General features: G+C 60.5%; 49 protein-coding genes (2 of these 49 cut by a window edge). 22 read left to right on the top strand and 27 right to left on the bottom strand.

Annotation, left to right across the window (positions count from 1 at the left end; genetic code table 11):
• Positions 1-1,145, bottom strand: partial view of a non-hydrolyzing UDP-N-acetylglucosamine 2-epimerase gene (gene wecB, locus NKH70_RS09900; protein ID WP_353025174.1) — the 5' portion only. The gene continues 10 nt to the left of window position 1, outside the view; the window shows 1,145 of its 1,155 coding nt (coding positions 1-1,145); it begins with the start codon at positions 1,143-1,145; its stop codon lies beyond the left edge, outside the window.
• 345 nt (positions 1,146-1,490) lie between these two features.
• Here wecB and NKH70_RS09895 point away from each other — a divergent pair, with 345 nt between their 5' ends.
• Complete coding sequence (locus tag NKH70_RS09895) at positions 1,491-2,789, top strand: glucosamine inositolphosphorylceramide transferase family protein (RefSeq protein ID WP_502908338.1); 1,299 nt, start codon at positions 1,491-1,493, stop codon at positions 2,787-2,789.
• A gap of 29 nt (positions 2,790-2,818) precedes the next feature.
• On the opposite strand, the gene NKH70_RS09890 is transcribed toward NKH70_RS09895, so the two are convergent.
• Positions 2,819-4,120, bottom strand: a complete 1,302-nt coding sequence (locus NKH70_RS09890; RefSeq protein WP_352977294.1) for a VpsF family polysaccharide biosynthesis protein — start codon at positions 4,118-4,120, stop codon at positions 2,819-2,821.
• 171 nt (positions 4,121-4,291) lie between these two features.
• Between NKH70_RS09890 and NKH70_RS09885 the strand changes: the two genes are divergently transcribed.
• Together NKH70_RS09885 and NKH70_RS09880 are read left to right on the top strand one after the other, a co-directional pair.
• Positions 4,292-5,842: a GumC family protein gene (locus tag NKH70_RS09885; protein WP_352913775.1), complete on the top strand. Its 1,551-nt coding sequence runs from the start codon at positions 4,292-4,294 to the stop codon at positions 5,840-5,842.
• A gap of 8 nt (positions 5,843-5,850) precedes the next feature.
• On the top strand, positions 5,851-6,957 hold the full coding sequence (locus NKH70_RS09880) for a glycosyltransferase (protein WP_352913773.1): 1,107 nt from the start codon (positions 5,851-5,853) through the stop codon (positions 6,955-6,957).
• Positions 6,958-7,050: 93 nt separating this feature from the next.
• On the opposite strand, the gene NKH70_RS09875 is transcribed toward NKH70_RS09880, so the two are convergent.
• On the bottom strand, positions 7,051-7,911 hold the full coding sequence (locus NKH70_RS09875) for an alpha/beta hydrolase (protein WP_352913771.1): 861 nt from the start codon (positions 7,909-7,911) through the stop codon (positions 7,051-7,053).
• Positions 7,912-8,150: 239 nt separating this feature from the next.
• Between NKH70_RS09875 and minC the strand changes: the two genes are divergently transcribed.
• From minC to minE, 3 genes are read left to right on the top strand one after another with little or no spacing between them, the layout of a single operon-like run.
• A complete protein-coding gene (minC, locus tag NKH70_RS09870; protein WP_352718054.1) occupies positions 8,151-8,870 on the top strand; it encodes a septum site-determining protein MinC in 720 nt (239 codons plus the stop codon).
• Between the two features lie 19 nt (positions 8,871-8,889).
• The gene (minD, locus tag NKH70_RS09865) at positions 8,890-9,705 is read left to right on the top strand and encodes a septum site-determining protein MinD (protein ID WP_254819515.1); all 816 of its coding nucleotides are present in this window, start codon (positions 8,890-8,892) and stop codon (positions 9,703-9,705) included.
• Entirely contained in the window at positions 9,702-9,974 is a 273-nt protein-coding gene (minE, locus tag NKH70_RS09860; protein ID WP_023677151.1) for a cell division topological specificity factor MinE, read from the top strand. The genes minD and minE overlap by 4 nt, the downstream gene beginning before the upstream one ends.
• Before the next feature lie 181 nt (positions 9,975-10,155).
• On the opposite strand, the gene NKH70_RS09855 is transcribed toward minE, so the two are convergent.
• The 6 genes from NKH70_RS09855 to NKH70_RS09830 form a co-directional block, all read right to left on the bottom strand.
• Entirely contained in the window at positions 10,156-11,475 is a 1,320-nt protein-coding gene (locus tag NKH70_RS09855; RefSeq protein WP_352913769.1) for an ABC transporter substrate-binding protein, read from the bottom strand.
• A 95-nt stretch (positions 11,476-11,570) separates the two neighbouring features.
• A complete protein-coding gene (locus NKH70_RS09850) occupies positions 11,571-12,419 on the bottom strand; it encodes a carbohydrate ABC transporter permease (protein ID WP_352467126.1) in 849 nt (282 codons plus the stop codon).
• The gene (locus tag NKH70_RS09845) at positions 12,416-13,333 is read right to left on the bottom strand and encodes a carbohydrate ABC transporter permease (protein ID WP_502908344.1); all 918 of its coding nucleotides are present in this window, start codon (positions 13,331-13,333) and stop codon (positions 12,416-12,418) included. The genes NKH70_RS09850 and NKH70_RS09845 overlap by 4 nt, the downstream gene beginning before the upstream one ends.
• A 19-nt stretch (positions 13,334-13,352) precedes the next feature.
• Positions 13,353-14,444 (bottom strand): ABC transporter ATP-binding protein, encoded by a 1,092-nt coding sequence (locus NKH70_RS09840; RefSeq protein WP_352913764.1) that lies wholly within the window; start codon positions 14,442-14,444, stop codon positions 13,353-13,355.
• A gap of 49 nt (positions 14,445-14,493) precedes the next feature.
• Positions 14,494-16,005 (bottom strand): arabinosylfuranosidase ArfA, encoded by a 1,512-nt coding sequence (arfA, locus tag NKH70_RS09835; RefSeq protein ID WP_352913761.1) that lies wholly within the window; start codon positions 16,003-16,005, stop codon positions 14,494-14,496.
• Positions 16,006-16,189: 184 nt separating this feature from the next.
• Entirely contained in the window at positions 16,190-17,116 is a 927-nt protein-coding gene (locus tag NKH70_RS09830) for an ArsR/SmtB family transcription factor (protein ID WP_352913758.1), read from the bottom strand.
• A gap of 249 nt (positions 17,117-17,365) precedes the next feature.
• On the opposite strand from NKH70_RS09830, the gene NKH70_RS09825 reads away from it, so the two are divergent.
• Genes NKH70_RS09825 through NKH70_RS09810 form a run of 4 tightly spaced genes read left to right on the top strand, consistent with a single transcriptional unit; the run spans position 17,366 to position 21,395 of the window.
• Complete coding sequence (locus NKH70_RS09825; protein WP_352913756.1) at positions 17,366-18,244, top strand: ABC transporter permease; 879 nt, start codon at positions 17,366-17,368, stop codon at positions 18,242-18,244.
• Positions 18,241-19,062, top strand: coding sequence for an ABC transporter permease (locus NKH70_RS09820; RefSeq protein ID WP_352913754.1), 822 nt, complete (start codon positions 18,241-18,243; stop codon positions 19,060-19,062). The genes NKH70_RS09825 and NKH70_RS09820 overlap by 4 nt, the downstream gene beginning before the upstream one ends.
• Positions 19,063-19,084: 22 nt before the next feature.
• On the top strand, positions 19,085-20,227 hold the full coding sequence (locus NKH70_RS09815; RefSeq protein WP_353025170.1) for an extracellular solute-binding protein: 1,143 nt from the start codon (positions 19,085-19,087) through the stop codon (positions 20,225-20,227).
• The gene (locus NKH70_RS09810; RefSeq protein ID WP_353025169.1) at positions 20,220-21,395 is read left to right on the top strand and encodes an ABC transporter ATP-binding protein; all 1,176 of its coding nucleotides are present in this window, start codon (positions 20,220-20,222) and stop codon (positions 21,393-21,395) included. Before NKH70_RS09815 ends, NKH70_RS09810 begins: the two co-directional genes overlap by 8 nt.
• Before the next feature lie 19 nt (positions 21,396-21,414).
• Here NKH70_RS09810 and NKH70_RS09805 read toward each other — a convergent pair whose 3' ends face one another.
• The 10 genes from NKH70_RS09805 to NKH70_RS09760 all read right to left on the bottom strand — a co-directional run bounded on the left by NKH70_RS09805 (position 21,415) and on the right by NKH70_RS09760 (position 32,096).
• A complete protein-coding gene (locus NKH70_RS09805) occupies positions 21,415-22,392 on the bottom strand; it encodes a branched-chain amino acid ABC transporter permease (protein ID WP_352718037.1) in 978 nt (325 codons plus the stop codon).
• A 1-nt stretch (position 22,393) separates the two neighbouring features.
• Positions 22,394-23,281 (bottom strand): branched-chain amino acid ABC transporter permease, encoded by an 888-nt coding sequence (locus tag NKH70_RS09800; RefSeq protein WP_352718036.1) that lies wholly within the window; start codon positions 23,279-23,281, stop codon positions 22,394-22,396.
• A 7-nt stretch (positions 23,282-23,288) separates the two neighbouring features.
• A complete protein-coding gene (locus NKH70_RS09795) occupies positions 23,289-23,999 on the bottom strand; it encodes an ABC transporter ATP-binding protein (protein ID WP_353025167.1) in 711 nt (236 codons plus the stop codon).
• Positions 23,992-24,765 carry an ABC transporter ATP-binding protein gene (locus NKH70_RS09790; protein ID WP_353025166.1) on the bottom strand — a complete coding sequence of 258 codons (774 nt, stop codon included), beginning with the start codon at positions 24,763-24,765 and terminating at the stop codon, positions 23,992-23,994. The genes NKH70_RS09795 and NKH70_RS09790 overlap by 8 nt, the downstream gene beginning before the upstream one ends.
• An 11-nt stretch (positions 24,766-24,776) precedes the next feature.
• Complete coding sequence (locus NKH70_RS09785) at positions 24,777-25,985, bottom strand: ABC transporter substrate-binding protein (protein WP_352913749.1); 1,209 nt, start codon at positions 25,983-25,985, stop codon at positions 24,777-24,779.
• Positions 25,986-26,317: 332 nt separating this feature from the next.
• Complete coding sequence (locus NKH70_RS09780) at positions 26,318-27,304, bottom strand: ABC transporter ATP-binding protein (RefSeq protein WP_352913746.1); 987 nt, start codon at positions 27,302-27,304, stop codon at positions 26,318-26,320.
• Positions 27,301-28,323, bottom strand: a complete 1,023-nt coding sequence (locus NKH70_RS09775) for an ABC transporter ATP-binding protein (protein ID WP_352977292.1) — start codon at positions 28,321-28,323, stop codon at positions 27,301-27,303. The genes NKH70_RS09780 and NKH70_RS09775 overlap by 4 nt, the downstream gene beginning before the upstream one ends.
• On the bottom strand, positions 28,313-29,287 hold the full coding sequence (locus tag NKH70_RS09770; RefSeq protein ID WP_352913740.1) for an ABC transporter permease: 975 nt from the start codon (positions 29,285-29,287) through the stop codon (positions 28,313-28,315). Before NKH70_RS09770 ends, NKH70_RS09775 begins: the two co-directional genes overlap by 11 nt.
• The gene (locus tag NKH70_RS09765) at positions 29,287-30,315 is read right to left on the bottom strand and encodes an ABC transporter permease (RefSeq protein ID WP_352913737.1); all 1,029 of its coding nucleotides are present in this window, start codon (positions 30,313-30,315) and stop codon (positions 29,287-29,289) included. Before NKH70_RS09765 ends, NKH70_RS09770 begins: the two co-directional genes overlap by 1 nt.
• A 107-nt stretch (positions 30,316-30,422) precedes the next feature.
• A complete protein-coding gene (locus NKH70_RS09760) occupies positions 30,423-32,096 on the bottom strand; it encodes an ABC transporter substrate-binding protein (protein ID WP_352913734.1) in 1,674 nt (557 codons plus the stop codon).
• Between the two features lie 299 nt (positions 32,097-32,395).
• On the opposite strand from NKH70_RS09760, the gene NKH70_RS09755 reads away from it, so the two are divergent.
• From NKH70_RS09755 to NKH70_RS09720, 8 genes are all read left to right on the top strand, one after another.
• Positions 32,396-33,121, top strand: coding sequence for a helix-turn-helix transcriptional regulator (locus NKH70_RS09755; protein WP_352913731.1), 726 nt, complete (start codon positions 32,396-32,398; stop codon positions 33,119-33,121).
• A gap of 170 nt (positions 33,122-33,291) precedes the next feature.
• Complete coding sequence (locus tag NKH70_RS09750; protein WP_352913728.1) at positions 33,292-34,191, top strand: proline iminopeptidase-family hydrolase; 900 nt, start codon at positions 33,292-33,294, stop codon at positions 34,189-34,191.
• Positions 34,192-34,744: 553 nt separating this feature from the next.
• Positions 34,745-34,993 (top strand): hypothetical protein, encoded by a 249-nt coding sequence (locus NKH70_RS09745; protein WP_352913723.1) that lies wholly within the window; start codon positions 34,745-34,747, stop codon positions 34,991-34,993.
• A gap of 293 nt (positions 34,994-35,286) precedes the next feature.
• A complete protein-coding gene (locus tag NKH70_RS09740; RefSeq protein WP_502908337.1) occupies positions 35,287-38,025 on the top strand; it encodes an AMP-binding protein in 2,739 nt (912 codons plus the stop codon).
• Positions 38,022-39,005: an NAD(+) synthase gene (nadE, locus tag NKH70_RS09735; RefSeq protein ID WP_352913966.1), complete on the top strand. Its 984-nt coding sequence runs from the start codon at positions 38,022-38,024 to the stop codon at positions 39,003-39,005. Before NKH70_RS09740 ends, nadE begins: the two co-directional genes overlap by 4 nt.
• Positions 39,006-39,008: 3 nt before the next feature.
• Entirely contained in the window at positions 39,009-41,030 is a 2,022-nt protein-coding gene (asnB, locus tag NKH70_RS09730) for an asparagine synthase (glutamine-hydrolyzing) (RefSeq protein WP_352718019.1), read from the top strand.
• Entirely contained in the window at positions 41,030-42,583 is a 1,554-nt protein-coding gene (locus tag NKH70_RS09725) for a class I adenylate-forming enzyme family protein (RefSeq protein WP_352718274.1), read from the top strand. Before asnB ends, NKH70_RS09725 begins: the two co-directional genes overlap by 1 nt.
• 56 nt (positions 42,584-42,639) lie before the next feature.
• Positions 42,640-42,906 (top strand): acyl carrier protein, encoded by a 267-nt coding sequence (locus NKH70_RS09720; RefSeq protein ID WP_292653750.1) that lies wholly within the window; start codon positions 42,640-42,642, stop codon positions 42,904-42,906.
• Positions 42,907-42,989: 83 nt separating this feature from the next.
• On the opposite strand, the gene NKH70_RS09715 is transcribed toward NKH70_RS09720, so the two are convergent.
• On the bottom strand, positions 42,990-43,682 hold the full coding sequence (locus NKH70_RS09715) for a N5-glutamine methyltransferase family protein (RefSeq protein ID WP_292653749.1): 693 nt from the start codon (positions 43,680-43,682) through the stop codon (positions 42,990-42,992).
• A gap of 406 nt (positions 43,683-44,088) precedes the next feature.
• On the opposite strand from NKH70_RS09715, the gene NKH70_RS09710 reads away from it, so the two are divergent.
• Together NKH70_RS09710 and NKH70_RS09705 are read left to right on the top strand one after the other, a co-directional pair.
• Entirely contained in the window at positions 44,089-45,840 is a 1,752-nt protein-coding gene (locus tag NKH70_RS09710) for a type I secretion system permease/ATPase (RefSeq protein WP_352977289.1), read from the top strand.
• A 242-nt stretch (positions 45,841-46,082) separates the two neighbouring features.
• The gene (locus NKH70_RS09705; RefSeq protein ID WP_352913715.1) at positions 46,083-47,381 is read left to right on the top strand and encodes an HlyD family type I secretion periplasmic adaptor subunit; all 1,299 of its coding nucleotides are present in this window, start codon (positions 46,083-46,085) and stop codon (positions 47,379-47,381) included.
• Positions 47,382-47,441: 60 nt separating this feature from the next.
• Here the strand turns inward: NKH70_RS09705 and NKH70_RS09700 are convergent, their stop codons facing one another.
• From NKH70_RS09700 to NKH70_RS09675, 6 genes are all read right to left on the bottom strand, one after another.
• A complete protein-coding gene (locus NKH70_RS09700) occupies positions 47,442-48,704 on the bottom strand; it encodes a polysaccharide biosynthesis/export family protein (RefSeq protein WP_352718013.1) in 1,263 nt (420 codons plus the stop codon).
• The gene (locus NKH70_RS09695) at positions 48,691-49,965 is read right to left on the bottom strand and encodes a hypothetical protein (protein WP_352718012.1); all 1,275 of its coding nucleotides are present in this window, start codon (positions 49,963-49,965) and stop codon (positions 48,691-48,693) included. The genes NKH70_RS09700 and NKH70_RS09695 overlap by 14 nt, the downstream gene beginning before the upstream one ends.
• Complete coding sequence (locus tag NKH70_RS09690) at positions 49,962-50,966, bottom strand: SDR family NAD(P)-dependent oxidoreductase (RefSeq protein WP_352718011.1); 1,005 nt, start codon at positions 50,964-50,966, stop codon at positions 49,962-49,964. Before NKH70_RS09690 ends, NKH70_RS09695 begins: the two co-directional genes overlap by 4 nt.
• Positions 50,967-51,040: 74 nt before the next feature.
• Complete coding sequence (locus tag NKH70_RS09685; protein WP_352467096.1) at positions 51,041-51,715, bottom strand: sugar transferase; 675 nt, start codon at positions 51,713-51,715, stop codon at positions 51,041-51,043.
• Positions 51,712-52,848 carry a DegT/DnrJ/EryC1/StrS family aminotransferase gene (locus NKH70_RS09680; protein WP_352467095.1) on the bottom strand — a complete coding sequence of 379 codons (1,137 nt, stop codon included), beginning with the start codon at positions 52,846-52,848 and terminating at the stop codon, positions 51,712-51,714. Before NKH70_RS09680 ends, NKH70_RS09685 begins: the two co-directional genes overlap by 4 nt.
• A gap of 46 nt (positions 52,849-52,894) precedes the next feature.
• Complete coding sequence (locus NKH70_RS09675; protein ID WP_023675619.1) at positions 52,895-53,617, bottom strand: nucleotidyltransferase family protein; 723 nt, start codon at positions 53,615-53,617, stop codon at positions 52,895-52,897.
• Positions 53,618-54,129: 512 nt separating this feature from the next.
• On the opposite strand from NKH70_RS09675, the gene NKH70_RS09670 reads away from it, so the two are divergent.
• Positions 54,130-54,807, top strand: a complete 678-nt coding sequence (locus NKH70_RS09670; RefSeq protein ID WP_352467094.1) for a LuxR C-terminal-related transcriptional regulator — start codon at positions 54,130-54,132, stop codon at positions 54,805-54,807.
• A gap of 180 nt (positions 54,808-54,987) precedes the next feature.
• Here the strand turns inward: NKH70_RS09670 and NKH70_RS09665 are convergent, their stop codons facing one another.
• Positions 54,988-56,727 carry a sensor histidine kinase gene (locus NKH70_RS09665; RefSeq protein WP_352467093.1) on the bottom strand — a complete coding sequence of 580 codons (1,740 nt, stop codon included), beginning with the start codon at positions 56,725-56,727 and terminating at the stop codon, positions 54,988-54,990.
• A 287-nt stretch (positions 56,728-57,014) separates the two neighbouring features.
• Here NKH70_RS09665 and NKH70_RS09660 point away from each other — a divergent pair, with 287 nt between their 5' ends.
• On the top strand, positions 57,015-57,671 hold the 5' portion of the coding sequence (locus tag NKH70_RS09660; protein WP_352467092.1) for a helix-turn-helix transcriptional regulator. Its footprint extends 54 nt past the window's final position; the window shows 657 of its 711 coding nt (coding positions 1-657); its start codon is at positions 57,015-57,017; its stop codon lies off the right edge, out of view.

Here is a 57,671-nt window from a genome sequence, read left to right as displayed (position 1 = left end):
TGCAGCAGTTCCTCAACAATCCGGTTACTGGCCCGGCCATCGCCATATGGGTTGTGTCGTTCCGCCATGCCGCGATAGGCAGCCTGATCGTCGAGCAGGCGATTGGCGTTGAACAGGATTTTCTCGACATCGGTCCCGACAAGACGGGCGGTGCCGGCCACGATCCCCTCGGGTCGCTCGGTATTTTCGCGCATCACCAGCACCGGCTTGCCGAGCGAAGGCGCTTCTTCCTGCACGCCGCCGCTATCGGTAAGCACCAGATAGCTCTGCTTCTGCAGGTACAGAAACGGCAGATAATCCTGCGGCTCGACCAGATGGATGTTCGGCACGCCTTCCAGCTCTGCGTTGACCACCGAGCTCACATTGGGGTTTGGATGGACAGGGTAGACGATCTGCACGTCTCCGCGCGCCGCCAATCCCGTCAACGCCGTACAGATGCGCTGGATGCCGCCATCGAAATTCTCGCGGCGATGGCCGGTGACGAGGATCATTTTCTTGGAAGGGTCGAGGAAGGGGAAGCGGGCAGCGAGCTTCGCGTTCATCAGCCTGTCGGCATCGATCGCGCTTGAAAAATGCAACAGCGTGTCGATCACCGTGTTGCCGGTCACGAAGATGGTGCTTTCGGCCTTTCCTTCGGCGATGAGATTGTCGCGCGCCTGAACGGTCGGCGCAAAATGCCAGGTGGCGATGTTGCCGGCAATCTTGCGGTTCAGTTCTTCAGGAAACGGCGAGTTGATGTTGTGGCTGCGCAATCCTGCTTCGACATGAGCGACCGGGATACGCTTGTAGAAGGCAGCCAGAGCCGCGGCCATCGCCGTGATGGTGTCGCCCTGTACCATGACGATATCGGGCTTCGCCTTGTCCAGCACCTCGGCCATGCCCAGGAGCACGCGCGAGGTCACGTCGAACAGCGACTGGCCGGGTTGCATGATGTTGAGATCGTGATGCACAGGCAGGCCGGTCAGCTCGACAACCTGGTCGACCATTTCACGATGCTGGGCGGTAATGCATATTTCGGTGATGAAGCCTGGATGAGCAAGGGCGGCACGCGCCACTGGAAAGCATTTGAGTGCCTCCGGCCTCGTGCCGAACACGATCAGCAGTTTCTGCCTGGACGGCAGTTTTGGACGTGAAAGGACGTTCATCGCTGATCCTGGTCGCCTGCAGCCCTCGGGACATGCCGACTATTGCCCGCAAGAGCCATAATAGCGCCGGACAGCGCCTTCGTGATCTCAATTCTTAATATATGATTAACAACCAAGGCTGCGTTCTCCCGGATTAACTCTTATGAAAGGTTGGGCTGACAAGTAGTCTATGGTAATAGTCTTGAAAAAGAATATATTGGATTGACTAATATTTTAATCATCGGCCACGCCAACGCATCCCGGCGCTGGGAAAATGAGCTTCTGGCGCGGTTGAGTGCGGCTGGACATGCGGTTTCGAGTAGGCGCGCGCCGACGCCTGAACCCAATTCGCGCGGGATGGATAATGTGCTGGCGCTCGAGGGCCGGCGCTTCGGCCCCTCACTGGCAAGCCGTTCCGGGCCGTTGCCGTCCGGCGATACCAGCCCAGTCGATCTTATAGTCGATCTCACCGCTACCGCCGCACGACGGGGTACGCCTGTCCTGACGCTCGAATTTTGCGGCCACAGCAGCTTTGCCGCGGGCATGACCGAGATGCTGGCGAGCAGGCGGTTGCCTGAACTCACCGCGCGCCTCGACGGCGTTGCCGTCGCCAGGGCACGGCCGATGATCAGCGACCGGTTGTGGCTGTCCCGCGGCAGCAACGACCTGCTCGCCGGCGCCATCTCCCTGATTGCCCAATGTGTCGCCCGCTTCTCCACGGGCAAACTTGCGCCGATTGCCGAGAGCCCGGCGCCGCCCCTGCAGAAAGGCGGATTTATCAGGCATTATCTGCCCTTTTTCGGCAGGGGATTGCTCGACCGCGCCGTGCAAAAACTGCGACGTGGTCGGCGTCCCTTCTATTGGCAGGTTGCTTACCGGCTGATCGACGGTCCAGGCGTCGCCGAAACCGGACAGCTGGATGGCAAGCCGTTCACCGTGCTTGCCGATGACGGGCAGCGATTCTACGCCGATCCGTTCGTTCTCGAGCGCGACGGCCGCCACTTTCTTTTTGTCGAGGAGTTCCCCTACGCCATCGGCCGCGGCGTGATTTCTGTCGCCGAACTTGGCACCGACGGCACTTTCGGCGTGCCGAAAATGGTGCTGGAGGAAGCGCATCACCTGTCATATCCGCAGGTGTTCGCTCACTCCGGCGAGATTTTCATGATCCCTGAAAGCGCTACGGCGCGAGAACTGGTGCTCTACCGTGCCGTGCAGTTTCCGGATCGCTGGGTACGCGATACGGTGCTGATGACGGACAGGGATTTCAACGACGCCACGCTGCTCGAATCCGACGGCCGCTTCTGGCTGTTGGGGACTGAGCGGTTCGGTCACGGCAGCGCATCCGACACGATGGCCGTCTATTCCGCTCCGGCGCTGCGTGGGCCCTGGGCTGCGCACGCGCTCAATCCGGTCGCCGTCGATCACTCGGCCACTCGGCCCGGCGGCGCCTTTATCCGCCAGGACGGCTCGCTGCTGCTGCCGGTGCAAAACGGCTCGAGAGCCTATGGCGGCGGCCTGGGCTTGATGCGACTGGATCGGCTTGATGATTTCGACGTCCGTTTCGAACTGCCCCACCCAATCGATCCCGGGACGGCATGGGCTCGGGCGGGCATTCACACGCTCAACCGCGCGGGACGTGTCGAGGTCGTGGACAGCGCCACTTGACCGGATTTGAGGCCCGTGCTTAACGGATCTCAGCCGGCTTCAGGTTGGAATGCAGCGAGCGAAGACATGCTCTCCGGCTGGTTTCTGTAGGGCTGGTTCCTGTAGGCAAGCAGCAACACCACGATGATCGTCATATCCGGCGTTTTTGACGAAAGCGCGTTATTTGACAGCGCGGCAAGCAAGAACGTTAAAGTGCCGATCCATGCCGGCAGCGGCGCCCCGCGCAGCAGCCGGAAGACGAACCAGAAGATCAGCGCTGTAAACAGCAGGGCTATGGGCAGGCCGAAGAGCAAGATAATTACCACCGGCGCGCTTTCGATGTAGGGCAGATGCAGCTTCTGCCGGACGATCGCCAGCAGGTCGTCAACGTTCATGCCGAACAGGATGTCGTTCCAGCTGACCAGTCCGAATACCTGGTAAATCGTCACCCGGGCCATGAAGTTTTCGTCGAAGATGGTGTTGCTGAACCGATTCAGCAGACCACCCGCAAACAGTACTGCCACGAGCACCGCGCCACCCGTGACGGTGAACATCAGTACGACAGATTTGGCCTGCCGCTCGTATTTGAGCGATAGGCCCGGCCAGGGCACGAACAGCAGCAGAATGACGATTTCCGCCGTGGCGAGCATCAGCGCAGCGCGAGCGCCTGACGCAGCGCAACCGATGAACAACAGGAAGATCGCCATGACCCGCACCCAGATGCGCCAGTGCGTCAGCGGCACGAATCCGATGGTTGTGGCGCAGAGCGCGCCCAGTGCCAGCGGATGGGCCGACAGGCCAGTTGGCCTGAATTGCAGTTCGTTCAAGCCATAGGGCAACAACCGATGTTGAGTCACCGCCTCGATGGTGCCGATGACAGCGCTCAGGATCGCCATTCCAAGCACGACGTCTCCCAACGCCCGCCGCACCTCTGCATTCAATGCCAGCATCAACAGGCCTGTGGCGCCGGCTACCAGATAGGTATCGATGATGAAGCCGGAGGAGCCCGCACGGCCGGTAACGAACAGATAGGGCACCAGCACGAACATCAGCACCGAATAGCGGATCAACGCCTTGAATATTCCAATTTCGTCGCCGTGCAGCAGAAACGGCCGGCTGAAAAGAACGATAGGAAGCAGCAGGATGATCGCATAGGTGCCGAAATGCAGCTTTTCGTAGAACGAGCCTCCCTGGGCCGTATAGTCGACGACCATGTTCATCACCTGCGGCGACACCGTAAAGCGAAGCAGGAGCGCGAACGCCGCGCATAGGAAAAACAGCAGCGAAAGCGCGTTCTGACGGCGCGCTCGGCTGGACGATAATCGTTCCGAAGCGGCAGCGGGATAGCTCATGGCCCATCCAAATGGCGATATTCGAACGGCATTCTGGGCAACGAAATCCCTTCAACGTCCGCCGGACGGACCGGGTGTATGAACAGTAAAATGGGCCAACTTGGAAAATAAGATGTTAACGATGTTTCTGTAGAGCAGGCCAAGCGTAATGATTTAACAAGGGTTGTCACCATGTCTGCCGGTTCCGGCACACCCCCTATCTCCGCGACGGCCTCCAACAACAGTGCATTCGAGCGTATCGCCAGTGCACGGCGCAGGGCATTGCTGCAACAGCATGGCCCAGTCGCGGCGCTAAGCTCCGCGCCGGTGGCGCCGCAACCTCCAGAGCCTGTCGCAACGGTGACCCTGGACAAGATCGGCGATTTCCTCGAGCTCGATTTTCGACGCCTGTTCGTCTGGCTACGGGCCGGCCTCGCCCTGGCGTTCATGCTGGCGGTAATCGGCGGCATTGTCGGCGGCGCCTATGCATTGCTGAGCAAGCAGCGTTACACCGTCACGACGGAGGTCCTCATCAACCCATCCAATTTGCAGGTTGTAGAGAACGACCTCTACTCACAACCGGGCCAGGTCGATAGCCAGCTGCTCAGCACGCGCAGCAAGCAGCGCATCCTGACCTCGGGCAACGTGCTTTCCCGTGTGGTGGACGAACTGAATCTGACTCACGATCCGGAATTTTTCGATCCGGACCGGGGCACATCCTCGTCGGGCGCTGTGGCGAAGCCCGACCCGAGGCTTATCGCCTTGAAGAACCTGGCGGACCGGGTAGACGCCATCGCGGACCCGACCTCGTTTGTCACAACCCTCTCGGTATCTGCGGAAACCACCGCTAAGGCGATCCTGATCTCGCAGGCCATAGTCAAAAACTTCCAGGAAGAACTGGCCAAGGCCGAAGCTGCCGGCGCCAGCCGTGCCGCGGCTGCCCTTGACAGCCGGCTTGGCCAACTCAAGAGCGACGTGCAGACTGCCGAAGAGAAGGTCGAGAGCTACAAGCGCAGCCACGATCTGTCGTCCAGTAATGGCCAGCTCGTCAGTTCGCAGACGCTGACACAGCTCAATGGCGAAATCGTCGATGCGCAATCGCGCGTGATCGCCGCACAGGCAAGCTACGACGCCCTGGTTGCCTCCGGCATCAATGGAGCCAATCCCGACCCCACGGTTTCGGAAGCGCTCGCGGCGCTGCGCGACAGATCCAACAGCCTGCGGCAGCAGATCGATTCACAGTCGATGACCTTCGGCCCGCGTCATCCGACGATTGTCAGGCTCAGGACGGAGCTCGAGACCGTCAACTCGCAACTCCGGGCCGAGTTCTCTCGCACCGTCGGCACGGCAAAGGCCAGCCTGGACAAGGCCAGGGCCTCGCTGGCCTCTCTCAACGCCAGGATGAACGATCTGAAGAGCAACGTTTTCACCGACAGCGAGTCCGAAGTCGCCCTGCGTGAACTTGAACGCGATGCCGCCTCGAAGAGAGCCGTCTATGAGAGCTTCCTGTCACGTGCGCGCCAAATCAGCGAGCGCGAGCAGATCGACACCACAAACGTACAGGTGATTTCGACCGCGGTGCCGCCGCCAGGGCGCTCATGGCCACCGCGCCCTGCCCTGGTGGCAGGCGCCGGAGCGTTCGGAGGCTTTGCCCTGGGCATGCTACTGGCCATCGGCATGGGCATCATCCGCGACATGCGCCGGCCGCCGAACCGATCAGGCCTTGCCGCCAGCCGAGCCTGAAGCAAGGCATGGTGAAGCGCATCGTTTTTCACATTGCCAGCCTGAGGGGCGGCGGCGCCGAGCGTGTCTTCGTCCTGATGGCAAATGAACTGGCGTCGCGTGGCCACGAGGTCACGCTTTTTACCTGGAACGCGGAAGGCCCTAACGCCGCGCTGCGCTCCGCTGCCGTCCATCTGGTCGACTTCGGCCTTCTCTTGCGCGGCGAGGGTTACGCCAAGTCAGCGACGCTGAAAGGCATCGTGCGAAGCGCAAATTTGTTCCGCCGCCTTGATCCTGATGCGGTCTATAGCGCCCCGGAATTCGCCAATCTGGTGATCGCGCTGTCACTCATGTTGGCCAGAAGCCGGGCAAAATTCTTTCCAAGCTTCCACGCCGCCGCCTCGCTGCCTGCCAGCGGCCTCGGCGCGAGGCTGGCGATCTGGCTTTACGCGCTGGTTGCAGCGCGTGCAACCAAAGCCATCGCCGTTTCGGCGGGTGTCGGCCGTGACATCATCGCGCGCGGCTTCCCCGAATCCAAGGTCGTCGTCATCAACAACCCGCTGCCGCCGGCTGAAGCACCGCAGGGGACTTCCTATGCCTGGCAGGCAGCGTTGGCGGCGATGGGCGATGGCCCGGTCATTGCCACCGCCGGGCGCCTGGTGCCGGTCAAGGACCACCGGACTTTGCTGCGGGCCTTCGCTGCCCTGCGCGCCGGCCGCCCTGCCCGGCTTGTCATCTTCGGCGAAGGTCCGCTGGCTGCCGAATTGCACGCCTATGCCGAGCAGATCGGCATTGGCCAGGACGTACTCTTTGCCGGCTACGTCAACGATCCCGCAGCCTGTTATGCCGCAGCCGATCTGTTCGTCCTTACATCCACCAGCGAAGGCTTTGGCAACGTCTTGGTCGAGGCCATGGCTGCTAGTGTCCCCGTAATCTCCACCGATGCTCCGCATGGCCCGCGCGAGATACTCGGTGACGGCCGTTTCGGCACCTTGGTGCCGGTCGGTGACGCCGCAGCCCTGACGGAGGCGATGGCCGAGATGCTGGACCACCCCACCCCTGCTGCCGTGCTGAAAAGCAGGGCGGCGGATTTCACAGTCGACAAGATTGGCGATCAGTACGAAACCTTGCTCTAGTTGTCGCGCGCGGCAGCAGGGTCGCGGTTGGATGCGATCGACGTGGTCGGGCTTTGATTGCCGTAATCTCTTCACGGGCTGGGGCGCAACGATTCATCGTGAGGCGTTCCGTCGTTCCTTGAGTTGTTGGGCGAGGAAATCCTTGACCGAATCGAGAACCGCGTCCCGTTCATGAGATACGCCTGGCAGCAAATCGAAGCGCACGCGCGCACCCGCTGCCTCGAACGATCGACACAATGCCATGAGGCGTTCCGGCCGTGTTCGCCCCGCATCGTTAGCACCCGGCATCCAATGGGCGCTGCCTTGGACATGAGTGATTTCCCAAGTCTCCAGGTCGGCGTCGCCGACGATCATCTGGAAAGGCACTTTTGCCAGCGCTGTGGCATCGAAGGTGATGCCGAACTTCTCCGGCAGATCACGAATGCCCACCCACCAGTCACGCGTCGGATCGAGCAAGGTCACCGAGCCTGGCGCGCCGATTGAGGCCGCCCAGAGCCTGTCGGGATGCAGGATAGCAAAACGATGCGTGAAATGCCCGCCGCCGGAAAATCCGAACATGGCAAAGCGGCTCCAATCCTGACTGTATTTGGCGCTGACCTCCTCAACCATGGCGAGCAGCACCTGATCGTAGCGTATGTTGCCCTCGAGCATATATTTGTACCCGCTGCGGGCATCATCCCCGAGAACGCCGATTGGAAACAGCGGACACAAAACGGCGCAGCCGTTCCAGCGTCCGAACTCGGAAAACGCGTCGCGGAATCCAAGAAAAGAGGTGCGGCCGGTGCCATGGATGGCGACCATCAGATCGACTTTGGCCCCTTCCCCAACCGCGGGAGGCACATACAGGCAGTAGTGAAAGCGCGGGTCTAATTTGGAAGCAAAGATGGCCGTCCCGCCAAGATCATAGGTAGCACGACCGCGATCCGCGACCGACTTCTTGGCAATGGTAGTCAATTCGACGACTCCTTAGTAGGCTCGGCGTTCATGGCAATCGTATACCGGTCGGCCGACCTAGTGAACTGGAGACGCCTCCAGGCAGCCACGAGGAGAACCTCGTCGTGCATCGGAAGCAAGGCGCCGGCGGGGCGATCGGAGGCAAAAAGAATGCCTCCCCCAACGCCTCGGGAAGCCGCCATTAACTTTTCGTTAACCATGCCGGGCTAGCCTTAACCAATCAGTAAGGACTCGCCTCTGTGACCTGCGTCGCTCCCATCCAAAACAAGTCCATACGCTTTCGAGCGCGCTCGTTTGTAGCCTTCACCCTCACCCCTGAGGCCCCTTTAGGGGAATGGCTGCAAAGCCTCGATCACTGGACCGAAAACTCTCCCGGCTTCTTTGCCGGCCGTCCGGTCGTGCTCGATCTGACTATGCTCAAGCCCGAGGTGGGCGAGATGCGGGATCTGGTCTCCCAGCTCGCAGAGCGCGGGATTCGCATCTACGCGATCGAGGCCGATGGCAACGTTGCTCTCGACGCCGATCTGCCGCCGCTCCTCGTTGGCGCCAAGGAGGCCACCGCTGACGCGCTTTACGTGCAGCCGGACCCGAAGGCCGCCACTGAGGCCAAGACGGAAGAGCCGCAGGCGCCGAACTCATTGATGATCAAGGCACCGATCCGCTCCGGCCAGTCGATCTTTCATCCCGATGGCGATGTGGTCATTGTCGGCTCCGTCAGTTCCGGATCCGAGATCATCGCCGGAGGATCGATTCACGTCTACGGCACGCTGCGTGGACGTGCGTTCGCCGGCGCCACGGGAAATTCCGCGGCTCGCATCTTTTGCCGGAAAAACGAAGCCGAACTTCTGGCGGTGGACGGCTGGTACCGCACCGCCGAGGAGATGGACGCCTCCTCGCGAGGAAGGCCGGTACAGGCCTTTCTCGAGGACGGCGCACTTTGCGTCGCACCGCTCAACTAACAACATTGGAGGCACAAATATGGGCAAGGTAGTGGTTGTCACATCCGGCAAAGGGGGTGTCGGCAAGACGACCTCGACGGCCGCTCTCGGCGCCGCGGTCGCGAAAACCGGCAAGCGGGTGGCCCTCGTCGATTTCGACGTCGGCCTGCGCAACCTCGATCTGATCATGGGCGCCGAGCGGCGCGTTGTTTTCGATATCGTCAACGTCATTCAGGGAACCGCCAAGCTCTCGCAGGCGCTGATCCGTGACAAGCGACTCGAAACGCTGTTCTTGCTGCCGGCCTCGCAAACGCGCGACAAGGACGCTCTCACCGAGGAAGGCGTCGCCGATGTCATCGACAAGCTGCGCTCGGTTTTCGACTACGTCTTCTGCGACAGCCCCGCCGGCATAGAGCGGGGCGCGCAACTTGCCATGCGCTTTGCCGACGAGGCGGTAATCGTCACCAATCCGGAAGTGAGCTCGGTCCGCGATTCCGATCGCATCATCGGCCTGCTCGACTCCAGGACGATGAAAGCCGAGCAAGGTGAATCGATTGCCAAACACGTGCTCGTCACGCGCTACGATGCTGCGCGCGCCGCCCGCGGCGAGATGCTCAGCATCGATGACGTGCTCGAGATCCTGTCGACGCCCTTGCTGGGAATAATTCCCGAGAGCCAGGACGTGCTGCGCGCATCCAATGTGGGCGCGCCGGTTACGCTCAGCGAAAACACCAACCCCGCCGCACGCGCCTATATCGACGCGGCAAGAAGACTCGAGGGCGAGGACCTGCCGGTCATTCTGCCTTTCGAGCGGAGGGGCCTCCTCGACCGGCTGTTGGGAAGGAGGGCAGCATGAACCTGCTCGATATCTTCAAGCGCCGCGGCAGCGCGCCCGTGGCGCGCGAGCGCTTGCAACTGCTGTTGGCTTACGAGCGTCGAAGCCGCAACCAGCCCGATCTCGTCTCCGTGCTGCGCGAGGAGATCATGGCGGTGATCGCCCGGCATGTTCAGGTCGATCAGGATTTCCTGCAGGTGAGCATGGATCACGGCGAAACGACTTCGAGATTGGAGATCGACATCCAGATCCCCAACAAGGTCGCAATGCCCATGGCCGCGGCGTTCTAGCGGAATCCTTCAGTCAGGGCTTGCGTCGGCTGCTGCCGAGGTTGCGGCATGGTGGTTGGCGTGTTTGACCGGTCGCCACCGCCAAGTCGCGCAACTCGAGGATAATAACCACTGCCTCACCAAAACCCCGCGGCCGTTTCCAGCCGCGGGGCGCCTTGGGAGGGCCTTTCGAAACCCGTGGTCAGATGTTGGCGAGCAATTCGTTGACGCGACTTTCCATGTCGGCAAGGGCGGTGTCGACGTCCTTCTGGCCGCTGATTGCTGCACTCATCTCTTCGCCGATGATGTCCTGGATCGCAAACTGACGCTGTACGGCGGACGGCAGCGGCTTGCCGAGGTCGGCGACCGCAGAGATCGTGTTGCGATGCGGCAGGGCCTTGAAGGCGTCCGAGGTGATGACGGCCTTATAGGCCGGCAGGTGACCGGTGCGCGACCACTCAAAGTCGTTGTCGGCGAAGAACTTCAGGAATTTGCCGATCGCCGCGATCTGTTCAGGCGTGCGGTCTTTCTGCGAAACGGCCCAGGTGTGGCCGTCGGCATATTGCGCGTGGGCGCCGCCAAACAGCTGCGGATACGGATAGACCGCATAGCCGCCCTTATTGAGCGCCGTACCCTTGGTCTCGGACTGGGCGTTGTAATCGCCGACCACCCAGGTGCCGTTAAGGTGGACACCACCCTCGCCGGCAAGGAAGGCGTTGATCGAGCCGCCATAATCGAGATCCTTGGTGGTGTAGCCCTTCTCGAAGATCGCCTTGTACATCTCGACGACCTTCTTGGCTTCCGGCGTATTCAACTTCACATGCTTCGGATCCGCAAAGAAATCGGAATCCTGCTGGAAAAGATAAGTGTAGAGGTTGCGTGTGTAGAGTGCGGTCTCATTGGCCAGGTTCTGGACGAAATAAGGCTTGCCCGTCTTCTGCTTGAACTGTTCGGCCTGGGCGAGCAGTTCCTCGGGCGACTTTGGAAAAATCGGCGTGCCATCGGCATTGACGAGGCCGGCTTGTTTGAAAAGATCCATGTTGACGTGATAGAGCATCGTCCAGCTGTCGATCGGCAGGCCATAGATCTTGCTGTCTTTGGTGGCGCCATTGCGCGCCGCGTCGGTGAAGGCGTCGGGTGTCAGGCCGACTGACTTCAAGAGATCGTCGAGCGGCATCAACAGGCCCTTCGACTGATAATCCGACAGTACGGATTCATGGATCGTGACGATGTCCGGAGCGTCGCCTGAAGCGAACTGCGCGGTCAGCTGATCATAGCCGGGCCATTCCACGGTGGTGACGTTGACATGGACATCGGGATTGTCGGCGTTGAACTTGTTGATCAGCGAGGTGATGATGCCGCATTCGCCAACGGCCTTGGTGGGATCGGTGTTGGTGCCGAAATCGGCATCGCAGGCGCCGAAAAAGCGCTGCACGCTCAGTTCCGTGGCCGCGAAGCTTGGAGCTGCGAGCATCATTGCGCCCGCAGAGACTGCGGCAAACAGGATTTTCTTCAGTTTCATATCAGTTCCTCCTACTGAGTTTCCGCCGCTCCACCCTGGATTGGCTTTCGTGCTTCAATTGCTGCGCATTCCCCCCGGCCGTCAGGCAATCTTCGTTATCTCACCGCAGCGCCGGAGACCGCCGTGACGATGTATTTCTGGAAGAACAGGTAGACGATCAGGATCGGTGCACCGGCAAACACCGCCTGCGCCATCAGGAAGCCGATGCCTTCGGACTGGGCGAAGTTGGTCTGGGTCGAGGCCATGCCGACCGTCAGCGTGAACATGTCCTTCCTCGTCGCCGAAATCAGGGGCCAGAAATAATCGTTCCATGCGCCGAGAAAGGTAAAGATGCCGAGCGTTGCCTGCGCAGGCAGCGTGAGCGGCAGAAGCACCTTCCAGAAAATCCTGAGCCGGCTGGCGTTATCGAGCATGGCGGCTTCGTCCAGCTCCTTCGGGATGGCTTTGAAATACTGGGTCATCAGGAAGACGCCGAACGGAGCCGAAAGGCCCGGCAGAATGAGCCCTTGATAGGTGTTGTGGAACTTCAGCATGCTGAAGATCTGATGACGGGCGACGAGCACGGCCTGTTCCGGGACCGCCAGGCCGAAGAGCACAATCACGAACAGCACGTCTCGGCCGGGGAAATTCAGCCGTGCAAAGCCGTAGCCGGCGAGCGACGACAGGATCAACGTGCCGAGCGTCAATCCGCCCGAGACGATGATGCTGTTGCGCACCCAGATGAACACCGACGAGGTGCCGACGGTGTTGATGTAGTTCTTCAGCGTATAGGGCGCGTGAAACACCGAATTCGGATCGGCCATCAGCTCCGTATTGTCCTTGAGCGACAGGCCGATCACCCACAGAACCGGCGCGATCATGACGATCGAAAGCAGGATGACGAGGGCTAATAGCACATGGTCGCCAAATGCCCGTCCCTTGATGGAAGTGGCTGGAGCGCTCATGCTTGGTCTCCCCTGCTGCGTGTCACCAGGTACTGGGCCATGGCCGCGATCAGGATGAGGATGAACAGGATTTCCGATGCCGCGGCACCCAGGCCGAGATCCCAGCGACGGAATGCGGTATCGTAGATGTAGAGCACGATCGGCTTGGTCAGGTTGTTCGGACCGCCGCGCGTCATCAGCCAGGCTTGGCCGAACAGCTGGAATTGCAGCACGATCTGGATGATGATCACCAGGATGAAGGTCCGCTTGATCGACGGCAGCGTGATCGAGCGTAGCGTCTGCCAGCGATTGGCATTGTCCAGGGCTGCCGCCTCGTAAATATCCTGCGGAATCTGCTGGAGCGCCGAGAGAAAGAGCATCATCGGCAGGCCGATGCACCACCAGATGGTGGCAATGGCGATGCCGATCATGGCCAGGCTGGGATCGGAAATGAAGGCCGGGGCCGTTGCGCCGAACCATCCGTAGATCGTCGACAACAGGCCGACATTCGGAATGAAGACGATGCGCCAGATCAGCGTGACGATGGTGACCGACAGCACCGAGGAGGAAAAGAACAGCGTCCGCAAAACCGCGGCAGTGCGCGTGCGGCGGTTGAGGCAAAGCGCCAGGAAAAGGCCGATCAGCGCCAGCGTCGGCACCGTCAGAAGCACGAAGTAGAAGGTGTTCCAGATCGATTGCAGGAAGACCTTGTCGTGATACAGCCTGGCGTAATTGCCGAGACCGACAAAATTTCCGGACGAGAACGTGTCGGCCTTGTGGAAACTCAGCCACATCCCCCAGAGCAGCGGGAAGAGCAGCAGCGTGGTGAAGAAGAACAAGAATGGCGCAACGAAAATGAAATTTCGCCATTGCGGCGCATAGATGTCGGCGGTAGGGGCTCTGACGCCGACAGCAAGCGTCGCGGTCGGGGACATCGCCAGCCGGTCAGCCATCTCAGGCCTCCCTCGCATGCCAGGCGCGGCCGGTCTCGTTGAACAGATGCGATTTCTGGCCGTCGAAGGCGAGCCCGATTCTGTCGCCGACGGCGACGCGGCTGTTGCCGGAATCCGAGCCGACGATCTGCTGGCCATCGCCCAGCCGCGCGTAGATCAGGGTGCGTTCGCCGAGCCGCTCGAGCACATCGACGACGCCGTCGGCATTGCCCTGTCCGGCCGCAACGATGCGCACGTCTTCTGAACGGATGCCGAAAGTGTAGTTGCCGTCGGTCAGTTGGCTGGAGGCGATCTCGGTCTGCACCGAGACGCCGTCCGCAAACCTGGCCGTGGCGTTCTCGCCGGATTTGTCGAGCGTCGCATCGACGAAGTTCATCGCCGGCGCGCCGACGAAACCCGCGACGAATTTGGTCGCCGGGCGCTCGTAGATCTCCATCGGGGTACCGATCTGGTCGATCTTGCGATTGTTCATGACGACGATGCGGTCGGCCAGCGTCATTGCCTCGACCTGGTCGTGGGTGACGAAGATCATCGTCGATTGCAGCCGCTGGTGAAGCTGGGCAAGCTCGATGCGGGTACGGGTGCGCAACGCCGCATCGAGATTGGAGAGCGGCTCGTCGAACAGAAAGGCCTTCGGCTCCTTGACGATCGCACGGCCGATGGCGACGCGCTGGCGCTGACCGCCGGAGAGCTGGCCCGGCTTGCGATCGAGCAGATGCGGCATTTCCAGGATGCGGGCGGCTTCGTTGATGCGCGCCTCGATGACCTTGCCTGGTACGCCGATATTCGCAAGCCCGAAGGCCATGTTGTCGCGCACCGTCATATGCGGATAAAGCGCATAGGACTGGAACACCATCGCAATGCCGCGCTTGCCCGGCGGCAAATGATCGATGCGCTCGTTGTTGATGGCAATCTCGCCGCTATCGACAGCTTCGAGCCCGGCGATCATTCGAAGAAGCGTCGATTTTCCGCAACCGGACGGCCCTAGGAACACGATGAATTCGCGTGCCCTTATGGAGAGCGACAGATGCTCCAGCACCGTCATGGCACCGAACTGCTTGCTCACGTTCCTGATCTCGATATCGGCCGTCACGTCGACGCTCCTCCTCAGCGTTTGCGCTTTCTCGATGATCCGCCTGAACTCAGAGCCTCAGGCGTATGACCTGGTAGGAATAGGCCGGCAGCGACAGGCTCAGCTTGCCGCCGACGAGCGAGGCGCCCTCACCCTTCCTGGGGCCGACATTGCCAGGGTTTTCGGCCGAATTGACGGCTTTCAGATCGGCGTGTGCCATCACCTGGTGATCGACGATCTCCGCCGCGCCGAAGCCGGTGAGGTCGACCACTGTTTCGATTGCCTCGCTCGAATGGCGGTTGACGGCAAAGAAGGTGACGTGGCCGGTTTGCCTGTCGTGCACGCCGGCAACATCGACATAGGCGACGTCGCCCGCAACGGCGGATTTGTAGGTCGGGCTTTCCACCTTGAGATCCAGCGCATTGCCGCGGCCATAGCTAGAAGCAAACAGATAGGGATAAAAAATCGTCTGCCGCCATGCCGGGCCATTCGGAACGGTCATGATCGGCGCGATGACATTGACCAGTTGTGCCAGGCAGGCGATCTTGACGACATCGGAACGGCGGATGAAGGTGTTGAGGATCAGGCCGACCTGCAGCACATCCTCGAAATTATAGATGTCTTCGAGCAACGGCGGGGCGAACGGCCAACCGTCGCTGCCGCCGAGTATTTTCTTGTCCTGCTCCTTGGAATGGTACCAGACGTTCCATTCGTCGAACGAGATGTAGACCTGCTTGTTGGAGCGCTTCTTGGCCTTGATATAGTCGATGACGCCGGCGACCGAGACAATGTAGCCGTCGAGCTTTTCGCTCATGGCGAGATAGTTCGGAGCGTCGTTGGCTTCGTTGTCGAAATACATGTGCAGCGAGATGTAGTCGACCTCGTTGTAGGTATGGTCGAGAACCGTCGCTTCCCATTCAGGGTAGGTCGGCATCTTGGCATTCGAGGAGCCGCAGACCACCAGCTCGAGTGACTTGGAGAAGGCGCGCATGGCCTTGGCCGTCTCATGCGCCAGGCGGCCATACTCGTCCGCGGTCTTGTGGCCGATCTGCCAGGGGCCATCCATTTCATTGCCGAGGCACCAGAGCTTGACGTCGAACGGCTCCTTGCGGCCGTTGGCGATGCGCTTGTCGCTCCATTTACTGCCGCCGGGATGGTTGGCGTACTCCAGAAGGTTGCGGGCTTCGTCGAGGCCGCGCGAACCGAGATTGACGGCAAGCATCATCTCGGTGTTGGCGCAGGTGCACCAATCGGCAAATTCATGCAGGCCGACTTCGTTGCTTTCCGATGTGTGCCAGGCAAGGTCGAGGCGGACTGGGCGCTGTTCCTTGGGGCCAATGCCGTCTTCCCAATTGTAGGCCGAGACGAAATTGCCGCCGGGATAGCGGACGATCGGAACATTGAGTTCCCTGACGAGATCGATGACGTCCTGACGCATGCCGTTGGCGTCCGCTGTCGGATGGCCGGGCTCATAGATGCCGGTGTAAACTGCCCGCCCCAGATGCTCGATGAAGGATCCGTAGAGCCTCGGATCGATTTCCGAGACAACATAATGCGGATGAGCCGTAACGGCTGCCTTCATGCATTCCTCCCATCGATATCACAAACGATGATTTAAATCATCTTGCCCGATATCAAAGCGGGATTGGCAGCCCTTCGTCAAGCCAAAATACCCAAATGTAGGACAATTAGACGAACGCTTTGGCACAGCAGAAAGCTAGCTAATTGAAATTGCTAAGTTATCTTCAGAACCCGGTTTCATGATATCAACCAGTTTTGATCCTGAGCAGGATGTCCTGATCGTAATTTCCAAAGCCCTTGCCGAAAATGTTGATCCCGCCGGGGCGCTTGGCGTCGTCCTTGACGCCGATACGGATGCGGATTGAATGATGGCTCTTCAGATCGAGTGCGGCGAGGCCGGTTTCGGAAATCCTGAGGCCGTCGACATAGGTGCCGTCATTGGCAATTCGCCAGTTCTTCAACTTGCCGTATTGCGAGCCCTTGAGCTTCCACCAGGAGGGCGTGAAGACGCCGCGCTTGTCGCCGAAATCCCCCGGCGACGTCCAGGTGCCGACATCGACACCATTGATTGTCAGCGTAATGTCCGAGGGCCAATCGGCGCTGGTGCCCGGCACTTCCGAGGACAGCTCTATCGCCACTTCGAGTCCGGTGATCTCGGCATTGGCGAGCTTGGCATTGTTGGGGAACTGGTATTCGACAAAACCGCGCGTGAACCATAGCAGACCGGCTTTCATGCGGTCCGGATCGAGGAAAGTGTTGGGAACATCGAGCAGACCGATGATGCCGTCCGGCGAGCAAAGGCCGCAGGGCGCGGTAACCTCGAAGCCGGTGTAAAGCCCGATCGGCATCGACACTTCGATCGCGTCGTTCTTGACCGCACGATATTCGCTCTTGAACACGACGAGCACTTCTTCGGCCGTCGGATAACAGATTTTCTGACTGCCTTTCTTCGCTTTCAGATTCTCGGTGCGGATCAGCCCCGCATCCTCCAGCACCTGGATGTTTGTCGAGACGGTCGACTGCGGCAGCGACAGCACGGCGGCGATTTCGTTGACATTCATCGGCCCCTTCTCATGCAGCAGTTTCAGCATCGAGATACGCGCCGAGGAGGCAAGCCCCTTGAGCACGGCAATGCCTTCCTCAGGTTCAATCACCAGAAAATTGCGACTCATGAAATTGCCCGGCCCATGTAAAATCTATATCCGAAATTAGCCTGTATATCGGGAAATCTGATTTAATCAATGTGCAGGCGGAACGCCGGGCAATTTGTTGAATCCGGCAGGGCGAGGGTCGCGCGGTGGCCCTGCACAGAATTTGTGCAGGAGCCATATGCAGAGTGGACACCTGAACGCCGATCGCCCAATCTAGTCCGGAGCCGAGCCCGGTGATGGCGGCTTGCACATAAAGCGGTTGGACGGGTCGTGACCAAAGGGTGGAAATTATACGATCAGCGACTGGCCTGGGTCCTCGTCGCGCCTGTGCTTTTACTGCTTACCCTGCTCCTGCTGCTGCCGATCGCGATGATGACGGTCTACACGTTTTTCACCTTCGTCACCGCGGGGGTGGAGTCGGCGGTGCTGACCTTCGACAACTGGAAGGAATTCCTCACCGACAGTTACTATCACGGTTTTCTTTGGAAGACCGTTCGCGTCGGCGCCATCACCGCTGTGATCTGCGCGATCCTTGGTTATTTCCCCGCCTATTTCATCTGGGCCACGACCTTCAGGCACAAATGGCTGCTGTTGCTGCTGCTCATCGTGCCGTTCTGGATCAGCTTCACCATCCGGACGTTCTCGTGGATCCACATCCTCGGCGAACAGGGGCTGATCAACGTCCTGCTCATCAGGCTGGGCGTCATCAACGAGCCGTTGCCGATGCTCTACACCGAGGGCGCCGTCATCATGGGGCTGCTGCATTTTCTGCTGCCCTATATGATCCTGAACGTCTATGTCAGCCTGGAAAGCATCGACCGCACGCTGATCGCCGCCGCCCGCTCGATGGGCTGCACCAGCGCGCAGGCGTTCCGCGAAGTGACCCTGCCGCTATCGATGCCGGGGCTGGGCGCCGGGCTGCTGCTCTGCTTCGTGCTGGCGGCCGGCTCCTATGTGACGCCGCAGCTGCTCGGCGGAAGCCGCGACGCGCTGTTCGGCAACTTGATCTACGACACCATCATGGGGCAGCTCAACTGGCCGATGGGCGCAACGCTTTCCATCGTCCTGTTCGTCCTGCTCGGCGCGGCCGCGGCCGCTTACAGCCGCTATATGGGCCTGTCGCAGATCATGAAGGGTCTCAGTGCATGAGAGCGGATCATCCCGATCGCGAAGGCAAATGGGCGTGGCGGCTGACCGGCGCGATCACGGTGTGCGTCTATGTCTTCATGTTCGCGCCGATCATCGCCACGGTCGTGCTTTCCTTCAACGCCTCGATGTTCGGCGGCTTTCCCCTCACCGGCTTCAGCCTGCGATGGTATGAGAAGCTGCTCACCAACGAGCCGGTTCTCGACGCCTTCCGGACATCGATGTGGATTGCCCTGGTGACGGCGACGGTGACGACGCTGCTCGGCATCATGGCGGCATTGGCGCTGGTGCGCTTCGAGTTCCGTGGCAAGCAGGCGATCAACACGCTTGTCATTCTTCCCGCGCTGGTCCCCGAAACGATACTCGGCGTCGGCCTGCTGGTCATGATCAAAGCCGTCGACCAGCCGCGCAGTATGACGCTTCTGGTGCTCGGCCACATTCTGCTCACGCTCCCCTACGTGGTGCTGATCGTCCAGGCGCGCATGGTCGGCATTAAACGTTCCTATGAGGAGGCGGCACTGTCGCTCGGAGCGCCGCGTGTGTCGACATTCCGCGAAATCACGCTGCCGCTGCTCATTCCCGCAGTGCTTGCCAGTGTTCTGCTCGCTTTCACCATTTCGTTCGACAACACCTCGGCCAGCCTGTTCTGGCGGCCGGCGGGCGTCGAGACCATGCCGACGCAAATCCTTTCGATGCTGAAGATCTCGATCAGCCCCGAGGTGAACGCGCTCGGAACCGTCATGATCCTTTTGACGGTCGGCATTCCCTTGGCTGGCGGGCTCATCCTGCAAAGCCTGACCTGGTTCAAGGCAGGCAAGTGAAAATGAAAATGGGAGAATGGAAATGAAACTGACAACCACCAAACGACTGGAGAGGCTCAACGAACGCTATGCCAATGGCGACATCAGCCGGCGATCATTCCTGACGCTGACGGCCGCCGCTGCCGCCGCCACCGGGCTTTCCGTGCCCTGGATGGGACGGGCGCTGGCCGCGGTTTCGGAAGTGCGCTTCGACGGATGGGGCGGCGTGGTGCAGGAGGCGATCGACAAGTACGCGTTCCAGCCTTACACCGCCAAGTCCAAGGTCAAGGTCGTCCAGGGCACCTTTGGCGACGAGAACGAGATCATCACCAAAATCAAGACCTCGAAACCAGGCGACTTCCAGATCGTCCATTCTTCCGGCGTCAACTACTACATCAAATACGTCAATGGCGGTTTCAATTCGGAGATCAACGAGGCGAACATTCCAAACATGGCGAATGTGCTGACCGCCATGATCGAGCCGTTCCGCAAGATCACGCCGAAGCTGTCGGCAGTGCCATATGATTACGGCACCACCGGCATCGCCTACAACAACAAGGTCATCTCGCCGGAGGAAGCCAAAGAAAAGGGCGCCAACCTGCTTACCGACACGAAATATGCCGGCAAGATCGGCGGCTACGCCGATATGACGACGCGCGTCTGGTATGCGGCGCTGCAGACGAAACAGGACCCCAACAACATCCAGGATATGGATGCGGTCTGGGCCAGGGTTCGCGAGACCCGCGACCTGGCCAAGAAATTCTGGAGTTCCGGCGCGGAACTCATGGACCTCCTGTCGCGCAACGAGATCGTCGTCACCGACGCCTGGTCAGGACGTGTCGCCGCCCTGCAGCAGCAGGGCCAGCCGATCGGCTATCTCGACCCTGCCGGCTCATACGCATGGATGGAGGACATGCTGGTGCTCAAGGGATCGCCCATGGCCGAATGCGAGGAGTTGATCAACTTCATGCTGGATCCGGCCACGTCGATCGCCGTCGCCGAGGGCCAGAACTATCCGCCGTCCCTTGACCCCACCAAGGTGAAGCTGACCGATAAGATCGCCGCGCTTCCGGCCTTCGACCCGACCGGATCGATGAAGTCGCTGACCTTCGCCGATCCGCTCTACTGGGCGAAGAACGAAGACGCCTGGACCAAGCAGTGGGACAGGGTGTCGAAAGGTGCATGACGACAACAGCCACGACCATCAGCCCCGGCCGGCTTCGGCCGGGGCTGCTGGCGACCCGCTCGCCCAGAGCGAGCGGCAGCCGATAGGAAAGCCTGCGGTCGAGTTTCGCGACATTGATATTTTCTACGGCAAGTTCGCCGCTGTGCGCGATTTTTCACTGGCGATCCGCAAAGGTAGTTTCGTCACCTTGCTGGGGCCGTCCGGGTGCGGCAAGACGACGATCCTGCGATCGATCGCGGGCCTGGTCGACATCTCCAGTGGCCAGATCTCGATCGGCGGAAAGCGGGTCGACGACATCCCGATCTACAAGCGCAACATTGGTCTGGTGTTCCAGAACTACGCGCTCTTTCCGCACAAGAACGTCTTCGACAACGTCGCATTCGGCCTGAAATACCGAAACGTGCCGAAACCGGAAATCGTGCGCCGGGTCAAGAAGGCGCTGGATATGGTGCGGCTGCCCGGCAGTGAGACAAAGCTGCCCTCACAGCTTTCGGGCGGCCAGCAGCAACGCATCGCACTGGCCCGCGCCATCGTCTTCGAGCCGGAAGTACTGCTGCTGGACGAGCCCTTGTCGGCGCTCGACGCCAATATGCGCGAGGACATGCGCGTCGAGATCAAGAAAATCCAGAGGGAGACGGGCATCACCGCTATCTTCGTGACGCACGACCAGGAAGAAGCCTTGTCGATGTCCGACCACATCGTCGTGATGAACGCCGGCCTGATCGAGCAGATCGGCTCCCCCGCGCAGGTCTATGACCGGCCGGCCACCGCATTCGTCGCCAATTTCCTTGGCAAGGCCAACATGCTGCCCGGCAGCGTGACGGTGATGGACGGCAAGATGGCGATGATCGCGCTGGCCAGCGGCCATGTCGTAAAGGTGGCCGCGCCGAAGGCGCTCGCGACCGGCAGCGCGGTCACCGTCGTCATTCGCCCGCAGAAGCTTACCGTCGGTACCGCCGGTGCTGCCAACAGGCTGGCGGGACGGATCGTCTCGACCTCCTATCTCGGCGGCAATGCGGTCTACGAGATCGACATCGGCGCCGGCACGCAGGTGCGCGCCAACACGTTGATCGACGGCCAGCCGCTGCGTGAAGGCGAAACGGTCGATGTCTGCTTCGACCCGCTGGGCTGCGTGCTTCTCGACGCGCAAGGCTTACGCATCGCCTAGCGAGGCGGAACTGAGCCGTTCAGTCTTTCGCGTCACCCTTTGGCCCGAGAAACCGCGCATAGACCTCACCGACAATACCGCGCCGGAAAACCAGCACGCAGACCATGAAGGTCAGGCCGGTGGCGATGGTCACCGGAAAACTCGAGGTGGCGAGCGTGTTTTCCAGGCCGACGACCAGACTGGCGCCGATGATCGGCCCGACCATAGTGCCGATGCCGCCGAGGAGCGTCATCAGAATCACCTCGCCCGACATCTGCCAGGTGACGTCGGTGAGCGTGGCAAACTGAAAAACGATCGCCTTGAGCGCGCCGGCCAGCCCGGCCAATGTCGCCGACATGACGAATGCCGCCAGCTTGTAATTGGCAACGGAATAGCCGAGCGAAATGGCCCGGCTCTCGTTTTCCCGGATGGAACGCAGGATCATGCCGAAAGGCGAGTTGATGATGCGCCAGATGGCGAACACGCCGATCAGGAAGACTGCCAGCACGAAATAATAGATGTTGATCGATACGTTCAGGTCGAGCATTCCAAGCAGCTTGCCACGCGGCACGCCCTGGATGCCGTCCTCACCTCCGGTGAACGGCGCCTGCACGCAGAAGAAGAAGAACATCTGCGACAGCGCCAGCGTGATCATGGCGAAATAGATGCCTTGCCGGCGGATGGCAAAGAAGCCCATCACAAGGCCGAGCAGCGCGGCTCCCAGGACACCGAGCAGGATGCCCGCTTCCGGCGGCCAGCCCCAGACCTTGACCGCGTATGCGGTGAGATAGGCCGCCCCGCCGAAGAATGTCGCATGGCCGAAGGACAACAGCCCGGTGTAGCCGAGCAGAAGGTTGAACGCGCAGGCAAACAGCGCAAAGCACAGCATCTTCATCAGGAAGATCGGATAGACGAAGAAAGGCGCCACCAGCAGCGCCAGGATGCCGAGCCCCACCAGCGTCCATTCAAGCCATACCGAACTTTTGACGCGCGTCTCGCGAAGTGAGAGTTCGGCCATCTCAGGCATCCCTTCCGAACAGGCCGGCTGGCCGGACCAGAAGCACGATCGCCATGATGACGAAGACCACCAGATTGGAGGCTTCGGGATAGAAAACCTTGGTCAGGCCTTCGGCGAGGCCAAGCATGTAACCGGTGACGATCGCCCCGAGGATCGATCCCATGCCGCCGACCACGACGACGGCGAAGACGACGATGATGAGGTCAGATCCCATCAGCGGGCTCACCTGATAGATCGGCGCGGCGAGAACCCCCGCAAGCCCGGCAAGAGCGGCGCCGAGGCCGTAGGTGAGAGTCAGCAGCAACGGCACGTTGACGCCGAAAGCCTGCACCAGGCCGGGGTTCTCCGTTGCCGCGCGCAGATAGGAGCCCAGTCTGGTCTTCTCGATCAGCGCCCAGGTGACGAAACAGACGATCATCGAGGCGACCACCACCCAGCCGCGGTAATTAGGCAGGAACATGAAGCCGAGATTGGTTCCCCCGGAGAGCAGCGGCGGCACGGAATAAGGACTTCCCGATACGCCATAGTAGTAACGGAACACCCCTTCGAGCACGAGCGCGAGGCCAAAGGTGAAAAGCAGCCCGTAGAGCGGGTCGATGTCGTAAAGCCTCGAAAGCGCCAGGCGCTCGACCACGACGCCGAAGCAGCCGACGATCAGCGGCGACAGGATCAGAGCCGGCCAGTAGCCGATGCCGAACCGGGTGAGAAGCAGGTACCCGATGAAGGCGCCGAGCATATAGAGCGCGCCGTGGGCGAAATTGATGACGCGCAACAGGCCGAATATGACAGCCAGGCCCAGGCTCAACATTGCGTAGAACGAGCCGTTGATGAGGCCGACCAGCAACTGGCCGAGGAAAGCCTGAACGGGTATTCCGAAGATCATCGTCATGGCGCCATCATACACCCAGCACTTCATGCAGCAGCGTCATACGATCCGGCAGTTCGCCGACGGGAAAGCCCGCCACGACCTTGCCGTGCTCCATCAGGTAGAAACGGTCGGTGACGCGGCTGGCAAAGCGGAAATTCTGCTCGACCAGCAGGATCGTCATGCCGCGCTTTTTCATCGTCGCCAGCACGTCGCCGATGCGCTGCACGATGACGGGAGCCAGTCCCTCGGTCGGCTCATCGAGAAGCAGCATTTTCACGCCGGTCCGCAGCATGCGCGCGATCGCCAGCATCTGCTGTTCGCCGCCCGACAGCCTGGTGCCGGGGCTGTTGCGTCGCTCCTTCAGATTGGGGAAGAGATCGAATATTTCCTCCACGTTCATGCCGCCCTCAGCGACGATCGGCGGCAAGACCAAATTCTCGTCCACGGTCAATGTTGCGAAGATGCCGCGTTCCTCCGGCACCAGGCCAATGCCTTGATGCGCGGTCCGGTGCAACGGCAGGCGCATCAGATCCGTGTCGTCGAAAAAAATCTGGCCGGTTCGCTGGCGGATCAGCCCGATAATGGCGCGCAATGTCGTGGTCTTGCCGACGCCGTTGCGCCCCAGCAACGTCACCGTTTCACCTGGAAAGACGTCCAGGTCGACGCCGTGCAGCGCATGGCTCTCGCCATACCAGGCGTTGAGGCCGCGGACTGCGAGAAGCGGCGCGGCGTCACTCATCGGCGGTGCCCATATAGGCGATCCTCACCCGCTCGTCGCGGCTGACCGTGGCGTAGTCGCCGGCGGCAAGGATTTCGCCGCGCTGCATGACGGTTATCCAGTCGCAAAGATCGGCTACAACAGTCAAATTGTGCTCGACCATCAGCACCGAGCGCTCCTTGGCGACCGAGCGGATGATGTCGGAAACCGTGCGCACATCCTCATGCCCCATGCCGGCCATCGGCTCGTCGAGCAGCAGCACTTTCGGGTCGAGCGCCAGCGTCGTGGCGATCTCGAGCACGCGTTTCCTGCCATAGGAGAGATCGGCGGCGGGCCTGTTCTTGGCATCGTCGAGGCCGACCGACCGCAAAAGCTCCTCGGCGCGCGGCGTCAATCGATCGAGCGCAGACAGCGAGCGCCAGAACTGAACGCTGAGCCCGCCCGGCCGCTGCAGCGCAACGCGCACATTGTCGAGCACGCTGAGATGTGGAAACACCGCCGAGATCTGGAACGAGCGCACCAGGCCCATCCGCGCGACCTTGGCTGGCGAGGTGCGGGTGATGTCGTGGCCGAGCAGTTCGATCCTGCCGCTGGTCGGCGGCAGGAACTTGGTGAGCAGGTTGAAGACGGTGGTCTTGCCGGCGCCGTTGGGCCCGATCAGCGCGTGGATGTTGCCGTGGTAGAGGTCGAGATCGACATTCCTGACCGCAACGAAACCGGCGAAGTCGCGCCGCAGGCCTCGGGCGGAAAGCGCCACCCGCGGCTCACTCGGTTCGGGCGGTTCCATCGGTCCGCCAATCACTCGCCGGCGGTGGGACAGCCGCTCTCCTTGGGGCTCAGAAACGCCTCGTTACCGGGGATCGTGGCGAGCGGTTTGTAATAGTCCCACTCCTTGGTGCTCTCGCTCGGCGACTTGACCTGATAAAGATACATGTCGTGAACCATGTTGCCGTCGGCCTGCACTTTGCCGTTTGCCGTAAAGACGTCGTTCACTGGCATCGCATGCAATTCCTTGGCGACCGCCTCGGTTCCGTCGGTGCCGGCTTTGTCGATCGCCTTTAAATACTGGGTCACCGCCGAATAGGTGGCGGCCTGGATCATATTCGGCATGCGGTTGGTGCGCTTGAAGAACCGCTGGGCGAACTCGCGGCTCTTGTCGTCGCGATCCCAGTAGAAACCTTCGGTCAGCACCACGCCTTGCGCCGCCTCGAGGCCGAGCCCATGCACCTCGGCCAGCGTGAACAGAAGTGCTGCAAGCCGCTGACCGCCCTGCACGATACCGAATTCGGCCGCTTGCTTGGTCGAGTTGGAGGTGTCGAGGCCAGCATTCGCCAGGCCGATGACCTTGGCGCCCGACGATTGCGCCTGCAGCAGGAAGGATGAATAGTCGGTCGAGCCGAGCGGGTAACGCACCTCGCCAACCACCTTGCCGCCATGGCTCTCGACGAACTTTGCGGTCTGCTCCTTCAGCGAATAGCCGAATGCATAATCGACTGTGACGAAGAACCAGCTGTCGCCGCCTTGCTGGACGAGAGCGCCACCGGTCCCCACTGCCTGCGAATGCGTGTCGTAGGCCCAGTGGAAGCCATAGGGCGAGCACTGTTTGCCGGTAAGCTCGGTGGTCGCGGCGCCGGTGACGATGTCGATTTTCTTCTTTTCCTTGGAAATCCCTTGGACGGCGAGCGCCACCGAGGACGTTGTTAGTTCCATGATGGAATCGACCTGTTCGGTGTCATACCACTGCCGCGCAATGTTGGAGGCGATGTCCGGCTTGTTCTGGTGGTCGGCGCTGACGATCTCGACCGGCGCACCTTGCACCTTGCCGCCGAAATCCTCGACCGCCATCTTGGCGGCCTCGACCGACCACTTGCCGCCGAAATCTGCATAGACGCCCGACTGGTCGTTGAGAATGCCGATCTTGACCTTGCCGTCGGAAACCTCGGCGGCTGCGGCAGGCATCGCAGTCGCTGCAAGAAGCGCGGCCGAGACCAGGTACGATATCTTCATTGGTGACTTCCTCCCTTATGATCGACAACCGAGCAACATATCGGCGGCTGCCTGCTGCGGCACGAAAGAGTGGCCTCCCACTTTCCATCCTCTCCGGCGCAAAATCACGCAGCGCTCTACGGCCGCTTATGCCCGTCCCTCAAATCGTAGCATCGCTCGGCAACGCGAGAACAGTTACTTTAGTATTAGGCATTTGCGATGCCGGCCGCGCACCGCCGAAGCGCAACATAGCGTCGGATCGTGCGGCGTCCAGATCGGCCTCTATTCTCGCCGAAGCAACGATTACGGCTGAACGGTCCTGATCCGATATCGCTGACCGAGAATTCCCATCGTCAACCCTCGGCTGGATGATGGCACGCAACCAGGCGGCCCTCGCCAATGCTTTGGAGAAGCGGACGCTCGCTGCGGCAGATCGGGGTGGCAGCTGGGCAACGGGTGTGGAACCGGCACCCGGAGGGTGGGCTCATCGGGCTGGGCAGGTCACCCTTGAGCACCAGCCGGCCGCGCCGCGCCCGGTCGATGCTGGGTACCGGCACGGCGGAACGCAGCGCTGCGGTGTAATGATGTCTGGGCGCCGCAAAGACCTCGTCGGTCGGCCCGCTCTCCACGATCGATCCCAGATACATGACCGCCACACGGCTCGAGATCTGGCGCACGACAGAAAGGTCGTGAGCGATGAACACATAGGTCAGGTTGAACTCCTCGCGCAAGTCGGCGAGCAGATTGACGATCTGCGCCTGGATCGACACGTCGAGCGCCGAGACCGGCTCGTCGGCCACGATCAGCCGTGGCCGCAGCGCCAGCGCGCGGGCGATGCCGATACGCTGACGCTGGCCGCCGGAGAATTCGTGCGGATAGCGCGATGCGTGCTGGGGCGACAAGTCGACCCGGCGCAGAAGGTCGGCCACGCGGTCCGCCATTTCCGATGTCGAGAGGCGTTCATGGATGCGGAATGGATCGGCCAGCAGATCGCCGACCCGCCGGCGCGGATTGAGCGAAGCGCTGGGATCCTGAAAGACCATCTGCATTTGCCGCCGCAGCGGACGGAGCTGGCCCTGGGATGCGTCGCTGATATCGCGGCCCTCGAATTCCAGCGACCCCGAGCTGATTTCGGTCAGGCGCACCAGACACCGGCCAAGCGTGGACTTGCCGCAACCGGACTCACCGACGATGCCGAGCGTTTCCCCGGGCCAGATGTCGAGCGACACCGTATCGACCGCATGCACCGTCCGGCGCTGCGCCGGAAAGATCGAGCGGCCGACGCTGTAACGTTTCGACAGATCGCCGGCGCGAAGCAGCGGGCGCGGCACGGCATTCATCGTTGCATCTCCACGCCGCCAGCCCTCTGGGCAGCGAGCTGTCTGCGCGTAGGCTCCGGCAACAGGCAGGCGGCGCGATGGCTCTCGCCTTGCATGATCGGCAGTTGAACCAGACAGGCGTCGTGGCGAAAAGCGCAGCGGGGGCTGAAGGCGCAGCCTTTCGGCAGGTCGGAGAGCGACGGCGGAATCCCCGGGATGGCGGCGAGCCGGGCTGGACGTGGTCCCTCCATCGGCGGGATCGAGCCGAACAAGCCCCATGTGTAGGGATGCAGCGGCGCCCGGAACACGCTGCTCTTGCCGCCCTCCTCGACAAAGCGTCCGCCATACATCACCAGCACCCGGTCCGCGACTTCGGCGACGACGCCAAGATCATGCGTGACCAGGATCACGGCGGAGCCGAACTGGTCGCGCAGTCGTCCGATCAGTTCGAGGATCTGCGCCTGCACCGTAACATCGAGGGCTGTAGTCGGTTCATCCGCGACGAGCAGCGCCGGGTTGCAGGAGAGCGCCATGGCAATCACCGCACGCTGGCGCATGCCGCCGGAAAGCTGGTGCGGGTAGCTGTCGACGACCCGATCCGGATATGCGATGCCGACCGCATCCAGCAACTGCACCGCCCTCGCCCGCGCCGCTTTCGCCGACACCTTTTCATGCGCGCGCACCTGCTCGCCGATCTGATTGCCGATCGTATGCACTGGGGTGAGCGCCGACATCGGATCCTGGAAGATCATCGCGATCTGGCGGCCGCGAATGACATCGAGCGCACGCCGCTTGAGCCCGATCAGCTCCTGTCCCATGAAACGGATGGAACCGGAGACGATAGCGTTGGGGCTGTCGATCAGCCCCATAATGGCGAGCAAGGTCTGGCTTTTGCCCGAACCGGACTCGCCAACCACACCGACGATTTCGCGCTGCTCGACGGAGAACGAAACACCTCCCACCGCGCGCACCGGGCCCTCGTCGCTGCGGAAGGAGACGGTGAGGTCCTTGACCACCAAAAGAGGAGCATCAGCCGACATTGCGCGCTCTCGGGTCGACGATGACGAAGACGACGTCGACGACGAAGTTTGCCATCACCACGAAGAAGGCGGCGTAAATCACCGTGGCCAGGATCATCGGCAGATCGAGGGTCTGCAGCGCCTCATAGGTCAGTTTTCCGACGCCCTGCAGTCCGAAGACCACTTCGGTCAGCAGCGCGCCGCCACCGACCAGGGCACCAAAATCGAGGCCGAACATGGTAACAAATGCGACCAGCGAGGTCCTGAGGCCATGATGCAGCAGCACCCGGCGTTCGCCGATCCCCTTGGCCCGGGCGGTACGGATGAAATCCTCCTGCATCATCTCGATCAGGCTTGCCCGCAGCACCCGGCCATAGAGGCCGACATAAAGGGTTGCCAGCGTGAACCACGGAATGACGAGCGCCTTGAACCAGCCCCAGGGGTTCTCGGTCAGGGGGATGTAGCCGAGCGGAGGAACCCAGGAAAACAGCCAGCTGTCGTGCCAGCGGCTTTGTGTCAGCAGGTTGGCGACCTCGCCCAGCCAGAAGACCGGGATCGACACGCCTATCAAGCTCAGGATCATCAGCGCCCGATCCACGAATGTACCGCGCGTTGCGCCTGCGATCACCCCGACGATCAATCCGCCGAGCACCCACAGCACTGCCGCGCCACCGACCAGCGACAGCGTTACGGGAATGGCGCTTATCACGGTCGGAATGACGCGTTGCCCGCGATTGACGAAGGAGGTGAGATCGCGGCTAACGAAAAGCCGGTTCATCATCAGCCCATATTGCACCGGCAATGGCCGGTCGAGACCGAAATCGTGGCGCACCTGGATCAACGTCTCTTGCGAAGCATTGCGGCCGGCAATGCGCGCCGATGGATCAGCGCCAGGCGTCGCAAAGAAGATCAGGAAAGCGACGACGCTGATGCCGAACATGACTAGCACCATCTGGCCAAGCCGGAAGCCGAGCGCGGCAACCACTAGACGCCCCTCGGCGAGGATTTCGGATCGAGCGCGTCGCGCACGCCATCGCCCAGAATGTTGAAGGCCAGCACCGTGATGACAATGGCTAGCCCCGGCGCCAGTGCCACGACCGGCCGCGAATAGAGCAGGCCCTGGCCGTCCTGGATGATCGTGCCCCAGCTGGCATCCGGCGGCTGCACGCCGATCGACAGGAACGACAGCGAGGATTCCGTCATCATGTTGAGCGCCAGAATCAACGGCACGAAAACGATGATGCGGGTCACCACATTGGGCATGATGTCGCGCAAAAGGATGCGCCAGGGCGACGCGCCTAGGCCGATCGCAGCGGTGACGAATTCGGCATGCATCAAGGTCAGGACATGGCCGCGGATCGGTCGCGCCACATAGGGCACATAGACGATGCCGATGATGAAGACCGGTAGCCACAGGCTGCCGGAGCGGATTTCGAATGGACCGATCTGGATGCTCTGCGCAATCAGCACGATCGACAACGAAATCGCCAACAGGAAAATCGGAAAGGCCCAGAGCACGTCGAGAATGCGCGACAGGCCGATGTCGACGATGCCGCCGAAGAAGCCGGAAACGACCCCCAGAAACGTCGCGAGGACAAGGCACAGCACGGCTGCAGCACCGGAGATCAACAGCGAATCCCGTCCGCCGTAAAACAGCCGCGCCGCGACGTCACGGCCCTGGTTGTCGGCACCGAGCATATAGGGGCCGATGCGCCAGGTCGGCCCGATCGGCGTCATGCCGAGGCCAAGGCCTTCGGTGGAGGGCTGCAGCACCGGCTGGGTCACCCCATCGACAACGATCTCGCCATTGAGATTGGTCACAAATGGATCGGTGCCGGAGACGTATCGCGCATAAAGCGGCGCCGCGAGCGAGGCGATCACGATGACGACGAGCACGGCGAAGGCAGATATTGCCGAACGATCGCCTTTCAGCTTGCGCCAAGCGGTGCGCCACGGGCCATCGGTGGCCCGGCGAACCGGGATGGCGGGCTGGTCCGCAATGACATTGACCATGAACAGGATTGCCTAGGAAAAATCGCGGCCTGGAAGATGCGCTGATCCGCCGGAAAAGGAAATGCGACGGAGAGCCAGCGGCACTCCGTCGCATTGGCTCCGGTCGGCTATTCCACCCAGGACTGGCTGACGATCCAGTAGAATTGCGGGCTGAAGGTGAAGTTCTTCAGCCTGGAAGAGATGACATCGACGCGCTTTGGCGTGAACAGGACAGCGACCGGAGCCTTGTCCGTCACGGCCTTGTCGATGGCGGTCCAGAGTGTCGCGCCCTTGGCCGGATCGGCGATGGTGGCTGCCTCTGCCTCGTCCATCGATGCGTCGATCGACTTGTCGCAGAACCCCGAAATATTGACCGAGGCGTCGGAGCCCGGCGTAAACGAGGCACAGCTGAACAAGACCTGCAGGAAATTCGACGGCGCCGGGTAATCCTGGAACCATTGCGAAATCGAAATCTGCACCTTGTTATTGGTGTTCTGGATGTAGGTGAACTGTATGTTCTGCGAGATCGGCTTGACCGACGTCTTGTAGCCAAGCTGGTTGAGCACGTCCTGCAGGTACACGCCGATCGCCTTGGAGACGGTGGTGTCCTCGGTGATGATCGTCACCTCCTGACCTGCGGTTCCCGATTCAGCGACCAATTGCTTGGCCTTGTCCATATCCGGCGCGGACCACTTCTCACCTGGATTGGCGGTGAACGGGCAATAGGCTGCGAATGACGGGAAGCCCGGCGGCAGGATCTGACAGGCCGGCTGCGCCAGATTGCTGCCGCCGAACAGCTTGACGATCGCGGCGCGGTCGATCGCGAAGTTCACGGCTTGGCGAACGCGTATGTCGTTGAACGGCGCCAGATTGGTGTTCATCGGCGCGTACCACATCGCCGTCAGCGGGTGAACCGTGACCTGCTTGGCATATTTGGTGCCGAGTTCGGCGAGACGGTCGGACGGCGGCGGATCGAACATCCAGTCCGCCTGGCCATTCTCGACCGCCGTCACCGCCGCCTCGTCGGTAAGGCCGAATTCATAGTCGATCTCGTCCGGATATCCGGCCGGCTGCGCTTCCTTGCTCCATTCCTTGAAATGAGGGTTGCGCACAATCTTCATCAGCTTGTTGGGGTCGTAGCTGGCGATCATATAGGGTCCGGTGCCCGGAATCGGATCGGTGCCGGCGTCCTTGAGCGGCGCGCTCGCCGGCAGGATCGACGCGTGTGGAACGGCCAGCTTCTGCAGGAACTCGGCATCCGGCTGGACGAGTTTGAAGGTAATGGTTCCGGCCGCATCGTCAACCGACAGGCCGCCGTCGAGGGTGCATGTCGCGGGCGCCTTCAAGCACGCATCCGCACCAACGATGCCTTTGTAGAAGGTCCCGGCCGTCGGCCCGCTGATCTTGAAGATGCGCTGGAACGAAGCCACCACGTCCTTCGTGGTGACATCCGAGCCATCCGCGAATTTGATGCCCTTGCGCAGCTTGAAGACATAGGTCTTGCCGCCGTTCTCGACCTGCGGGAGGCTTTCCGCCAGATCCGCGACGACCTGGAAGCCCGTCTTGTCCCCGGCCTTCTTGTAGGTCACCAGGCCATCGTAGAGGACATAATTGATCTGGAAATACTGCAGCGTGTAGTTGATGTGCGGATCGGCGGTGCCTGCCGCGGCATTGGCCAGCAGTCGGAGCGTGCCGCCTGGCTTGCCCTCGGCGGCCAAGGCACTGCTTGCCGGCGACATCATCGTCACGCCGAGCAAAGCCAGCCCGGGAATCAACGCTGTAAATGCTTTTTGGAGTCGCATATTTGTTCCCTCATGGAGGCGTGTCGGCTTTTGCCGCGCTGAACCCGGTGGATCGACCATCGCGCGGCTGAAAACAGTCTGGGTTTGCGAACGGCGTCCGCTACTTCGCCCAATCGCAAAAGACTACGGCGAGCGAAGCCGGACGGGATAGCTATTAAGATAGATAGGGTCGGACAGGCTTATCCCGCCTATTTGTTGAGCAGCCGGCCGACATGGCTATTTGACAAGCAATCATCAGCGGGTAAGCTTGCCGGATGCAAAGCCTTCCAGGCGATCTAGAGAGCCGGTTCCGAACTGGAATGAGCATCGACGCTGCCATGGTGGTGGCGACGGAGGTGCTGGAGCCGATCGGTTTCACTGCATTCATCTACGACTATACGCCCGTGCCGGTCAGTCACAAGGGCGAGCTTATCACGCCCTCGCTGATGGCTCTGCGCAACGTGCCGCGCGACATGCAGGATCTCTGGTGCAAGGGCGGATATTATCAGCTTGACCCGGTGCAGGAGGCCGCGCTCACCGTATCGAGACCGTTTCTCTGGTCGCACAGCGGCGTTCAGAGCACCGTCATGCAGCGCGTGCTCCAGTCCAAGCACGATCCTGTGGTCAGCTATTTGCTTGACACCAGGATGACCTGCGGCGTCACCGTACCCATTCGCCTTGCCGGCGGCGATCTCGCCACCTTCACCGCGATCCGTGCCGATCCGGAGGCCGGGTTCGAGCTCGAAGCCAGACCCTTCATCGCCGAGATCGGCGATCTGGGTCATCTGCTGCATGACTCCGTCTACGCCGGTTTCGACGCCGGAATCCGCACCTGCCAACATGTCCATCTGACGTCGCGCGAACGCCAGTGCCTGCGCCTGGCCGCTGCCGGACTGACGGCCAAGCAGGTCGCGCGTGAGATTGGCCGCGCGGTGCCTACCGCAACGCTGCACCTCAACGCGGCGACGCGAAAGCTTGGCGCGCGCAACCGCTTCCATGCCATCGCGCTCGCCGCCCATTACCGGCTGCTCGAACCGGAGCATTGAGGCTCGCGACCTGCGGGCGATCGGCCTCCTCCCGGGCAAACCCATAACCGGCAAACCTATAAATAGTGCTAGCTGTAAATGCGCCGGGCCGCTTAGTACCGTCGGCCGCAAAACAAGGCTTGGGAGGGCCCACAGTGGCTCCTGCTGCGCCATGATGCGGAGCTTGGATTGTGACGGCACATGCGATCACTGAAGGATTTAGCTACTACAACGGTTATCGCACCTGGTACCGCGTGACCGGAGACCTCGGTTCGGGCAAGCTGCCCCTGGTCGTCGCTCATGGTGGACCGGGCTGCACGCACGACTATGTGGACTCATTCAAGGAGCTTGCCGGAACCGGGCGAGCCGTCATCCACTACGATCAGATCGGTAATGGCAAATCGACCCATCTGCCGGACAAGGGCGGCGACTTCTGGACCGTCGATTTCTTCCTGGGCGAACTCGATGCGCTGCTCACCCATCTCGGCATCGACAGCCGCCACGCCCTGCTCGGCCAGTCCTGGGGCGGCATACTCTCGGCCGAGCACGCCGTGCGCCGCCCTGAGGGGCTCAGGGCATTGATCCTGGCCAATTCACTGGCCTCGATGGCGCTGTGGGTGGACGGGGCCCGGCAATTGCGCGCCGAGTTGCCAGCCGATGTTCAGAGTGCGCTCAACCGGCATGAAGCGGCGGGAACCACCGATCACCCCGAATATGTTGCGGCGACGAAGGCTTTCTACGACCGTCATGTCTGTCGCGTCGTTCCAATGCCGCCAGAGGTCGCCCGGACATTTGCTGCAATCGAGGAAGATCCGACCGTCTATCACACCATGAATGGTCCCAATGAGTTCCACGTCATCGGCACGATGCGGAACTGGACCATCGTCGACCGCCTGCATCGGATCGAGGCGCCGACCCTGGTTTTCCGCGGCTTCTACGACGAAGCGACCGAGGCCTGCGTCCAGCCCTTTCTGGATCTTATCCCGTACGTCGAAGGCCTGGTCTTCCCGAATTCCAGCCACATGCCGCATGTCGAGGAAAAGCACGACTGCCTCACCGCCGTCGGGCGCTTCCTGGCCAAATACGATTGACGTTCCAGCAACACGCCCTTCAGCCTGCGGTGGCCGAAGACGAGTGACAGTCCGCTCTCGGCAAGGTCGGCGAGCAACTCCTCGTTGCCGCCGCCGGTGCCATGACGATGCCGTCGATGCGGCGCTCCAGCACCCGGTCGATCTCGCGCGCTTCGCGTGCCGTGTTTCTCGTCGGTGTTGAACAGCAGAATATTATAGCGCTCGGCGCGCTGGTGGGCCGCGTCCTCCACTCCGCATACGAACTCGGCGAAAAAGGGGGTGGTGACGTCCGAAATCGGCGCGGCGATGGTGCCGGTCTGGGCGGCGGGCAGGCTGCGCGCTGTGCCATCCGGCCGATATCTCAGCGCGCTGAGCTGTCTTGAGCTTCTTTTGGTCTCGACGCTCAGGGCGCGCGAACCGTTGACGACAGGGGAGACCAGCGCGGTCGACGCCGAGTGCGAAGGAATTCGGTGCCTGCGGGTATGGAACGTGTGCACCCCAAATTTCGCCAAGCACGTTGCAACCGAAACCATTAGCGGCCGTTAAAGTTCGGGTGGTTTAGCGGGAGGCTTTCATGCAGACGTATCTCGTCGAGCGTATGGACGGCGACGATGTGATCTCGGTGCGCGTCGTCAACGCGCCGAGTCCGTTCAGAGCTGCGGCCATGGTGACCGATGGACATATTACCTTCCGAAAATGGGAAAAGGACTGGATCCGTGTGACTGACGAAAATCGGGGACAGATCTATGCATATTGTTTCGTCCCCGGCAGCTATTCCGACACCGAAGCATCGCCGGTATCGCCCGGGAGAAACACAGAATAGGCAATATGCCTGAATGGCGGCAAATTCCGTCTCGATCCCACCTTGGTCTTCGATCCCGCCTTGGCATGTGTGCAACAGGTGTTGCCAACTTGGCACAAACGCCAGTGCTCGCTGCGTCATGCGCACCACAGCACCCAGCGAGCCCGGAATGATTGGCTCGGCCGGCGGTTTGCGAAACAGGCGAAGTGACTAACCAAGCGTCCTTGAGGGAAGATCAGGGCATCATCAGAATGATCGATGAAAAGATTGGGGCGGGGGGCGATAAGTGACCCTAATCTTAGCGTGGGCAACTCATGTCTTCGGCATATTTGGGATCAGAAATCGCGGATCAGGATCTAGCGGTGGATTGTCAGACAGCGACCTCCGATAATTGGTCAAGTGTCTCACAATACGCACTGGATCAGGGTGGTCCCGTACTGCGCCCATTTCAAAGATTGGGCGCCGATTTTACCAACATTGCCGCCTTCGAGCACCTGAGAAGTATCGTCCGCCAGTACCCCGACAAGCTTGCAATCAGCGACGGCGCCAATCGTCTGACCTATTCCCAGCTTCTCCGGTCAGTTGAGACGCTGTCCTACCAGATCGCGGCGGCCGTCCCAGACGGACAGGCGATAGGTATTCTTCAGGCCAACTCGGCCTGGTATCCCATCGCCATGCTCGCAAGCATGACGGCTGGACGGCCTTCGGTGCCACTGAACGCGCGAGATCCTAGCTCGCGGATTCTTGAAATCGTGGCCGGGGCGCGGCTCTCAGCTGTCCTGGGCGAGGGCAATGTCCGACCCGACGGTTTGCCTCACCGGGTCAGTTGGATCGATGTGTCGACCAGTGCGGCCTCGCAGGCTGGGCAAGTGCCTCAGTCTTATTCCGTATCTGTCGATGCGCCCGCCATCGTGCTTTATACGTCAGGAAGCACGGGCCGGCCCAAAGGCATCGTTAACAGCCAGCGCAGCTTGCTGTGCCGGGTCCAGCAATATGTCGATGCATGCCACATCAACTCGGATGATGTTTTCCTGCCATTGACCGGACCCGCCACAATCGCGGGGTGCCGGGAAATTCTTGCAGCCCTTCTCACCGGCGCCACCTTGCATCTGGTCGAAGTCGAAGCGATCGGCTTGCGCGCCGTTCAACGCCTGGTGCGTTCCGAAGGCGTGACAATCACCTATCTGGTGCCGGCGCTGCTTCGCGCTCTCATGGCAGACGGACCTGCTGAAGCGTTCCATTCACTTAGAGTCGCCCGGATCGGTGGCGAGAAGGTGCCCTGGACCGACATCGCCCTGCTGCGCAAGGCCGTCTCCGATACGTGCCTCATCCAGATCGGTTACTCGTCAACCGAGACCACCGGCGCGCAATGGTTCCTGCCGCGAGACTGGCCGGAGCATGGAGATTCGGTTCCAGTTGGCTGGCTGCTGCCTGGAATCACCTTCGCAATTGTCGACGAAACGGGCCGCTGCGTTCAACCGGGCCGCAGAGGAGAGCTTCTGATCAGGAGCCCGTATGTCTTGCTTGGCCATTGGGAGGACGGGGCGGTTTTCCCGGCGACATCAGACCCGGACGATCCAGGCCTTCGGATTTTCGCGACAGGTGACCTCGTTCGACTTGATAATCAAGGCCTACTGCACATCGTCGGTCGCAAGGGGCGCCAGGTAAAGATCAATGGTCGACGCGTCGAGCCAGCCGAACTCGAACGGGTGCTGCGTTGCGCACCCTCTGTTGCGGATGCTGTGGCAATCGTGGCTGCGGCGAATGAGCTTGTCGCCTTTGTTGTTCCTCGGGGCTCGGCCGAAGTGACCTTTTCGGACGAGCTTCGCCAGCTTGTCAGGACCAATCTGCCGCCGCCGCTGCGTCCCTTGCGGTTGCACACGATCGCCGAGATTCCGCGTCTGCCGAGCGGCAAAGTCGACATCACGACACTTGCAGAGATGGATCTTTCAGCCAGAGAGACAGCAGCGAGCGCGCGACCGCTCGAGCCGCGGGGCAAGCTGACGGCGCAGCAGGTCGTCCAGCGGGCATGGACCAGCATTCTCAATACGCGCGTGGCGGCAGGGCGCTGGGATGACGCCGGAGGAGATTCGCTGAAGCTGCTGCACTGCGTCATGGAAATCGAAAGCGCCATCGGGCAGGAACTCGGTCTTGAGGCCTTCACCGTCGGGATGAGCCTGGACGAAATGGTCAAGGCGGTCGTATCTGCCCAGGCAGGCGATCAAAGCGCGCGCGCCGAGAAGCACAACCCTCCCATTCTTTTTCTGTTCCCGGGATCCGTCGGCTATGGCCCGAGCCTTGCTGCCTTTGCAGCAGCGATGGGCAAGGTCACCCGCGTTGCCCCGATCAGGTATCCGGCTCTGGCTCTAATACTGCGCGGACAAAACAGCCTCGCCGACATGGCCGATGCCGCCGTCGAGCAGATCCGCCGCGCTCAACCGTCGGGTCATGTACGACTTCTCGGCCATTCGCTCGGTGGCGCTGTCGCTTTCGAAGTTGCGGCGCGGCTGCTGGCCGCCGGGCGAACCGTAAAGTTCCTCGGCATCCTCGACACCAGCCTCGTCGGCGAGCGAAGCGCCTACTTGGAGACGTTTACGCGCACATTCAATCGAATCCGGACCAACCGCGTATCTGCTTACCGGATGGCTTGCCGCGCCCTCGCGAAAGTCGCCGTGAAAATGCGGCGAGAGGCGCAACTGGTCCAGCTTCTCGATCGCTACGCTCAGGGACAGTTCAATGCGACGAGCTTTAGAACCAAACTGGAACTGCAGGAGGTTTTGCGGGCACGGGCCTTCTTCCAATGGCTGACAGAGCCGAAGCCGGCGCTGCCGATCACCGGCACCCTGTTTCGCTGTGCTCGACCCGGAATGACTCTGGCCATCGGCTGGGATCGCGTTTTCGCCCATCTGGACGTGATTCCGATCGTCGGCACCCACATCGATCTGGTCATAGAGCCTCACCTCGCCACCAACCGTCCCCTTATCGAGAAAGCGGTGGCGCAGACCTATTCGCCAACCGAGTCTCGCAAACTGGAGTACAAGTCATCGACCTGACCTCAACATTCGGCAAGGACGCGCTGGTGCTCGACGCTGGCGCTGAAGTCGATCGCATCGTCCAGATCTTGCGCCAGCAGGTCTTTGGCACGCTGCGACGTCGAGGGGTGGTTGTCGGCCTCTCAGGCGGCATCGACAGCTCAGTCGTCGCGGCGTTGTGTGTTCGCACCTTTGGGAAAGACAAGGTCCTCGGGATATTCATGCCGGAGCGCCATTCCTCCGGCGACTCGCTAAGGCTCGGCCGCACTGTTGCCGCACAGCTTGGTATCGATACGATCCTGGAGGATATAACGCCGGCCCTTGAAGCAATCGGCGCCTATAGACGGCAGATCGAAGCAATCCAGACTGTCGTTCCCGAATATGGGGACGGCTGGAAATGCAAGCTGGTGCTCGCCTCGGTTCTCGAGAGCAACGGTCTCAACATCACGCGCCTCACGGTTCAGGACCCTGAAGGCAAGACCGACACGGTGCGTCTGCCGTCGGCCGCCTACCTGCAGATCGTCGGTGCAACCAATTACAAGCAGCGCCTGCGCAAGATGACCGAATACTACCATGCCGACCGCCTCAACTACGCGGTAGCGGGCACGCCGAACCGCCTGGAGTACGACCAGGGCTTCTTCGTCAAGCAGGGCGACGGAATTGCCGACCTGATGCCAATCGTTCACCTCTACAAGACCCAGGTCTACCAGTTGGCCGAATATCTTGGGGTGGAGGAAGAGGTCCGGCGCAGACCGCCCACCACGGACACCTTCTCGCTGGCGCAGAGTCAGGAGGAGTTCTACTTCGCGCTTCCTTATTATCTGATGGATCTGTGCCTCTACGGCTTGAACCACGGGATTGCCAACGAAGACGTCGCTGAGGCCACCGGCCTCACCGTGGTGCAGGTTCAGAAGGTTTTCAAGGATATCGACAGCAAGCGGCGCGCCGCACGTTATCTTCACGCGCGGCCGTTGGTGTCCTCTTCAATGGGCGAGGGCTAGGCGATGTGCGGCATCGCCGGAATTGTGTCGCTGAGCACCGCCGCGGCGCCCCCGTCCCGGGATGCGCTGATGCGCATGGTGGGCGCGCTGGCGCATCGCGGCCCGGACGAGCGCGGCCTTTACCGGGACAGACGTGCCGGATTGGCGCATGCCCGCCTGTCCGTCATCGATCTCGCGAGCGGCCAGCAGCCACTCGCCGGCGCGGGCGACACAATGTGGATCGTCTTCAACGGCGAAATCTTCAATTACGTCGAGCTGCGACAAGACTTGGTCGCGCTCGGCTATCGCTTCCGCACACGCAGCGACACCGAGGTCATCGTCCATGCCTATCATGCCTGGGGCGAGGCCGCCTTCGAACGAATGAATGGGCAGTGGGCTGTCGCCATCTGGGACTCCGTGGCGGGTCGTCTCGTCTTGTCGCGGGATCGGTTCGGCATCTGCCCGCTGCACTTTTGCGAGCATGGCGGGCGGCTTTACTTCGCCAGCGAGGTGAAGGCCATTTTCGCGGCCGATGCGGACATACCCCGCGCCTTCGATCCAGCCGGCATCGATCAGACTTTTACACTTTGGACTGTCGCGCCGCCACAAGGCGTGTTTGGAGGAGTAAGCGAACTCACGCCGGGGCATGTCCGCATTTATGACAGCGGCGTCGTTCGCGAGCGGGCTTTTTGGAAGCCTGGCTATCCAGAGGTTGGCGCACCCGGCGATGATGAATTCAGCGGCTCGCTTGATGACGCGGTGGAGGAAGTGCGCAGCGCCCTGGAGGCCGCGACGGCGCTCAGGATAGTACGCGCCGACGTGCCGGTCGGCTGCTATTTGTCCGGCGGGCTCGACAGCTCACTGGTCACCACGCTGGGGAGACGCTTCGCGGGCGAGCGCTTCCAGACCTTCTCGCTGCGTTTTGCCGACGCCGAGTATGATGAGACGCATTTCCAGCGCCTGGTTGCCGGCGTGGCCGGCAGTGACCACCATGAGGTGGTTGTTTCGCGCAGCGATATCGCTGGCATCTTCCCTGAGGTGATCTACCACACCGAGCGGCCAATCCTTAGGACCGCGCCGGCGCCACTGTTCCTGCTCTCGAGACTGGTGCGCGAGCATGGCATCAAGGTCGTGCTGACCGGCGAAGGGGCCGACGAAATGTTCGCGGGCTACGATTTGTTCCGCGAGGGCAAGGTCCGCCGCTTCTGGGGACGCCAGCCCGCCTCGACGCGACGCTCCCGTTTGCTGGAGCGCCTCTATCCCTATCTCAGCCGCTCGCCGGTGCAGCAGCAGGCGATGGCACGCCAGTTCTTCGGGCGCGACATCCACGCCTGTGACGCGCCTGGTTTTGCGCATGGCACGCGCTGGCGTACCACAAGCGCCATCAAGCGGCTGTTTTCGGCAGACATGCGCTCCCAAACGGAGCGCCGCAACGCCGTGTCCGAGCTGCTTGCCCGCCTGCCACCGGAGTTTTCGCGATGGGGCTCTCTTGCGCAGGACCAGTATATCGAGATCCAGACGCTGATGTCGGGATACCTGCTTTCCTCACAAGGGGACAGGATGCTGATGGCTCATTCCGTCGAGGGGCGCTTCCCGTTCCTCGATCATGAACTCGTGAGGCTCGCGAATTCGCTTCCGGCCGCCTACAAGCTGCGCGTGCTCGATGAAAAGCATGTGCTGAAGCGCGTGGCGCAACCGATCGTGCCGTCGGAAATCGTCACCCGCAAGAAGCAGCCTTACCGGGCCCCCAACGCGCTTTGCTTCGTCGCAGATGGCGCTCCGGCCTATATTCGCGAGGCACTTTCGGAGCCGGCGCTGCGCGAAGCGAACGTCTTCGATCCTAAGTCGGTTACCCGGCTCCTGAGCAAGTGCCAGGCCAGCGCCGGCGGCGGCGACCTGTCCAACTCCGACAATATGGCGCTGGTCGGGGTGCTATCGACGCAGCTTCTCCATCAGCAATTTATCGCGAGCCGTCCAAGTGGGGCTCGCACGCTCAAGCTCAGCATCGATATCGACCGCGTGCATCGCGAAGAGGTGCTCGCGTGATGCATGGCGCCGTACCGCTCCTGCACGACTATCTCACCCACTCTGCCAGCCGGCTCGGCGGCAAGGTGGCCCTGGTGTGCGGCAACCAACGTGTCACCTATGGCGATCTCGATATGCGCTCGAACGCCATAGCGCATAATTTGACCGAGGCTGGAATCACACGTGGCGATCGGGTGGTGATTTTCGCCGACAACACTGTCGAGGCTGTCGTTGCGTTCTGGGCGGTGCTCAAGGCCAACGCCGTGGTGTGCATCGTCAATCCGCTCACCAAAAGCGACAAGCTTGATTATCTGCTCAACGATTGCCGCCCGACGGCATTGATCACCGACAAACACCTGCACTCGATTTTCAGGGAGCCGGCGCGGAATTGCCCATCGTTGCGCCGCATGATCGTCTCCGGACCGATCGAACGCAACGACCTGCAAGAACTGCCGCATGCTGTGCGCTGGGATACTGCGGTCGCGCCAGCCCGCAGCACGCCGCCCGCGCGCCGCTGCATCGATATCGATCTCGCTGCGATCATTTATACGTCCGGCTCGACGGGCGAACCCAAGGGCGTGATGCTGACGCACCGAAACATGATTGCCGCGTGCGCCTCGATTTCCTCATACCTGGCGCTTGCCGAAGACGAGGTGATCCTCAATGTCCTGCCGCTCGCCTTCGACTACGGTCTTTACCAGATGATCATGGCATTCGGCGCCGGCGCCCGGCTGGTGCTTGAACGCTCGTTCGCCTTCCCGGCGCAGATCCTTGGGCTGATCAAGCAAGAGAGGGTGACGGGTTTTCCCGGCGTACCGACCATCTTTGCCACACTCGGGGAGCTCAAGTCTCTCAGGGATCAGGATTTTTCGAGCATTCGCTACGTCACCAACACTGCGGCCGCCCTGCCGCTCAAGCACATTCTCCTGCTTCAGGAGCTGTTTTCTGGCGCCCGTATCTATTCGATGTACGGCCTTACCGAATGCAAGCGCTGCACTTACCTGCCACCGGACGATCTGGAGCGAAAGCCGTTGAGCGTCGGGATCGCCATCCCCAACACGGAAATGTGGATTGTCGACGAGCATGACAGGCGGGTCGGCCCCGGCGTCGTTGGTCAGCTCGTCATCCGCGGAGCGACGGTGATGAAGGGCTATTGGGGCAAGCCGGAGGCGACAGCCAGGAAGCTCAAGCCCGGCCCGCTGCCGGGTGAGCAGGTCCTGTACACGGGCGACTACTGCCGGATGGACGCCGAGGGCTACCTCTACTTTGTCGGTCGCGGCGACGAGATCATAAAATCGCGCGGAGAGAAGATAGCGCCGAAGGAGGTGGAAAACGTGCTGATGAACATTGCGGGCGTGCGGGAAGCCGCGGTCATCGGCGTTCCGGACGAGCTGCTCGGGCAAGCAGTGAAGGCGTTTGTCGTGATGGAGCAGGGAAGCATGATCGGTGAAAAGCAGTTGCAGAAAGAGTGCCAGAGACGGCTGGAAAACTTCATGGTTCCGAAGTCCATCGTCATCGTACCCAGTCTGCCGATGACCGACACGGGCAAACTCAAAAAAACGGCCCTGTCATGAGTCGGTACCAGGGCGAAGTTGATCAGCATTCATCTTTTGTACCGGAGGCGAAATCAATGTTATCTACCAAGGATAGAACCGATACCTGCAGCGAACAAATTCGCGCTTTCCTGGCCTCGAATTTCTATATAGCCGATCCGGAGAGCCTGGAGAGCGACACCTCGCTTCTCGACCAGGGCATCGTGGACTCGACGGGGGTGCTCGAGGTTATCGGCTTCATCGAGGAGACCTTCGGCATCACGGTCGAAGACAGCGAGTTGCTGCCCGAGAACCTCGATTCCATCCAGGGAATTGCGCAATACGTCATGCGCAAGAGAAACTGATTCCCGAAACCTTGCAGCTCTGTTTCAAGTCCCCGGCCGTTAAGCCGCGACAGCGTGTCTGAAGCCTGCCGCGACTGCAGTGCTTATGCCTGCGCTTTTGTGTGTCCCACAACCACCCTGCCCTCGCCCGCTGGATTGGTAACTGCCCGGATACTCTCATAAGCCTTGGAACGCTCGAGCAAACTCATGACCTGTCGGTCCTGGCCAAGCCCGACCTCGAAAAGCAGGATGCCTCCGCGCCGCAAATATCGCGGCGCCTCCTTGAGCACCCGCATATGGATGCTCAGGCCGTAGGGGCCGGCTGCGAACGCTTCACGCGGCTCGAGTTCGACCAGATGCGAACGGTCGCCCTCGAGCCGTTTTTCGGAAATGTAGGGCGGGTTGCAAACGATCACGTCGATCGTGCCGTCAAGCTCCAGGCCGGAGAAGGCGCTGAATAAGTCGCCCTGAAGCACCGTTACCCGCTCCTCCATATCAAGATGGATGACGTTGCGGCGCGCGACCTCCACGCATCCGTCGGTAAGATCGCTTGCCCACACGCGCGCGGTGGGAGCGTGGTGTGCGATGGCGCACGCCAGATTACCCGCGCCACAGCACATGTCGACAACGCGAGGTACCGGCAAGTTCAGTTGGCTCAGAACATCGAGAGCGGCCTTGCCGAGCAGTTCCGTTTCCGGCCGAGGAACAAGCGCACCGGGCGAGACCAGCAATTGCAATCCCATGAAGGTGCTGCGGCCCCTGCCATAGGCATCGGCGACATTGATCTCTTCGCTCACGACACTCGCCTTCCCGTTTTAGCCGGCGTTGGTGGCCGACAATGGCGTACCGATGAAGTGTATCTCAAAATCGTTTAACTCTCGATCGACAAAATCAAAACCCATCGCTCCCCAGACGCTTTGAAGCCTTGATGCTACGAAGATGACCATAAGCTTCTGCGCCGTGTCATGATTAGGAATATCTCCTTACTCGACCCGGTTATCCCCAGCCTGGCGAGCCAGTTGCCGAATTCTCAGCCTGGCGTCACGATTTTGCTACATTTTAATCAAAGAAGGCACGTATGTAAGCAATTCGTAATGTTCCAGCAGCGGGGCGGAGCTGCTGCTTCCCGGAAGGTTAAAGTTTGTCCCTCATCGAAAGAACCGACGAGATTGCGCGGCAATTTCGCGTCAACGAGCGCACATCATGAAGTCAACCAAAGGGCGCTCGCTCGATCTACGCTCCGCAATGTTCGGCTGTGTGCATGGCCTCGTTGGCGTAGGCGTTTTCTCCGGATTGATAAATATCCTCGCCTTGACCGGCTCCGTCTACATGCTCCAGGTCTACGACCGCGTGCTGCCTTCGCAGAGCGTGCCGACTCTTATCGGATTTACAGTCGGGATGCTGGGACTTTACGCGGCCTATGGGCTCCTCGATTTCGTGAGGCTTCGCCTGTTAGTCCGCATCGGCAGCCGCCTGCATAAAAATCTTCAGCAAAAGGCGTTCGCAGCCTCGCTTTCCCTGCCCCTCGTCGCCGGGCCGGATGCGAACCGGGTACACCCGCTTCGTGATCTGGACCAGCTACGTGGCTTTCTTTCCGGACTGGGGCCGACCGTCTTATTCGATGCTCCCTGGATACCATTTTATATGGTGGTCATCTATCTGCTGCACCCGGCGCTTGGTGTGCTGGCAACGCTCGGCGCATGCGCCGTTGTGTTTTTGACGGTGGTTGCCGAGATCATCGGCCGCAAACCCGCGGCTCGTGCATCTGAAACACTCGTAGCACAGCGGCTTCTGGCCGATTCCGGCCGCCGCAACGCAGAGGTTGTTCAGGCGATGGGCCTGTCCGCTCCGCTTAGCCGGCGCTGGAACGAGGTCAGTCATCTTTATCTGAAGAACCAGGAACGGCTTTCCGACGTCGTCGGCGCAGCGAGCTCACTGTCGAAGACGCTTCGAATGGCCTTGCAATCATGTGTGCTGGGGCTTGGTGCCTACCTTGTGATCGGGGGCGAAGCCTCGCCGGGCGTGATCATCGCATCGTCCATTTTGCTGGGCCGCTCACTGGCGCCGGTCGATGTGGCCATCGCAAACTGGAGGGGGTTTCTGGCAACCCGCAAAAGCTATTCCGAGCTGGCGGCAGCACTGGATGCTTTTGCTGGCCAGCAAGAGACAATGGAGCTGCCGCGCCCAAAGGCGGAGCTAGCGGTCGAAGAATTGACCGTCGCGCCACCAAGTCTGCAGAAGCCAACCATCTTCAATGTAAGCTTTCGCTTGGCGAGAGGCGCAGGGTTGGCGGTCGTCGGCCCGAGCGGCTCCGGCAAGACCACGCTCGTGCGCGCTTTGGTCGGGGCATGGAAGCCGCTTCGTGGCGCGGTAAGATTGGACGGCGCCTCGCTCGATCAGTGGAATTCAGAACTGCTCGGCATTCATATTGGCTACCTGCCACAGGACGTTGAGCTGTTCGACGGGACGATCGCCGACAATATTTCGAGGTTCGGTGGCAAAAGCGACGCAAAAGGCGTGCTGGCAGCTGCCAAGGCTGCGGGCGTGGACAAGATGATAATGCGTCTTCCGCAGGGTTTTCAAACACGCATCGGAGAAGGCGGCGCGGCCCTTTCGGCTGGGCAGAGGCAGCTCGTCGGGCTTGCCAGGGCACTTTACGGCGATCCATTCCTCGTCGTTCTTGACGAACCAAATTCCAATCTGGATGCAGACGGCGATGCTGCTTTGGCCGGCGCAATCCTGGCAGTGCGTCAGCGCGGCGGTATCGTGATCGTCGTTGCGCATCGCCCCTCCGCTCTCGTCAACATCGATCAGGTACTCGTCCTGTCGAACGGGATGCTCCATTCGTTCGGCTCGCGTGAAGACGTTCTGGCAAATGTGATCCGGCCCTTCCCGCGTCCGGACAAGCCAAACATTGTCGTTCCGCTGCAGCACGGTGCAAGCGGGCATGCGTGAGGTATTGCTTAGTGTCTAACGTGACCATGTCGTCGTATGCTGCGGTTGGCGGCGAAGTCCAGCCGACCGGGGCGAAGCCGGAGTCGGATGGCATTCGAGCCAATCTACCCTGGGGTAATCTGGTCCGGAGCCTGGCAGCGAATTGTCGTTCCGCCGCACAAAGGTGCAGCCGGGCATATGTGAAGTATCGCTCTACTGTTACCGTGTCGTCATACGTCGCCGCCGGTGGCGAGAGCCGTTCGTTGGAGACGAAGCCAGATCCGGATGGAATCCGGGCCAATCTGCTCTTGGGCCTGGCAACCAGCTTGCTGTTGATCTTTGGCGGAGGGCTCTGGTTGGGATTGACCAAGATTGCCGGCGCGGTGATTGCGCCTGCGACTGTGGTCGTCGAAAGCAACATAAAAAAAGTCCAGCATCAAACCGGCGGCACCATCGGCGGAATCTTCGCGCAGGACGGCGATCATGTGAAGGCCGGCGACGTGTTGGTCAGGCTGGACAACACCTTGACCCGAGCAAACCTGCAGATAATCACCGAGGATCTCAATCGCGCCACCATTCGTCTGGCCCGACTGGAGGCCGAGCGCCAGGGTCTGCCGGAAATGCAGATCCCGCCCGACCTTCGGGCTCAAATGGGTGACCCGCAAGTGGCGGCACTTGTCAGTGGCGAGCGTGCCTTGTTTGAAAGTCGTGCTGCGGCGCTGGCTGGCCAGAAGGCACAATTGCAAAGCCGCGCGAAGCAGCTGGAACGTCAGATCGATGGCCTCAAATCGCAGCAGTCTGCGACGGACGAGTCTCTGGATCTGCTGACCAAGAACCTTGCAGATGTTGAATCTCTCTACGCAAAGAAGTTGGTGTCCAAGGAGAGGTTGAGCAATGTCAGCCTGGAGAAGACCCGGACTCGCGGCGAATCGGGACGCCTTGTCGCAGCGATAGCGGAGGTACAAGCTCACATCAGTGAAACGGACCTGCAGGTGCTTCAGCTCGACGAACAAATGCGGAGCGACGTGACCAACGAACTTCGCGAAACGGAAGCCAAGCAGACCGAGCTCAGCGAGCGCAAGGTGGTGGCCGAAGACGAACTCGGCAGGACAGACATTCGTGCCCCGCAATCGGGCACGGTACAAGAATCCTCGGTCCACACCGTCGGCGGCGTGATTGGCGCTGGAGAGGTGCTCATGATGATTGTGCCCGATTCCGACAACCTTGTCGTCGACGCTTCGATTCCTCCGTCGCGTATCGATGAGATTCATCCCGGACAGCAGGTGTCGATCCGCTTTCCGGCGTTCGACGCCGGCACCACACCTGCTTGCGAAGGCTCAGTCAACCGCGTCTCAGCAGATCTGATCAAGGATCAGCAACGCCAGCTTTCCTATTTTTCGGCGCGCATCGACGTCGAGAATGAAGCGACCTGCCTGACAGGAGACAAAATACTCAAACCCGGCATGCCCGCCGAAGTCCACATAAGAACCGACGAGCGCAGTGTCTGGTCCTACTTGATGAAGCCTCTTACCGATCAGTTTTCCAGAGCCTTCAGGCAGTAAAGGGGTTGCCAAACTCAACCGGCAGTGCGGCGGCCAATTGGATCGGAGCCCGGCCGATCGCTATCGGGTCGCCGCGTTTTCGAGAGCGCTGCTGAACCTGACCTCGATCGTGTCTCCCGGCATGACCTCGGTGTCTTCTTGGGCCGGCTGTTTCCGCCATTCTTCGTCGACTTTGCGAATGATCGTGACCTCGGCCTGGATCCTTTCGCCGGCAACCGGCAACGGCAGGGCGGCAGCTCCCGTAGGCTGCAACTTCTGGCTCGCGGCGCGAAGCCTTGCGCTGACGTCGGCAAGACGCACATTGGTATCCTTCAGCTCGGTCAGCAGACCGATCCTTCTTTGGTTGTCATTGCGTTCGTGCTGTCTGGCAAAATCGTCCTGCTGACGTCGTGCTCTCATTAGTTCAACCGAGGTTTCGAGTGCCCGGCTGGAAGAGAGCACCAAAGCGCGCCGGACATCGGCGAGCCGGGTATTGGTTAGATTTCCCGACTCAAACGCTTTTCTTACGCGCGCCAGCTCGTCTTCGTCCGCCTTCACCCCATCCGCTTCGGCCTGCTCGCGCTCGAGCAAGGTCTCGGTTTGTGCAGCAGCATCCTTGCCACTTTTATCGAGAAAGCTCTGCTCTTTCTGGAAATTGTCCAACGAGAGCTTCAGACCTTCTGCTTCGGCCTGCGCGATCGCCGACGCAAAACTTGCCGGCAAAGGCGACCCTTGTGGTGGCTGCATGTCGAAAGTCGACTTACCCTGAAGTTCGGCGCGGATACGAGCGCTGTGAAAATAGTCTCTCGTGTATTCCCCCCAAAGCGACTCATAATCGCGCCGCAGATCCACCGGATCGGGGCCAACCTGGTTTGCCCGGGACCGCAAAAGGCTGAAACCACCTGACACGGCGATCGCCTGCCGCACGGTCATCAGCGGGCGGTAGGCCTGCTGTCCGGGAGTGAGCACGTCGCCGGTCACATAGATCGGCCTGTACTCTGCAACCACGGCGGTCACGTCTGTCGGCTTGATGACGATCATTTGCTCCCGCCCGTCAGGCAGCCGCTGGTGGAATATCTTGGTTGGCAAGATCGTCTGCATGCGTGTCTGCAATTCGGCCGGAGTCAGGCCGCCCACCGAAACCATCCCGACTTCGGGAAGCGCGATCGTGCCGTCCATCTGGACCACCGCACGTTGCGTTCGCTCAGAGATGGAGGCAATTCCTATCTCGACGGTATCGCCCGCGGAAAGTCGATAAGCAACCCGCGCTTCCGCTGCAGCGGCCGTTTCCACGGTAGCCAGCATACCGAGCACGACAAGAAGGATTCGATTAACGAGGACCATTGGCGGCAATCTCCTTCTGGTTCGACCGCGGCTCTTCCGGCCAATCGAGACGGGTGATGAATTCGTAGACCGGCCCGCCAGGCACACCCCAGTTGCTCGACCAGATTACCTGAGAGCCGTCGGGTGACGGCGAGGCATGGGTTTCGCTCCAATAGTCGGACGGGACGTTGTGGGTTTGCGTGACCCGTCGAACCTCACCGCTGCCATCGAGGCGCAGCGCGATCACCTCTCGCGCATATGGCGCCCAGTCGGGATTGGCAGAGATCTCATCGGGATTGCCGCCATAGCTCACGAACACCCAGCCGCTCCTGTCCAGTGCCCGCACGGACGCATGCTCGGCTTCGCCAAACTTCATAAGCGAGGTGACCTTCCCGTCGACCAGTCTCCTTTTGATGACGTGATATTTGTCAGGGTCGGATTTGCTGATGCCCACGAAAACTTCGCTGCCGTCTTCATCGACCGTCATATCGCCATGGCCGGGCCGATGATGGTCCGTCCATCTCTGCCGCAACGTCCCGTCGACGGAGAAAACAGCTCGCTGTTCTGTGTCTTCCTTCACGTTCTGAAAGCACAGGATGTTCGCTCCGAGCGGGGAGATCGAGCAGGCGCTGACGGTTCCGGCAAGCTGGGCAAGATCGATGTCCGGAAATTTCCGGCGCTGCTTGAGATCATAGGCAAAGGCAACCATCGCACCATCGCCACGGATTGCGCGCACTGCTATGCGATCGCCGTTACGGCTGGGATTGCCTTTGGACGGCCCGAACTGAAGATCATGGTAATTCGGCGACACGAACAGCACGTCTTCGCGATTGGTCCGCGGCGCCCAGGTCGAAATTTTCCGGTCCTGAACGCAAATCATCAGATCGGCATTTTGCGGATGCCATTCGCATTCAGCCGATCGAGCGCGACGGAAAAGCGGGACATAGGTCTGCCCGTCGAAAAAGCACATGCCATTGCAGCCGTTGGTGATGACGAGGAGACTCTGGTCTGAATTCCACGCCTGGGAGCTGGAATAACGGTGGCTGCAAAATTTTTTCTCGCATACGACGCCATTGCCAAGAGCGCCAGGCTTGGTAATGCGCATGAAAATTGTCCCGAAGGCTGGATCCGTCGCGGGTTGGAGATAATCGGGCAGATCCATCATCACTGGCGCGACAAACTGTGTAGGCGCGCTGTCTTGCCGGCCGCCGGCCGTGGACAAATCCAACGACAAGGCAGCCGCAATCAACAGTGGAGCCAACCCACGCGGGCGAAAGGTCATGTCATGTAGCCCATTTCGTGTCGCACTCGGCCTTCGCTGAGGCGCCCTTGCCACCATCCGATGGTCCGCTCCAAGCCTTCGCGCAGGCTGGTCTGGGCGCGCCATCCAGTCTTGCTTTCGAGGAGCGAAGAATCGGCCAGCAAGGCACGCACCTCGGAATTCTGCGGCCGAAGGCGGCGCTCGTCGCGGTGAATCGGTTTCTTGCAGCCACTCAACTCGATCACCAGATCCAATACGTCCGAGATCGTCACAGCGCGCTGGCTTCCGGCATTGTAGGCATGGCCAAATTCGAGCTCGGCCGAACCTGCGGTCAAAAACGCCGCCGCAGTGTCTTCCACGAAAGTAAGATCGCGGATCGGGCTTGTGTCTCCCACCATGATCGCCGGGCATTTTTTGTCGAGAGCCTGACGTATGATGGTCGGCACGATGGCCCGCTCACTTTGGCGTGGGCCGTACGTATTGAAGGGCCGCATGATAACCACGGGGATGTCAAACGATCGGGCGTAGGACTCCGCCATCATGTCCGCACCGATCTTGGATGCCGAATATGGTGATTGTCCCTGCAACGGGTGGGATTCGCTGATAGGCATTGTCAGCGCGGTGCCATAAACCTCGCTTGTCGAGGTGTGCACCACACGCTCAGTCTCCCATTGACGCGCCGCTTCGAGGACGTTGACCGTGCCCAGGATGTTGGTTTCCACATAGGACTGGGCGGCCGCATACGAATACGGGATAGCGATCAGTGCGGCGAGATGAAACACGACCGCCTGGCCACGCACGATCCGATTAAGGAACGCGCTGTCGCGAACATCGCCGCGGATGAGGTTCAGCTGGCTTCGTATGGTGTCCGGTAAATCGTCCAGCCAGCCGTGGCTGTCGAACGAATTATAGAGAGCCACCGCCGTGACGTCGGCACCGCTACGGACGAGTGCTTCGGTGAGATGCGAACCGATGAACCCATCGGCACCCGTAACCAGAACTTTCCTGCCCTTGTATGCCATGACCCAAGCGTTCCCCCTATGACGTGAGGCACTGACTTTGCAAATCCACGAGAGCGCGGATGTCCCGCCTGCTCTCAAGTTCCGATCGGCGGCGGCGAAACGACGCCAAGCACCGCCAGCAGCCCGCGCACCATCCACACGACATCGGAGACGATTGTGCGCTGCGGATAATAGGAAAGGTCGAGCCTGGCTTTCGCAGGAAACAGAACCTCGCGGTAGAACAGTAGCGGGTCCACGGATCCCGGATAAAAATGCGCTTCATTCCGGAAGAGGACCTGGGCTGGACCCAGCAAGCCTGGCTTGTATTGTAAAATACCCTCGAAGCTCCCGCGAAAACAATCGGCGAAGACAAGGCTCTCCGGGCGGGGCCCGACGATTGCCATCTCGCCTCTGAAGACGTTCCAAAGCTGCGGCAGCTCGTCGAACTTGGTGGCGGCGAGGAACCGTCCTACCGGCGTCATGCGGCTGTCATAGGCCATGGTCAGCGCCAAGCCACCGGGATCGCATTGCACGCTGAACTTGCGGAACTTGTACATGCGGAATGGGCGAGCACCGGCCCCGACGCGGGTCTGCGTAAAGAAGATGGGCCGACCACCTTCCAGCAGCAGCGCCACGGCAATCAGCAGCATCAGCGGAGCGAAGACGATCGCCGCGGCCGCAGCAACGACGAGATCAATTGCTCGTCTCACAGACCCATGGGCGGCGCTCGAGACGTTAGGCCGGTGAATGGCTAGGTCCAGGGCATTCATGCGGCTGTTCCTGTCTGGGCGCAACTGTTAACCGCTGCGGCAAGAGCGACAACCACCGTTTCGACCAAAGGTGCTGTGACCTGCGGATGCAGCGGTACCGTCAGCTCGCGCTGCGCGAAATCTTCAGTGCGCGGTAAATGAGTACCGGGAATAAGCTCACGATAGAGCGTCATCTGGTGCACCGGCGGGTAGTGGATAGTGGTTTGTATCCCTTGCGCGCGCAGTGCGTCGATGACGTCTTGCCTGTCGGCGTAACGTGGCAAAAGGATAGGCATGATGTGGTAGGCCGACGTCCGCGGCTCGTGGAACGGGATGGTCACGGCCGGGCAATGCTTGGCTATGAGACGGCGATACAGCATGACCAGGATACGCCTGATCTCATTCCACTCCTGCAAATTTTGCAGCTGGACCAGTCCGATCGCAGCCCGCAATTCATCCATGCGATAGTTGAATCCGAGCATGGTGACATCATACTGAGGGGTGCGGCTGTTCAGCCTTTGACGTGTCCCGGTGGTCATCCCATGTCCACGCGCCTGGCGGATTGTCTCGAGCAGACCGGCATCCCTGGCGATCACAGCCCCGCCTTCCGCCGTGGTCATGTTCTTGTTGCCGTAGAAGCTGAAGGCGGCCGCGGCACCAAATGTCCCCACCTCCTTCAAGCCCGGCGCATGCGCCGCGTCCTCGACGATATGCAGCCCCCGGGCACGGGCGAACCTCTGCCATTGTTCCCGATCGGCGAGGTAGCCGGCGAAATGGACGAGAATGATTGCCTTGGTGCGGGTCGTGCATTTCGCTTCGGCTTCCACGATCGACATCAGCGGCACGTCGGCTGACTCGATGTCGACGAAGACCGGCGTCGCACCGACATAGAGGACCGCATTCGCGGTCGCCACGAAAGTCAAGGATGGCACCAGCACCTCGTCGCCCGGTCCGATACCAAGTGCGTGCAAAATGAGATGAAGTGCTGCGGTACAAGAGCTGACCGCGACGCAATCCTCCGCGCCATGCACGTCGGCAAAAGCTTGTTCGAAGGCTCGTACCTGCTCCCCCATGGTCAGCCAGCCGCTGTCGATGACCTTGGTCAAAGCAGTCTTCTCCGGCACACCCAAGATCGGGGCACTGACCAAGAGCATCACAACCTCCTAGACTGATAACTGTGGGACCGAGCTCGTGATTTCGTCATGCAGCCGTCGCAGTGACCTCGATCGACGCCGACTGGTCTTCCCAGGAAATGGTCTGTGCGTTCTGAAAGTCGTCGACGCGCCCGATATCGAGCCAGAGACCCTCATGCTTGTACACGTGCACGGTCGTGCCGTTCTGCATCATCTGCAGCATCAGGTCGTCGAACCCAAAGGGTATGCCGGATGGGATAAACTGCAGAACGTCCGGGTTCATGCAGTAAATTCCCATGCTGACCAAATGCGAGAGCGTCGGCTTTTCGCGAAAGACCTGCACGGTATTGTCGACTTCGTCGATGACGCCGAAATCCATCTTGATCAGGCGACAGGCTGTTGCGATCGTCACTGGATCGGTGTGCTTACGGTGCGCTGCTACAAATCGACTGAGGCTTAGATCCGTGAGGACATCGCCATTGAGAACGATGAATGGCTCCGTCAGTTCATCCCTGATCAAAGACAGCGGCCCGATGGTGCCAAGCGGCTCCATCTCCTGCGTATATCGAATTTTCAGGTTCCACTGCGAGCCATCTCCACACACGGTGCGGATCAAGTGGCCGAGATACCCGGTTGTAATATAGACTTCCTGAATACCGTTGCGTCGCAACCATTTCAGAAGCATCTCGAGAACCGGCCGTGCGCCGATCGGCATGAGCGGCTTCGGCAAGACCGAAGTGAAGGGGCGGAGGCGTGTTCCCATTCCTCCACATTGAATAACCGCTTTCATCCTGGTCCTCCCTTGTTCATTCGGCCTGAACGCTGTCGTCACGGGCCGGCTATCCTGCCCTGGTCAGCACCCGGGAAACGCGTTCTTGTCCCCTCAGAAGAACCGGTGAGATTTCCCGTAGAAGACCGGTGAGATTTCCCCACTGTCCCCTGATCCGGACATTGCATCTGGATGGTATGTGGCCGTCAGGGTGGATGTCGTCGTGCATTCGAATGGTAACAATTCAGCCGTTTTGCTGTTCTATGTCTTTAGACCTATAGCAGTGCTGAACGACCGACCGGTCTGTCAGCTGTCCAAAAGGTCAGAACGTATGTTCGATGACGTTCGGCGGGTTTCGCTCATAAGGGGCAAAAAAAAGAGGAGCGTTTCCCGTCATTTAAGATTATATTAGAAATCTGGCGTTTGCGGTGTTCGGGGTGCCGCAGCGTCGGCTGGATGAATCGACGAGTGGATGGCCACGACTTTCAGGCCATCACCGTTCAATCCATTCAGATAGGCGTTGGGGTAGTTCAATGTATCGAATCGTCATCGCCGACGATCACGGCTTGTATCGTCGCGGCTTGCGATTGGCACTGACCGCAGGCATTCCAGGTGTGGAGATATTTGAAGCGTCTTGTTTCGACGCGGTGCTCAGTTTGCTGGCCGAGCAATCGTTCGTGGACCTTGCGATCCTGGACCTGAATATGCCGGGCCTGTTCAATCAAGAAGTGCTCGGCGGGATTCTGTCTGCCTATCCGGACACGCGATTTGCGATCGTTTCGGGAAACGATTCGCGCTCGGAAATACTCACGGCTCTGTCGATCGGGCTTCACGGCTACATCGTAAAGTCCCAGACGGACGAAGAGGTTGTTTTGGCCGTCAACGAAATCCTCTCCGGCCGCATCTATGTTCCTGCACTTCTGTCACGCTCGGGTGCAACGCAAACAACCCACGCGCATACCCATTCCGACGACAAAAGCCCACAGAGGCGTACCGCTGGCGTCAACCTTGGCAGGCTGACCTCGAGGCAAAAGGAAGTCCTCAAGCTCATGGCGGAAGGCTATTCGAACAAGGAAATTGCGCGCGATCTGGAAATCGCGGAGGCGACCACGAAAATCCACGCTGCTGCGGTTCTGCGTGAGTTGGGGGTACGCAATCGGACCGAGGCTGCCGTTATGCTGAAGACTTGGCTTTCGAGACATGCCAGCTAGAACGCCGCGCGTCCTTTTGGACGTGCAAACGGCGTCCCAAGACTCCTCATGCATATTACTGCATATCCCAATGCCGCGGCGCAGCTTTGGGCCAACGACATTCTTGGAAGGACCCTGCGCATCTCAAAGGCCGCTCAGCGACCCGCCTTTTGATATCTGCTTTCCGATTGGAGCACTGCACTACGAACCGATTTCCTTGCGTGACAGCCGCAGCGAATACCGCAACCCTTGGTCCGATATCTCCAGCTTGGGAGAGTGACCGACAAGCGGCGATCCATCCACTCCGATTATCATGGAACCGAAGCCATGACGGACTACGCTTGAGGTCCGCCGCCGCCCTGATTCCACCCACTCGAACACAATATCACTGCCTGTGTCTTCAGGTGCGAACGTCCAGCTTACGTCGATTCGGCCTTTTGGATCGCCAAGCGCTCCATATTTCATGGAATTGGTGGCAAGCTCGTGAACGATCATTGCAAAACTCTCGGCGGCGCCTCCCGACATCGCCACGGAAGGACCGCTGACCGATATGGCGCGTGTTCCCATATAAGGGTGCAACTCTTGCGCAACGAGATCGTTTATCGCCCCCGATACGCTGCCGTTGCGTGAAAGGAGCAGATGGGTTGCCTCGAGCGCGCGTATCCGGTCGATCAGCATTTCCTTGTATTTGGCGACGTTGTTTCCGGGAACATCGACCATCTTCACGAGCGCCGTGATCACCGCGAAAACATTGCCGAATCTATGACGCTGTTCGAGCATGATCCGCTCCCGCTTCTTTGCCGCGGCGCGCAGCAGCATGGTTTGTCGTCTCTCGCTCAGGTCGGCAGCCACTCCAAGCCGCTGTCCACCATCGTCATGTCTTTCCTCCCTTCCGCGCAGGGCAACCCAGCGGATATGTCCGTCCGGTCGGCGGACGCGTATCTCAACATCGTAATCCGTGACCGATGGTGCGGACTTTCTCGATGCCGCCAGCTTTGGCCAGTCCGCCGGATGAACGACAGCTGATAGTTCCTCTAAACGGCGGCGATTGGCGTGGGCCAGGCCGAGAATGTCCCAGAACGTGTCGGAGCCCGTGACTGTCCCGTCTTTAAGGTCGATCCGCCACGTGGCCAAGCGTCCAGCAGACAGGGCGAGGTCGAGCCATTCCTTCTGAGCCCGAAGCGCTTCGTGAGCAGCTCGTCGGTCCGAAATATCATCGACCACCACGAAGATACTCTCCGAAAGAACCCCCTCGGGCACGGACGAAGAAAGCGTTAGACGAGCCCAGAATGCCGTACCGTCCTTTCGTGACAGACGCACCTCCGAAACGAACGAAGAAATGTCATTGCCCAGCCTCGCCAGCAATTGCGCCAAGGTGTGCCGGTCGTTCGGATGGGCGAGCGTATCGAGCTGCAATTGGGCAAGCTCCTCCTCCTTGTACCCGGTCATCTCACAAAGGCGTTTGTTGGACTGCAGCAACTCGCCTTTCTCGTTGGTGTTCGCGAATCCCATGGCAGCACGTTCGAAGGCCCAACGATAGCGGCTTTCGGTCGCTTCGACGGCAGCGAGCCTGGCCTCGGCGACTTCCAGCAACTCACGCAAGTCCTGCCGAAGGCGATGGAACGTCATGGCAATCACCCCGCCCGAAACCAGAAGCAGGATTGCGCGTGCCCAATCTCCATTTGAGATCTGATCGTGTCCTCGTGCCCACAGGCCGACAGCCACCATCAGAATGGTCGCAGCGAGCGCAGGTACGCGATCTTCGAGATAGGCGATAATAATAATAGCCGGAACAAATTCCAGAAAACTGGCGCCTTGCCCAATATAGCCCGACGATTTTATTTCAAATATCAGTGTGGCAGCTAATACCGATGCAGAGGCAATATGAGTTAGCAATCTGCCTGACGGGTTCGAATTCGACCTGCGCGACTGCGAGCTCATGGACACAGACTACAACCTTCTGACTAGCCCGTCGAGACTAGAGCAAAAAACGTACAGCTTAGTACCACTGCCGGATTGCCATACCGCTATCATAGCGCGCATTTTATCGGATGCAGCGGGGCCTAAGAGCTGCCTTAGAACTGTCAGATCATACTAAGTTTTCAAGGTGGTGATGCACATATCATCCGTCAGCGCATAGAAGACTAGAATCCAGCTAAACATAGAAGACTGTCTGAATCCCGATTACTTATTTCGGGCGTGTGAAACTTTTGGGTTAGGGGTAGAAAATGAATCTGATCGATAGACAGGTCGATGCTTCTTCGAGCAATCGGTACATTGCTACGAGGACCAAGTATGATTTTGAGGCGCGGAATACGCGACCCTCTTCTGGTCACCTTCCCGATCGTGCATCGGATCCATTGGACGCAAGGCTCGGGGAACCAAAAGGCCGCAGTCTGGAATCCATAACCGGCGTGCTTGATCGCATTGGCTGTGGCTATCTCGTGCTGAATCGCGAAAGAAAAGTAGTCGAGTGGAACGCAGCCGCCCAAACCACGCTTGAGCGCCAGGGCGAAGCGGCCGACACGGCGAGCGGACTTACGGCCGCCCTGAGGCGGCTGATCGCGAATGTTCCGGGCCAATTCCTGCCGGGCTCGTTGTCCTGGGTCGTGATCCGCAGCAGGGGCGACCGGCCGGTGATACTGAACGAGAACGGCGTTATCGCTCCCGACGGAACGAGCATTGTGGCGTTGCTGGATCGGGACAACAGATCTGGGCCAAATCCTCGCACGTTGCAAAGAATGTTTGGCTTGACGAGCGCAGAAACGCACCTCGCCTTGCGCTTGGCTCAGGGCGACGCACCTTTGGAGATCGCTCGCAGCTGGCGTCTCAGCCGCACCACGATCCGTTCCCAGCTTGCCTCGCTGTTCGCCAAGACCGAAACA

The sequence above is a fragment of the Mesorhizobium sp. M0991 genome (assembly GCF_040318915.1).
Taxonomy (GTDB): Bacteria; Pseudomonadota; Alphaproteobacteria; order Rhizobiales; family Rhizobiaceae; genus Mesorhizobium.
Note: the sequence above shows the minus strand (reverse complement) of the source record. Positions and strands in the feature narration are given on the sequence as shown.

Excerpts from the sequence above, each read along its gene's own strand:
- NKH70_RS09890 (WP_352977294.1), bottom strand. The coding sequence starts at position 4,120 with ATGAGCTATCCCGCTGCCGCTTCGGAACGATTATCGTCCAGCCGAGCG.
- NKH70_RS09885 (WP_352913775.1), top strand. The coding sequence starts at position 4,292 with ATGTCTGCCGGTTCCGGCACACCCCCTATCTCCGCGACGGCCTCCAAC.
- NKH70_RS09880 (WP_352913773.1), top strand. The coding sequence starts at position 5,851 with ATGGTGAAGCGCATCGTTTTTCACATTGCCAGCCTGAGGGGCGGCGGC.
- minD (WP_254819515.1), top strand. The coding sequence starts at position 8,890 with ATGGGCAAGGTAGTGGTTGTCACATCCGGCAAAGGGGGTGTCGGCAAG.
- minE (WP_023677151.1), top strand. The coding sequence starts at position 9,702 with ATGAACCTGCTCGATATCTTCAAGCGCCGCGGCAGCGCGCCCGTGGCG.
- NKH70_RS09855 (WP_352913769.1), bottom strand. The coding sequence starts at position 11,475 with ATGAAACTGAAGAAAATCCTGTTTGCCGCAGTCTCTGCGGGCGCAATG.
- NKH70_RS09850 (WP_352467126.1), bottom strand. The coding sequence starts at position 12,419 with ATGAGCGCTCCAGCCACTTCCATCAAGGGACGGGCATTTGGCGACCAT.
- NKH70_RS09845 (WP_502908344.1), bottom strand. The coding sequence starts at position 13,333 with ATGTCCCCGACCGCGACGCTTGCTGTCGGCGTCAGAGCCCCTACCGCC.
- arfA (WP_352913761.1), bottom strand. The coding sequence starts at position 16,005 with ATGAAGGCAGCCGTTACGGCTCATCCGCATTATGTTGTCTCGGAAATC.
- NKH70_RS09830 (WP_352913758.1), bottom strand. The coding sequence starts at position 17,116 with ATGAGTCGCAATTTTCTGGTGATTGAACCTGAGGAAGGCATTGCCGTG.
- NKH70_RS09820 (WP_352913754.1), top strand. The coding sequence starts at position 18,241 with ATGAGAGCGGATCATCCCGATCGCGAAGGCAAATGGGCGTGGCGGCTG.
- NKH70_RS09815 (WP_353025170.1), top strand. The coding sequence starts at position 19,085 with ATGAAACTGACAACCACCAAACGACTGGAGAGGCTCAACGAACGCTAT.
- NKH70_RS09805 (WP_352718037.1), bottom strand. The coding sequence starts at position 22,392 with ATGGCCGAACTCTCACTTCGCGAGACGCGCGTCAAAAGTTCGGTATGG.
- NKH70_RS09800 (WP_352718036.1), bottom strand. The coding sequence starts at position 23,281 with ATGACGATGATCTTCGGAATACCCGTTCAGGCTTTCCTCGGCCAGTTG.
- NKH70_RS09795 (WP_353025167.1), bottom strand. The coding sequence starts at position 23,999 with ATGAGTGACGCCGCGCCGCTTCTCGCAGTCCGCGGCCTCAACGCCTGG.
- NKH70_RS09790 (WP_353025166.1), bottom strand. The coding sequence starts at position 24,765 with ATGGAACCGCCCGAACCGAGTGAGCCGCGGGTGGCGCTTTCCGCCCGA.
- NKH70_RS09785 (WP_352913749.1), bottom strand. The coding sequence starts at position 25,985 with ATGAAGATATCGTACCTGGTCTCGGCCGCGCTTCTTGCAGCGACTGCG.
- NKH70_RS09780 (WP_352913746.1), bottom strand. The coding sequence starts at position 27,304 with ATGAATGCCGTGCCGCGCCCGCTGCTTCGCGCCGGCGATCTGTCGAAA.
- NKH70_RS09775 (WP_352977292.1), bottom strand. The coding sequence starts at position 28,323 with ATGTCGGCTGATGCTCCTCTTTTGGTGGTCAAGGACCTCACCGTCTCC.
- NKH70_RS09765 (WP_352913737.1), bottom strand. The coding sequence starts at position 30,315 with ATGGTCAATGTCATTGCGGACCAGCCCGCCATCCCGGTTCGCCGGGCC.
- NKH70_RS09760 (WP_352913734.1), bottom strand. The coding sequence starts at position 32,096 with ATGCGACTCCAAAAAGCATTTACAGCGTTGATTCCCGGGCTGGCTTTG.
- NKH70_RS09755 (WP_352913731.1), top strand. The coding sequence starts at position 32,396 with ATGAGCATCGACGCTGCCATGGTGGTGGCGACGGAGGTGCTGGAGCCG.
- NKH70_RS09745 (WP_352913723.1), top strand. The coding sequence starts at position 34,745 with ATGCAGACGTATCTCGTCGAGCGTATGGACGGCGACGATGTGATCTCG.
- NKH70_RS09740 (WP_502908337.1), top strand. The coding sequence starts at position 35,287 with ATGTCTTCGGCATATTTGGGATCAGAAATCGCGGATCAGGATCTAGCG.
- asnB (WP_352718019.1), top strand. The coding sequence starts at position 39,009 with ATGTGCGGCATCGCCGGAATTGTGTCGCTGAGCACCGCCGCGGCGCCC.
- NKH70_RS09725 (WP_352718274.1), top strand. The coding sequence starts at position 41,030 with ATGCATGGCGCCGTACCGCTCCTGCACGACTATCTCACCCACTCTGCC.
- NKH70_RS09720 (WP_292653750.1), top strand. The coding sequence starts at position 42,640 with ATGTTATCTACCAAGGATAGAACCGATACCTGCAGCGAACAAATTCGC.
- NKH70_RS09710 (WP_352977289.1), top strand. The coding sequence starts at position 44,089 with ATGAAGTCAACCAAAGGGCGCTCGCTCGATCTACGCTCCGCAATGTTC.
- NKH70_RS09700 (WP_352718013.1), bottom strand. The coding sequence starts at position 48,704 with ATGGTCCTCGTTAATCGAATCCTTCTTGTCGTGCTCGGTATGCTGGCT.
- NKH70_RS09695 (WP_352718012.1), bottom strand. The coding sequence starts at position 49,965 with ATGACCTTTCGCCCGCGTGGGTTGGCTCCACTGTTGATTGCGGCTGCC.
- NKH70_RS09690 (WP_352718011.1), bottom strand. The coding sequence starts at position 50,966 with ATGGCATACAAGGGCAGGAAAGTTCTGGTTACGGGTGCCGATGGGTTC.
- NKH70_RS09685 (WP_352467096.1), bottom strand. The coding sequence starts at position 51,715 with ATGAATGCCCTGGACCTAGCCATTCACCGGCCTAACGTCTCGAGCGCC.
- NKH70_RS09680 (WP_352467095.1), bottom strand. The coding sequence starts at position 52,848 with ATGCTCTTGGTCAGTGCCCCGATCTTGGGTGTGCCGGAGAAGACTGCT.
- NKH70_RS09675 (WP_023675619.1), bottom strand. The coding sequence starts at position 53,617 with ATGAAAGCGGTTATTCAATGTGGAGGAATGGGAACACGCCTCCGCCCC.
- NKH70_RS09670 (WP_352467094.1), top strand. The coding sequence starts at position 54,130 with ATGTATCGAATCGTCATCGCCGACGATCACGGCTTGTATCGTCGCGGC.
- NKH70_RS09665 (WP_352467093.1), bottom strand. The coding sequence starts at position 56,727 with ATGAGCTCGCAGTCGCGCAGGTCGAATTCGAACCCGTCAGGCAGATTG.